Here is a 57,671-nt window from a genome sequence, read left to right on the forward strand (position 1 = left end):
GACCGGACTCAATTGGCCGTGTAAAACCATACTACGGCAACTTTGGCATTAATGTACGTGCCTATACGTATATTCGCACAATGGGCCCTGATGGTCTAAAAGCTGTTACAGAATATGCAGTACTGAATGCTAACTACATGATGAGAAGATTATCTTCAGCTTATGACCTGCCATTTGACAGACATTGTAAGCATGAATTTGTCTTAAGCGGAAAAAGACAGAAAAAGCTTGGTGTGCGTACTCTTGATATTGCTAAACGCCTGCTTGATTTTGGCTATCACCCGCCAACAATCTACTTCCCGCTTAATGTGGAAGAGTGTATTATGATTGAGCCTACTGAAACAGAGTCTAAGGAAACGCTCGACAGCTTCATTGATGCGATGCTGCAAATTGCAAGAGAAGCAGAGGAGAATCCAGAAATCGTGCAGGAGGCTCCGCACACAACCGTAATCGGCCGTTTAGATGAAACTTTGGCAGCAAGAAAGCCAGTATTGAAATATGTAAAACAATAATAAAAATAGAAGGCCGGGACATAAGTATTTCACACACTCATAGAACCGAATGATTAGGGAGTCATCTTCTAATCATTCGGTTTTTTTATGAATATAAAATAACTGAGTGAAATGGAGCGGAGGACCCTCGACTCCTGTGGGCAATAGAGGAAAAGGTGAGACCCCGCAGGAGCTTGCTCCGAGGAGGCTCAGCTTCCTCCCCACGGAAAGCGAGGGTCCGCAGCGCAATGGAACGGCCTTGCTTAATTACCCAAACCAAGATAGTGAATATTCATGTTTGAGAAATATTAATTTCTTTTTGTCCCAGCCTCTTTACTTCTTTATGAACAATTATCTATAAGCACTTTCACATGTGTTAGCCTGAGGTTCATAATAGCAATGCTGTTTATATTGTCCCGCGAATGGCTGACCATACCAAGTAGGAGGACATGGGGCATACGGATTAAAGTACCACAGAGAATATTTAGACGGATGCTGGCGCCAATTTTTCAATACTTTTCGTGCCAGCTCTCTCTCAACCTCCCTAGCCGGGTTATAAAATAAATTTCCTTTTTGCACTGCTTCAAAAGAATAGTTGCCGCCCTGAATTTGAAAAATGACATCCCGAATTGATCTTACTTCCCTAAAATCCAAACAATCAGCAGCAGCTCGATTGACAATAACATTTCCAACCATGAGCATTCCCAGCTGCCCTTCACCCTCGGCTTCTGCTCTCATCATCCTTGCTATTAAATCAATGTCCTTGCTGGTATACCTTACTCTTGTCACGGCGATCACCTCTAAAATATTGTATGAAAAAACCTTTGATACATGTTAGCTTTTCATAATTTTTCTTCTTTGAATTCCTGTTGCAACAAGCTGTTTAGTGAATTTCTAGGATGTTTTATCTACACTATAAAATCAACTTTTGAGTTTATGAGACACACTTCAAGAAAGAATGGATACAAGAAGGAATTCCCATTTATATTGTTGAAGTTATTTTTGTAAATGAATAAAGAAGAGGTGGCACATGTATATATCACAATTAGAAGCAGGAAAGCTGACAGATCTCCAGATGTCCAAATTATTATTTTCAGATATTGAAGATGATCGTAAACCTGGAGATTGTATTTTTGTAGCTGGAAGCAGCAGGGCAATTCAATACCGGTTGCCAAAAGCTGTTGATTTATATCATGACGGCAGAGCAGCTAAAATGATCTTCACAGGGGGAGTGAAGTGGCATGGAAGCAGTGATCCGGAGGCGGTCATGCTAAAAAAAGAAGCCATTGCACTAGGCATACCAGAAAGTGATATTCTGGTAGAGGATACTTCCTTGCATACTTTAGAGAATGTGCTTGCCTCTCTTCTTGTCCTAGACAGAGAATTTCACCTCTTTAAAATAAAGCGGTTATTAGTGGTCACAGCTTCCTGGCATATGAGACGCTTACAATTAACGTTAGAGACATATATGCCTGACTGGATCCAATACACCCTTTGTCCTGCAGATGATCAGCACACAAGTGAGAATAACTGGTTTCTTAGTGAGATTGGCAGACAGCGTGTAGAAAGTGAATGTGCAAAAATCATTCAATATGTAAAACAAGGGGCGTTAAAAGACATGGAAATACAGTTTTGAGGGAGAAATGGTGAATTCCATGAAGTTGTACATCCTTTTACCAAAATAGCAAGTTAATCATTAATTTTATATAGGAGAATTGAGATAATGAATTTAGTTAAACCAACTATACAGCATTATGAACAAATCATGGCTTATCGGGAGGTGTTTTTAGAACGAGGAGAAACGCCTTATGGAGGCTCTTCCCTGCAAAAATTTACTGATTATCACAAGTGGTTGGATAATGTTATAAGTCAAGAGATTGAAGAACTTTTACCTCCGCACAAAGTCCCCGTCACTCAATTCCTAAGTATTGAAAATGGTGAGTTAATTGGACTAATCAATATTCGCCATGTATTAACACCAGAATTATTAATGAATGGAGGACATATCGGATATAGCATCCACCCAAATAGGCGCAGAAAAGGATATGCCGCTGAGCAGCTTCGGCTTAGCTTGCTTGAAGCGCAGAAACTTGGCTTAGAACAAATTTTGGTCACATGTGATAAAAGCAATATTGCTTCAGCAAAAACCATTGAAAAAGTTGGCGGTATTTTAGAGAATGAAATAAAGCCATTGAAATCAAAAGAATCAGTTTTGCGATACTGGATAAAAATATGATCCTGAGAATATAGGAAGCACATAAATAATAAAAAGCATACCTGAGATCATAGAGTGGCGGTTTTAAGCTAACGGTTTATTATAAGTTTATGTTAGAATGTGAAAAAACACAAAGAATGCAAGCGAGAATGAGAGGAGGGGACTTATGTTTAAAAAAATTCTAAAGCAAATTACAAAGATGTCCCGTGACAGCAGTGATCGAAGACGTCATTATCGTCGCTATAGCAGCAGTGACCGGAAGTATTACGGCCGGGGAAGCAGCAGCAGCCGTCGCTATAAACGGAATCCTTTGGGCGGAAGCAAGTATTATAAGAGGAGAGGCCGAAGCAGCAGTTAAATGGGATCTGCCTGCACATTCAATGCTGATTGAAGATCGGCTTTGATTTCGGCAATGTCTGAATATGGCTGATTGATTTGCAGCAGCCGTTTTAACAATCTGACCGTTTCCGGTTTTAACGAAAGTTCTTCTGTCCATGGAAGAGCTTTTTTGTATTTAGAGTTGAATGTTGTATAAAGCAAATACAGCAGAATCTCTCCTAGATCATAATAATCCTGCAGCTTCATCTCGATCATTTCCTGTTGATTTTGCGGCGATTGTGCTAAACCTAAATCGATCAAATAAAACTCCGCATTGTTTTCCATCACATTTGGGATCCGGATATCAAGGTGAAAAATGTCTATACTATGAAGATAGTCTATAAAGTCAAGCAGATGTGTCAAAACAAATAATGCTTCTTCCTCATTAAATGTTCGCTTTTTATGGAAAATGAGGTCTTCCAGATTATCACCTTCAATATAGCTCATGACATAAAATAAAGAACCATTACTAGAGAATGTTTCAAAAATCTTTGGTATATTTCTATGGTTAAGGCTGCTCAAAATAGACATTTCCTCTTTGAACATGTCAACCTCTTTTTTACACATATGCTTACTCGGACGCAGTTGTTTGATTACTTTTCTCTCGTTGGACACTAGTTCTCTGCACAAGTAAACAAGTCCGTAGCTTCCTGCTCCGATTATGTTCAAGATCTCATAGGCATCATTCAATATTGTTCCTTTTTTTATAGGTTTGTCTAAAAAGAATTGATACATTTTCCGCATGGCACGCAATATAAAAACTCCTTTAAAACATATTCGCTAAATTTTCATCTTTACATGATCGATCATACCAAAAAAACACGTAAAAAGTGTAAAGTGAATATATCAGCGTACTGAGAAGAATATAGGTCACATTAAATGCAAAAGAGGCGTCTTCACTTGAAGACAGCCTCTTACTGTATACATTCAAAAATTGAATTAGCATAACCACTTTGTCGTACAAAAGCTAATTTCATATATGAAGTATAAGTGCAAACTGCACGTGTTTATTTTTTCTTAACTTTGCCGCTCCATTTTTTAAAGCCGCCCTGCAGGTGACTAAGGTTTTTGTAGCCTTTTCTGCTTAAGAGCTGAGCCGCTCTGCCGCTTCTCATGCCGCTTTGGCAATATAAATAAACAGGCTTATCAGGACGCAATTCCTGGAGTCTCGTTTTAAGCTGGGAAAGCGGGATATTTCTAGAACCGAGTATATGTCCAGCTTCATACTCATTTGGTTCGCGGACATCAATCAGCTGCGCTTTGCGGTAGCCTTCACGAAATTCTTCCTCTGTGAGTGTTTTAACGATTCTCTTCTGAATTAGCCAGTTAACGACAGAATAAACCACAATCGCACCAAGCATAATCAGAAGGAAATAAAGGATATCCAATGTGTCTTTCTCCTTTCACACATATGATAAGACAAGTATAATTATATAAGGCATCACTATATGAGTAAAGAAAAATAGGTAATTTTTTATACGAAAGGTAAATGCTTTTTTTCTAAATGGAATTTTGCTAGACTTTGGTTTGACAGCAAGTTAATAACAATTCGAAAAAGAGGGTATAAAATGGCAAAGGAAGTATGGCGGTTTATCGATTCAGGAAATCATTCAGCAGCATTTAATATGGCGCTTGATGAAGCGCTTCTTGATTGGAATAGCGAAGGGAAAATCCCGCCGGTTATCCGTTTTTATGGCTGGGAGCCAGCGACATTATCGATTGGTTATTTTCAAAAAGTGGAAAAGGAAATAAATATGGATAGTGTTAAACAGCATGGGCTTGGATTTGTGCGTCGCCCAACTGGTGGCAGAGGCGTCTTGCACGAGCATGAACTTACATATAGTGTTATTGTTTCTGAAGAACATCCGGATATGCCGAAAACGGTTACAGAAGCCTACCGTGTTATATCTGAGGGAATTTTAAAGGGATTTCACAATCTTGGGATGGATGCATATTTTGCCGTGCCAAAAACAGAAGCAGATCGCGAATCATTAAAGAATCCCCGTTCTGCCGTATGTTTTGATGCACCAAGCTGGTATGAACTTGTTGTAGAAGGACGTAAGGTAGCTGGAAGTGCACAAACGAGACAGAAGGGTGTCATCCTCCAGCATGGCTCGATTCTTTTAGATCTTGATGAAGACAAGCTTTTCAGCTTGTTTAAATATCCTAATGAGCGCGTAAAAGAAAGAATGCAAAAGGCATTTAAAAACAAAGCAGTTGCCATTAATGAAATTGCTAAAGAAAATGTCACCATTGAAATGGCGAAAAAGGCTTTCAAAGAAGGTTTCGAGCAAGGCTTGGATATTAAACTTGAGCCATATGAGTTAACGGAAGAAGAATTAGCGTATGTCCATAAAATCGCTAAAGATCGTTATGAAAGTGATGAATGGAATTTTAAAAGATAATAAGACTAACAACCCTAGGCTGGAGAAGAGTGTTCCGGCCTTTTTTACGTTTCAATCCTAAGAATAGATAGGATTTTTGAAAAGCTGAGTGTGACAGATGATTTGACTGATTTTTGAAATCCTGTGTTTGATCTTGTTTGCGTAATTAATACACTTTTAATTTCTTAAATATGGATAACAAGGTCAAGTTTTCACAAGTAATACCTTCACCTTTATCAGGATATAGTACTCTCATTCAAGCTCTTTAGATCCACCTAATATCCGCTTTATCCCCGTATTTCGGAAATTACTCACATGCTCTAATCTTTCTCTTGCTTCGGGAGTTGATCTTCTAAGCCGATCCCCGTCCGCCTTTAAAACCCAGTAATTATTCTAATGCTGTTAAAAAAATCGTACTATTTTTCTCATTTCCTGCTTAAAGATGTAGTAGGCGAGTTCTGTGCAGGGGGTGGTGAACATGTATATTGATGGCGTGTTTTCTGGGGGAGGCATTAAGGGATTTGCTTTAGTTGGTGCATATGAGGTTGTGGAGAAGCGAGGCTTTCGTTTTAAAAGAGTAGCTGGAACTAGCGCTGGATCGATCGTGGCTGCGTTAATTGCAGCTCAATATACAAGTGATGAAATTGCTGAATTAATGAAGGAACTTGATGTGAAAACGTTTATGGATGATAGAAAAGCGATTATTCCATTTGCTGTGACAAAATGGATTTTCTTATATTGGAGATTAGGTCTGTATAAAGGCGCAGAGCTTGAAAAGTGGATGGAAGAGAAGTTAGCTTTAAGAGGAATTAGGACATTTTCAGATTTGCCTCCTCAGGCACTTCGCGTCGTTGCATCAGATTTAACAAATGGCAGGCTTGTTGTTATACCAGATGATCTTCCGAATTATGGAATAGATCATGGTTCCTTTTCTGTTGCCAAGGCAATTCGAATGAGCTGCAGTCTTCCGTATTTTTTTGAGCCAGTCAAATTGTATGCACAGCAACGAACCAGTCTAATGGTAGATGGCGGTGTATTGAGTAATTTTCCGATGTGGCTTTTTGATAAAGAAAATGTCAAAAAAGTCAGGCCTGTTCTTGGCATTAAGTTGAGCCACAATCTAAATGAACGCCCGGCGAAAAAAATTAATAATGCGTTTAAGCTGTATGAAGCGTTGTTTGAAACAATGAAAGACGCTCATGACGCTCGTTATATTTCCAGAAAACATGCGCAGAATATAATTTTTATTCCGACAGACGGTGTTCTGGCAACTGAATTTGAATTGACCGAGGAGAGAAGAAATGACCTGCTCGAGCTTGGCAGACAGTGTGCTCTTCAATTCTTCTCAAAATGGAGTTATTAGAATAGAAAAAAATCGGGCTTCTTTATAAAGATGCCCGATTTTTTCTTTTGCTCTTCTTTCCTTCTATAACGGTGAGCTGTACAGATGATTTTTTCTTTGGTTTTTTGATAGAGGTAAGCGAAGCAGTTTTTGGTTTGCGGTTTGCACTTGAAGACGCATCCTTTTTCATAAACCGTTTTTTTGATTTTCTGGCAGCTTGTTTAAAGGCCCGGTTTTCCTTGTTGCCACTGTTGCTGGAGGATACACGCGTAATCAGAAAATAGATAATTGCGATTATGATTGCAGCAACTGCAACTGTCCGCAATACGCCAAGTGGGTCTGAAAATAAACTGACGGCTATTCCCAAAATCCCCAATACAATGAGTGCTGCAACGACATAAAACGAAACTCGATTTTTCAAGAATGCCACCTCCTTGAGTTGTTATTAACAAAAGTTCATTTTGTCTAACAGTTTGTACACGATATACTTCTATATATTTTTTCCATAAAAGACATTTTTAAACGATAAAATTGAAGGTTGTAATCGTTATTATAATAAATTCTCTTTTTCTGCGTCAAAACCTTTTGATGAAATAAATAATGTTTAAGAAAAAGTGTATTAATGGCTTTGGTTGTTCATTCCAGCATAATCTCCTGCATCATATAAAATTTACAAATCGCATTAGAGGATGCAAGGAATATGTGCAGCGGGACATACTATGAATGGAGGTGTTCATTTTGGCGGATAAAGAAAATAAAAAGCTTGAACAAAATCAAAAGGATAAACCGATGTCTATAATGATGATGACGGTCTTAACAGGTTTGATTGGGGGAATTCTTTGGAGCGGTGTAGGGTATATTGCCAACGTATTTAATTTTACCGAAATTCCAGCAAATACAATCTTAGAGCCTTGGACAATAGGAGAATGGAAAGATGGCTGGTTAGGCATCATTATCTCGATTTTACTAATGGGAGCCATATCCATTGTGGCGGCTCTGCTTTATTATGCGATGTTAAGAAAATTTTACAGTATTTGGGTCGGGATCGGGTATGGAATTGTTTTATTTTTATTAGTTTTCCTCGTACTGAACCCGATTTTTCCTGGGATTCCTCCATTCGGGGAGCTTGAGCGGAATACAATTATAACTTCTGGCTGTTTATATATCTTGTATGGTGTATTTGTTGGTTATTCTATATCTTATGAAACTAGCGAGCTTAGAAAAATGGAGCAAAAGGCAGAGGAAGCCGATGCACAAAGCTAGGTCGCATAAGCCTTTTAAAAGAAAATAATCTGTCCTGATGCCTTCGGGACAGATCGATTTTTCGTTCTTACCCGGACTTGCCTGTAATCGCATATAAATTGACATCTTATCATTTCAATGAAAGTATCGGTATTCCTTCGTGCTTCAAACTTTCTTTTTTATTCAATTGCCATAATTGTGATAAAATAAAGATGTTGTATAAATTGTTTGGCAGAGGTGTAAGGAATGAAGAAAATACTGTTGCTGAATGGGCCGAATCTAAATATGCTTGGCAAAAGAGAACCTGGCATTTATGGTTCTGTTACTCTTTTACAAATAGAGGAGCAAATAAAAGAGGCGGCAGCAAAGCATGGAGCAGAATTGTCTGCGTTTCAGTCCAATCATGAAGGAGCTTTAATTGATAAGCTGCAGGAAGCAAACGCCTCTGAATATACAGGTGTTATTTTTAATCCTGGTGCCTTTACGCATTATAGTTATGCACTTAGGGACGCCATTGCAGGAATACAAATTCCTGTTGTAGAAGTACATATTTCAAACATCCATGCGAGAGAAGAGTTCCGTCATAAGTCTGTACTTGCACCTGTCAGTAAAGGGCAGATTGCTGGTTTAGGGGTTAAAGGCTATGAATTGGCACTTCTTGCGTTATTGGAATTGTAAAGGAGAGAGAAACATGGGGAAAATTGAAAAATTACGTTCAAAGTTTAGTGAATTGGGTATAGACGGAATGCTGATTACAAGTTCATATAATCGCCGCTATATGTCTGGTTTTACAGGAAGTGCTGGCGTTGTATTAATCAGTCAGGAAAAGGCACTGTTTATTACTGATTTCCGTTATGTTGAACAAGCAGGCAAGCAATGCGAAGGCTATGAGATTGTTCAGCATACTGGTGTGATCCCAGCTGAGGTAGAAGAACAGGTGAAGAAGCTGGGAATTTCAAAACTTGGATTTGAACAGGACTATGTTTCATTTGCTAGCTTTAAAACGTATGAAAAAGCTGTTTCTGCGGAACTTGTACCGATTTCCGGTGTTATTGAAAAGTTGCGCTTGATTAAGGATGCATCTGAGATTAAGATATTAAAGGAAGCTGCGAAGATCGCAGATGATGCTTTTTCGCATATATTAAACTTCATTAAGCCAGGCAAGACGGAAATTGAGGTTTCGAATGAGCTGGAATTCTTTATGAGAAAAGCTGGTGCTACTTCTTCTTCTTTTGATATTATTGTTGCTTCAGGATACCGTTCAGCTTATCCGCATGGTGTGGCAAGTGATAAAGTCATTGAAAGTGGTGATTTTGTCACAATGGATTTTGGTGCACTGTATAACGGCTATATTTCAGATATCACTCGTACAGTTGCTGTTGGACAGCCATCAGATCAGCTCGCAGAAATCTATAACGTGGTTTTAGAAGCACAATTAAAAGGAATGAATGGAATTAAGCCAGGTCTCACTGGAAAACAAGCTGATGCCTTAACTCGTGATCATATTACTGAAAAAGGCTTTGGCGAATACTTTGGTCACTCAACAGGTCATGGAATCGGTCTTGAAGTGCATGAAGGCCCAGGACTTTCCAGTAAATCAGAAGTAGTTTTAGAGCCGGGTATGGTTGTAACAGTAGAACCGGGAATTTACATTCCAGGCGTAGGCGGCGTTCGTATTGAAGATGATACGATTATTACAGCTGATCATAATGAATCGCTTACTCATTCTAAAAAAGATTTAATTATTTTGTAATGAAAATTGGAGGATTTTTTGCATGATTTCAGTAAATGACTTTCGTACAGGATTGACTATTGAAGTAGATAACGGCATTTGGCGCGTACTGGATTTCCAGCATGTTAAGCCAGGGAAAGGTGCTGCTTTTGTTCGTTCAAAGCTTAGAAACCTGCGTACAGGTGCGATCCAGGAAAAAACATTCCGTGGAGGAGAAAAAGTAGCAAAAGCACAAATTGATAACCGTAAAATGCAATATTTATATGCAAATGGTGATCAGCATGTGTTCATGGACAATGAATCATATGAGCAGATCGAACTTCCTGCAACTTCAATTGAGTACGAATTGAAGTTCTTGAAAGAGAACATGGAAATTCATATTATGATGTTCCAAGGCGAATCTCTTGGAATTGAACTGCCAAATACAGTTGAGCTTGTTGTAACTGAAACAGAGCCAGGCATTAAAGGGGATACTGCTTCAGGCGGTACAAAGCCAGCAATTATGGAGACGGGTTTAAGTGTTCAAGTGCCATTCTTCATTAACGAAGGTGACAAACTGATCATTAATACAACTGATAGTTCTTACGTATCTCGTGCATAATCATTAGCATCATACAAAAATCCCGAGGGTTATTTGCCCTCGGGATTTTCTGTTTATTAGAAATAAGAAAACTCTGCGATAACAATGCTTTTTATTGTTAATTCTCCCGCCTGAATTGGAACTGCTTCCGCTTTAGCCATTAGACCAGTACTGCTGAAAGGGGTTATTCCATCAGTTTGTAATTGTTCGGAGACACGCAGCGGTGTTTGATTCAATTGAACACCCATGCTCCTGGCAATAGCTTCTGCTTTCTCAACAGCATTAAATACGGCAATGGAAAGTGCTTGCTGCTTATAGGCATTTGGGGGTGAAGAAGTAAACTGAATGCTGTTCACTAAGTTTGCACCGTTCTGTACAGCGGCATCAACAATTTCTCCTGTCTTTTCCAATTCCTTTACTGTAATCTGCAGAAGGTGCTCAACTTGATAGCCCCGCAAAATTTGAGTGCCTTCATGATAGTCATAAACAGGGAATACTTGATAACTTGCCGTTTGGATCTGTTTTTCAGGAATGCCAAGCTCTTTAAGCCCATTTAATATATTTGTTATCTTAGCTGTGCTGAGCGCTTGAGCCTCATTTAGTGTCTTCTGTTCCTCCCTTACGCCCAGTTGGATTTGCGCCTCGGTCGGCTGTATTCTCCATTCTCCCACGCCGACAACCGTTATTCGTTTCTTTGAAGCAAAATGTCCAGTTTCCCGATAAAATGATTGTCCGTATACCATTCTCTCTCCTCCACTTGTGATGTATTGTTGGTCTTAACTATTTTATTCAGGGAGATGTCTTCGTTTTCCTTTAATGAATATCTTCTAATACGTCATATCTCTTTCCTCTGTTTGAGTCACAGCCTTCACATAAGAAGGATTGCCACGTTTAAAAATGTATGAACACTGCCTGTTCTTAATATCCACCTAAAAAAATTCAAACAAGGTCATAATGTCCACTCCGCAGCATACATTTAAAGTAATGAGAGCTAGTCCTATAGCTGTTGAAATTTTTAAAGGAGGCACTGCGTTATGGAAAACATTCTAGCCTATTTGCCAAATAACATTTCAGATCATTGCAAACATATTCCTCCAGATCATTTATCACAGCTTGAAGAAATTCGCGTACGCATCCACCGTCCGCTGGAATTGACTTGGAAAGGTGAGACAAGCTTCTTGCCTTACATTGCTACACATGATGATGCTGTTCAGCTTTTAAATAAAATCAGTCACCATTCGATTTATACATTAGAAGAAGAGTTGAAAAGGGGCTTTATTACAATAGAAGGCGGTCATCGAATTGGTCTTGCCGGGAAAGTCATTTTAGAAGGAGGGAAGGTGAAAGCGATAAGAGATATTTCTTCCTTCAATATTCGGATTGCTAAAGAACAGCTTGGTATTGCAGATAAGCTTATTCCTTTTATATATGACCGTGAGTGGAAGCATTCCATGATAATTGGTCCGCCGCAAACCGGAAAAACAACCCTTCTCCGTGATATAGCTAGAATCATTTCAAGCGGAGATCCTTCGGGACGGTTTCATGCTCAAAAGGTTGGAATCGTTGATGAAAGATCCGAAATTGCCGGGAGTGTAAACGGAATTCCAGAAATGACTTTTGGGCACCGCCTGGATGTGCTCGATGGCTGTCCAAAGGCTGAAGGCATGATGATGATGATTCGGTCCATGAGCCCAGATGTATTAATTGTGGACGAGATAGGATCTCATGAAGATAAAGAAGCGATTATGGAAGCTGTAAATGCAGGAATTAAGCTGATTATGACAACCCATGGCACCTCTTTTGAAGAAATTAAACAGCGTCCAACCTTAGCACCGATCCTTGAAGCCGGCATTTTTGAACGATTTATTGAATTGGATCGAAAACATGGACCAGGCGGAATTAAGAGCATTAAAGATGGACAAGGTTTACTAGTTACATCGGAAAAGCTGGCGATGTCAAAATGGTGAAAATCATTGGTGCTATTTTAATCATACTTGCTACCTCGTGGATTGGGTTTGAGGCGTCAAGGCATCTGAGTGAAAGACCGAGGCAGTTAAGGCAGCTGAAATCGGCTTTGCAGTCGCTGGATGCTGAAATTATGTATGGCCATACGCCCCTGCATGAAGCAGCAAGAAGGCTATCCGCTCAGCTATCAAATCCATTGGCTTCATTTTTTTCTTCATTTTCAAAGCGGTTAACAGAGACAGAGACGACTGTAAGAGACGCATGGGAGGATTGTCTAAAAGAGATCTGGGGCAAGACGGCGTTAAAGCAAGGGGAATTTGAAATCATGAAGCAGTTTGGTGAGACGCTGGGCAGACATGACCGGATTTCTCAGCAAAAGCAGATTATGCTCGCACTGGCTCATTTGGAAAGAGAAGTCAACGATGCTCATGAAAAACAGGCGAAATATGAAAGAATGGCCAAAAGCTTCGGATTTCTTTCTGGCCTGCTCATTATCATTTTATTAGTATAATACTTTTTTTACTTTTGAGGTAAGGAATCAAGAGGGCGAGAGCTTAGGAGGAGAAAAAATGGGCTTGGAAGTTGATATTATTTTCAAAATTGCTGGTGTAGGGATTGTTGTTGCCTTTCTTCATACCATTCTTGATCAAGTTGGCAAAAAAGAATACGCCCAGTGGGTCACCTTATTTGGTTTTATTTATATTTTGTTTATGGTCGCATCCATTGTCGATAATTTATTTCAAAAAATTAAATCTGTCTTTCTATTCCAAGGCTAAGGGAGGCGGCTGCCATTGAAATTCTTCAAATAGTCGGTCTTGGACTTGTTGCTACGTTCTTAGTTCTGATTGTAAAAGAGCAAAAGCCGAATTTTGCTTTTTTTATCGTTATGTTTGTCGGCTGCGCTATTTTTCTATTTTTAATTGACCAAGTTCATGCCATCATCATGATGATTGAAAAGATTGCTGTGAATGCAAATGTGAATATGGTCTATCTCGAAACGATTCTAAAGATCATAGGTATCGCTTATATTGCAGAATTCGCTTCGCAAATGACAAAAGATGCGGGGCAGGGAGCGATTGCCAGCAAGATTGAACTGGCAGGGAAGATTTTAATATTAGCAATGGCTATTCCGATTTTAACCGTTTTAATTGAAACAATTGTTCAAATGATTCCTAATTAGCAATTGAGCTTTGCACCACTAGACGCAGCAATATTCGTATTTCCTTTAAAGAGGTGTCCATATGAAGCACTATATCCGGAACGTGTTGATGTTAAGCTTTTTTGCTTTCTTCATATTTAGTCCGAGTGTACAAGCCTCCCCACAAACAGACAATGCCGACGCGGCGATCCATGCTGAAGATTTGCTTGATGACCAAATAGATTCTTTAAATCTTGATGAATTAAAGACGTTTTGGGAAGAGATCAGCACCACTTATGGAGGCTTTCTGCCAGAAAGTCAAAAAGGGAGTTTATATGAGTTTATTAAAGGAGACAAGCAGTTTTCCTTCCAGGAATGGGCTAAAGGTGCTCTGAAGTTTGCCTTCCATGAATTGATTGTGAATGGAAAATTGCTCGGAACTTTAATTCTGTTAACGGTATTTAGCATGTTTTTGCAATCTCTGCAAAATGCCTTTGAACAAAGCACGATCAGCAAGGTTGCGTATGCGATTGTGTTTATGGTTCTTATGATTATTGCGTTAAATAGCTTTCATGTTGCTATGCAATATACAGAAGATGCGATTAGCACAATGATTTCTTTTATTATGGCACTGATCCCATTGCTGCTGGCGCTGATTGCAACATCGGGCGGGATTGTATCAGCAGCATTTTTTCATCCTGTAATTCTCTTTCTCATGAATATAAGCGGACTGCTCATTCAATATGTGATTTTGCCTCTGCTGTTATTGTCCACTATTTTAAGCATTGTCAGTGCTTTGTCTGATCAATATAAAGTAACGCAGCTGGCCAACTTATTGCGGAATTGGAGCATCGGGCTTCTTGGTCTGTTTTTAACCGTATTTTTAGGCGTTATTTCTGTACAGGGCGCCTCTTCAGCTGTAACAGATGGAATCACGATAAAAACAGCCAAGTTTATTACTGGAAATTTTATTCCGGTTATTGGGCGAATGTTTACGGATGCAACAGATACAGTCATTAGTGCATCCGTGCTTTTGAAAAATACGGTCGGTATCGCAGGAGTGGCCATTTTAATCATTATTGCGGCATTTCCGGCAATCAAAATCTTAATGATTGCCTTCATTTACAAGTTTGCTGCAGCCATTCTCCAACCGCTTGGTGGTGGCCCGATTATCACTTGTCTGGACATTATCAGCAAAAGTGTCATTTATGTGTTTGCAGCATTGGCGGTTGTATCTTTAATGTTTTTCCTTAGTTTAACCGTTATCATTGCCGCAGGAAATTTAACAATGATGATCCGGTAAGGAGGCAGATGATGGATTTTATTAAAGAATGGATTACGAATATTATCCTGTTTATTCTCATTGCAACAGTCATAGATATGCTTCTGCCGAATACAAAGCTGCAGAAATACACAAAGATGGTTACCGGGCTCCTTTTAATCGCCATTATCCTTACTCCGATCCTGCAATTTATTTCGAAGGATTTCGAACAAGCCTTTGCTACAGTGCCCTCCTTCCAGGCTGTGAGTGAAAATAATATGGAAAATTCGATAGAAATGAAAAAAAAAGAAATACAAGCCTCACATGATGCATATATTTTAGAAAACATGGCTGTCCAACTGAAAATGGACGCAGAGGAGGAGTTGATGGCACAATACGGGCTGCAAATCGCTCATATCGAAATAGTATCTGAAGAAAAGGATGAAAACGACATTCCCGTCCTGCAGCAATTGATTGTTCAGTTGGAGCAGGCGCAGGAGGAAAGCGAGGCCGTTGAAGCGGTGGAGCCAGTAGATATAAATACAGGAAAACCGCTCCCTTCACGAACGGCAACTAATGATGCAAAGGATATTGCAGCACTCCTTTCCGATTCCTGGGATGTAGATGGACGAATAATTGACGTATTGATGGAAGGGGGGGCATAAACAGCAATGGACAAAGACAAAGGGCCCATTACGTTGTTGAAAAAATGGCTCTCAAAGGAAAATCAGCCTGATAAAAAGCCTGGAAAATACCATTATTTACTGCTCGTTCTCCTTTTTGGCGCTGCCATCATGCTGGTAAGCAATATGTTTTTCAGTGAAGAAGAATCCACCTCAGAGCTGCCAGTATTCAATAACAGTGATGAGAATAGCGAAGAGGAAGTTGCCGCATTTGGGCAAAAGCAGGGAGAAAGCACAGGTGCTATAACAGACTATGAAAAAATGTATGAATCTCAAATAAAAGAAGCACTGGACACCATAGCGGGAGTTGATGATGTAGCAGTTGTTGTCAATGTGGATGCTACAGAGAAAAAGGTGCTTGAAAAAAATAGAACAACTCAGACTCAAACAACAGACGAAACGGACCGTGAAGGCGGGAAGAGGGTTGTTGAGGATACATCAAAGGAAGAGCAGCTCGTCATCATCCGTGAAGGAGAAAAAGAGGTTCCTATTGTCATTGAAACGAAAAAACCATCGATCAGAGGGGTTTTAATTGTTGCAAAGGGAGCCGAAAACATCCAAGTGAAAAAAATGATTATTGAAGCAGTAACAAGAGCACTTGACGTGCCTAGCCATAGAGTATCTGTAATGCCTAAAAAATAAGAGGAGGAATCATAGATGTTATTAAAAAAACAAACGGTTTGGTTATTAACAATGTTAAGTTTAGTGGTGGTATTATCCGTGTATTACATTACATCCCCAGAACAAGGAAGTCAGGATCTTGCAGGTGTTGAAGAATCTGAAAATGTGGAAGAAACGGGGACTGCTGAAGAAGAAGCTGCAATGCAGGAGGAAAACGCAGATGCAACTGTTTCGACTGTAGAATCTGATGAAATGTTTGTTCAGCTTCGCCTGGATTTAGATGACCAAAGAAGCAAAGAAAAAGAAGCATTAACAGCGGTTGTGGCTTCTAGTGAAGCAACTACTGCTCAAATTAGCGAAGCTAAAGATCAGATTGAGCAATTAAATGAAATTGCCACAAAAGAACATACATTAGAGATGCTGATTAAATCGATGAACTATGAAGATGTTCTTGTTCGCGCCGAGGGTGATGAAGTGAGAATTACGGTAAAAGCAGAAGAACAGTCGAAAGCAGCAGCAAATGAAATCATCCGTGCAGCGAATAACGAAATTGAAAACCTGGGAGCAGTAGCTGTAGAATTTCAAATGAAATAAATGATATGAAAGCAGCTGGCGGTTTCGTCAGCTGCTTTCTGTATAAAAGATTAAATAGACACAGGTTCATAAGTGATTTTGCTAAAATCAATCTGTTAGGCAATCACAATATTAATAAAGTTAGCAGAAATACCTTAAAAATTTTTGTCTATTTATGATTTCATACTTCCACAAGGAATCAAGCTGTTCAATAGAGAAAATAATAAGAGAACAATAATACAGTTGAATTATCATAAGGTCTTATCGTATGATTATAGTAGCTAGTCATAATTCATGCACTTCTTCTTCAAGCTTTTGAATGAAGTGAAGTGCCAAGTGAACAAGGGGTGCAATAAATGTTAAAAGTAGAAGAAATTCGCGAATTGATTAAGCTTGTTGATGATTCAACGATTGATGAGTTTGTATATGAGCATGAAGGCTCCAAAATAAAGATGAAAAAAAAGGCTTCTGAAATCATGGTTTCTGCAGAGCCAGTAAAACAAGTGATGCAGCAGCCGCAAATACATACACAACCAGCCGTACAGCCAGCAGCTGCTGAAGCGCAGCCAGTACAGGACCTTGAACAGCCAAGCGCTGCTGCAGCTAGTGAACAAAGCAATCTTCATAAAATTGTTTCTCCAATGGTTGGAACTTTTTATCAATCTTCTTCACCAGAAGCTGGTCCTTATGTAAATGCCGGCAGCAAAGTTTATAAAGAAACGATTGTTTGTATCGTAGAAGCAATGAAATTATTTAATGAAATCGAAGCAGAAGTTAATGGTGAAATTGTTGAGGTTCTTGTAAAAGACGGACAGTTAGTAGAATATGGTCAGCCATTATTTTTAGTAAAGCCTGAGTAAGGGGGGCTGACAGGATGAATACGATGATAAAAAAAGTACTTATTGCTAATAGAGGAGAAATTGCTGTTAGGATTATTCGCGCATGCAGAGAGATGGGAATTGAGTCTGTTGCGGTTTATTCTGAGGCTGATAAGAATGCACTGCATGTACAGCTTGCGGATGAAGCATACTGTATTGGACCAACAATGTCTAAAGACAGCTATTTAAACTTTACGAATATAATCAGTGTGGCGAAGCTTACGGATTGTGATGCGATCCATCCAGGTTATGGATTTTTAGCTGAAAATGCTGACTTTGCAGAGCTATGCAGAGAGTGCAACATCATTTTTGTTGGGCCCACTCCAGAAGCGATTTCAAAAATGGGCACGAAGGATATTGCCCGTGAAACGATGAAAGAAGCTGGAGTTCCAATCGTGCCAGGCTCAAACGGGATCATTAAAGATGAAGAAGATGCGATAGCGCTGGCTAATCAAATTGAATATCCAGTGATCATTAAGGCTACTGCGGGCGGCGGCGGAAAAGGAATTCGGGTCGCTAAAAATGAGCAGGAGCTTATTAAAGGGATTGCTATTACTCAGCAGGAAGCACTCACGGCGTTCGGAAATCCTGGCGTTTATATTGAAAAATATATTGAGGACTTCCGCCATGTCGAAATACAGGTCCTTGCTGATAATTATGGAAACACCGTACATTTAGGAGAGCGAGATTGCAGCATTCAGCGAAGATTGCAAAAGCTGCTTGAAGAAACGCCATCACCTGCGTTAGATGGAGAAACACGCGAGGAAATGGGAAATGCAGCAGTGAAGGCTGCTGAGGCTGTCAACTACACTGGAGCAGGAACCATTGAGTTTATTTATGACTATAAAAATAGAAAGTTCTATTTTATGGAAATGAATACACGGATCCAAGTGGAACATCCAGTAACTGAGATGGTGACAGGTGTAGATTTAATTAAAGAACAGATTAAAGTAGCATCTGGAGAAAAGCTGGCATTTAATCAGCAGGATATTACGTATTCAGGCTGGTCTATTGAATGCAGAATTAATGCAGAGAATCCTGAAAAGAACTTTATGCCTTCAGCGGGGAAAATAGAAATGTATCTTCCTCCCGGCGGTTTAGGAGTTCGTGTGGATTCAGCTGCATATCCAGGCTATGTGATTCCGCCATTTTATGACTCAATGATTGCAAAAGTGATCACTTACGGCGATACTAGAGAAGAGGCAATCGCCCGTATGAAAAGAGCACTGAGCGAATTTATTATTGAAGGTGTTCATACAACCATTCCATTCCACTTAAAGCTTTTAAATCATGAACAATTTGTGGAAGGACAGTTTAATACGAAGTTTTTGGACATTTATGATGTAATGGGTGGTAAAGAATAATTGGAGGTGCTTTAGATTGAGTGAAAATCAAATGCTTGAAATGAATCAAGAGCATACTGGGTTAGGTAAGGTAGAGATTGCACCAGAGGTGATTGAAGTAATTGCCGGGATTGCGGCTGCAGAGGTTGAGGGTGTAGCGCAGATGCGCGGAAACTTTGCAACAGGTGTCGTTGAAAGACTTGGCAAAAAAAATCATGGCAAAGGTGTCAAAGTCGATCTGACAGAAGAAGGCATTAAAGTGGATATCTATTGCTTAATGAAGTTTGGCATATCCATTCCTAATGTCGCTCAAAAGATTCAAGATAACATTCGGCAAGCCCTCCTGAATATGACGGCCCTTGATGCAAGTGAAGTAAATATTCACGTTGTGGGTGTACTATTTGAAAACCAAAAGCAAGAGCCGGAATACGATCAGGAAATGTAAAACAACGCGAAAGCCAAGGACCTTTAAAAGTCTTTGGCTTTCCTTATGTTAATAAACAAATAACAATATGCTAAAAATCATAATCATGGAGAAATTAAGTACATAAGTGCGCATAATGGTGACATATGCTATTATCTTGTTATGTGTTTTTTTCGATGACGCGAAATAATGTGAAATAAAAGGGGTTAATGATATTCAATGAAAAGAAGAACTGCACGGGAAAAAGCTTTACAAGCATTATTCCAAATTGATGTAAGTGAAACAGATATAAACGAAGCAATTGAGCATGTCCTGGATGGCGCCCCTCAGGATCAATATTTAACGATGATGGTTGAAGGAGTTACAGAACATCGAGAGGTAATTGATCAGATGATTCAAAAACATCTTGAGAAGTGGACCATTGAAAGACTGGCGACTGTTGACCGAAATATATTAAGAATTGCCATTTTTGAGTTTAAGTACACAGAAGAACAGATTCCTGTGAACGTGGTACTGGATGAAGCTATAGAAGTAGCTAAATTATACGGTGATGACAAATCACCAAAATTTATTAATGGTGTCTTATCAAAAGTAAAAGCAGACATGCAATAACATATCTAGTGAATATGGGGTACAGATCTCCTTGATGGAGGATGGTGCCCCAATTGTTCGCTTGCCGGAGCATGAGGGCGGACTGGGCAGGAGGTTATGATGGATACACAGCGTTATTTAACTGTCATTGCATTAACAAAATATATAAAGAGAAAATTTGACAAAGATCCTCATCTCCAGGACGTATTGGTTAAAGGGGAAATTTCGAACTTTAAACAGCACTCTAGCGGGCATATGTATTTTACACTTAAAGATGAAAAGGCCCGTATTTTAGCCGTTATGTTTTCTCGATATAATCGCAATATGAAGTTTCAGCCTGAAAACGGGATGAAAATCCTTATTCGGGGTGATCTGACGGTATATGAGCAGAGCGGCCAATATCAAATTTACATAAAAGAAATGCAGCCGGACGGTATTGGAGAGTTGTATTTAGCTTATGAACAGCTAAAAGAGAAACTTGAAACAGAAGGGCTATTTTCTCAGAAAGAGAAACAAAACATTCCGAAATATCCTGAATGTGTGGGAGTCATTACTTCACCTACAGGAGCGGCAGTGCGGGATATTATCACTACAATAAGAAGAAGATATCCGATTGCCAGAATTATTGTTTATCCTGCTCTTGTTCAAGGAAATCAAGCCGCGCCTTCAATCGTTAACTGCATTAAACAAGCGAATGCAGACGGAAAAGCTGATGTGCTGATAGCTGGAAGAGGCGGAGGTTCAATCGAGGAACTATGGGCGTTTAACGAAGAGATGGTTGCTCGTGCAATATATAAATCTAAGCTGCCGATTATCTCTGCTGTTGGACATGAAACAGACTTTACCATTGCTGATTTCGTTGCGGATCTGCGTGCCCCTACCCCAACCGGTGCTGCAGAGTTAGCTGTTCCGCATATAGATGAACTGGCTGAACGAGTGTGGAATCGGCAATCAAGACTTATTAGAACAATGAGAGAAAGCGTGTCCCGGCAAACTATCAGACTAACAAGGATCCGCAAATCCTATGCTTTCAGAAATCCTCAAAAATTGTACGAGCAAAAGCTTGAGCAAGTTGATAAATATGCCGAGCAGCTTAAACGAGGGGCAGAAAAACTTTTTCTTATAAAAAAAGAAGAACAAAAGATACTGCTGAGAAGGCTAGATCGTGCCAGACCGCAGGATTTACTGCAGGAAGCAAAACAGCGCTATGATAAATCAAATAAATACTTAACAAGAAATATGACATCCATTATGCAGTCCAAACAAAAGGATTTTAAGCATTTACTATCCTCATTAGAGGCGATGAGCCCTCTGAAAATTATGGATAGAGGCTATAGCCTTGTCTATACAGAAACCGGGGCTTTGGCAAAGTCGGTACAAGCTTTAAATGTAAATGATAAGGTGAAAATTCAATTTTCGGATGGAGCGATAGATTGTACTGTAGTTGATACGGAGGGGAAATCAATATGACATCTGATAGAAAGTTATCTTTTGAGGAAGCGATGGAGCAGCTTGAAGAGATTGTAGATCAGCTTGAAGAAGGGGATGTGCCTCTTGAGGAAGCGATTGACATTTATAAAAAGGGGATGGAACTCTCAAAACTATGTCATGACAAGTTGAAAAATGTGGAATCTCAAATAGCAGAAATGATTACTGAGGATGGAAAGAGAGAGCCATTTGCCATCTCTGAGGAGGAATAGTTTTATGGGGGCAACGTTTAAAGAGTTTTCTAATCAATACAAAGACCTGCTAGAGAGCCATTTACGCACAGAAATGCTTTCACTTGAAACACCGCAGATCCTAAAAGACGCGATGATCTATTCATTAGAAGCGGGAGGCAAAAGGATACGTCCTCTTTTATTGTTTGCCACATTGGCTGCCTTTAAAAAAGATCCTAAAATAGGATTGGAAGCTGCATCAGCTATTGAGATGGTGCATACGTATTCACTTATTCATGATGATTTGCCAAGTATGGATGATGATGACTTGCGCAGAGGCAAACCTACTAATCATAAAGTGTACGGAGAAGCAGCTGCCATCCTTGCAGGAGATGCCTTGTTGACATATAGTTTTCAGCTGATTGCTTCGATTCAATCTGCAGAGACAGCGGCAGCAACAAAGCTGGCTTTAATTGCTGAGTTTGCAAAAGCTGCTGGTGCAGAAGGGATGGTTGGCGGACAGGTAGCTGATATGCAAGGGGAAGAAAAGCAATTAAATCTCGAAGAACTGGAATATATCCATGTGCACAAAACAGGGAAGCTCTTGGCTTATAGCGTGATTGCCGGCGCATTGCTTGCAGAAGCAAATGAAAGTTTAATTGATAAACTCAAAGCCTTCTCCTATCACTTAGGACTAGCTTTTCAGATCCGGGATGATATTCTTGATCTAGAAGGCACGGAAGAAATGATTGGTAAACCAGTTGGAAGCGATGAAAATAACCATAAGAGCACATATCCCTCCCTTTTATCAATGGAAGGTGCGAAAAATGCACTAAAGGAACATATAAGTGCAGCTAAAAAATATCTAAAGGAAACGGCTCTGGATACAGCTTATCTCGAGGAAATTACGGACTTAATTGCCGTAAGAGACAGCTAGTATAAAAGTTTCTATTTGGAAATTACCGCGAAATCATGTAATCTAATGATACTGAATTGAAAAAATAAATGATGAAATCGGTTTTTTTGAAAGCCAAACAGAAAAGTGAATAGCTGATGCCCGGATACTAAATGAATAAGAAGATGAAAGTGAGTGATCCTTACATGGATCTTTTAGACATTAAAGACCCAAAATTCCTAAAAGACCTTTCTATTAAGGAGTTGGAGGAGCTAAGTGCAGAAATCCGCTCGTTCCTTATTGAAAAACTCTCTGTAACTGGAGGTCATATCGGTCCGAATTTAGGAGTTGTCGAACTGACAATTGCCTTACACAAATGCTTTGACAGTCCTAAGGACAAAATTCTCTGGGATGTTGGACATCAATCGTATGTTCATAAAATCCTTACTGGGCGTGCCAGTCAATTTGATACGTTAAGACAATACAAAGGGATGTGCGGCTTTCCGAAAATGATTGAAAGTGATCATGACGTATGGGAAACCGGGCATAGTTCAACATCGCTTTCGGGTGCCATGGGTATGGTAATTGCCCGTGACCTGAAAAAAGAAAATTCACATGTCATTCCTGTCATTGGTGATGGAGCGCTAACAGGCGGCATGGCTTTAGAAGCTTTAAATCATATTGGACATGAGCAAAAAAATATGATTGTGATCTTAAATGATAATGAAATGTCTATTGCACCAAACGTGGGAGCGCTTCACAATGTTCTTGGACGTCTGAGAACAGCCGGTAAATATCATTGGGTTAAAGATGAACTGGAAATGCTGCTTAAAAAAGTACCTGCTGTTGGCGGCAAACTAGCTTCCACAGCTGAGAGGCTAAAAGATAGCTTAAAATACTTATTTGTTTCCGGTATGTTTTTTGAAGAGATGGGTTTTACTTATTTAGGACCTATTGATGGGCATAATTATGAAGAGCTGTTTGAAAACTTAAGATATGCTAAGAAAACAGAAGGACCTGTCCTTTTACATGTAATCACAAAAAAGGGAAAAGGCTACGATCCTGCAGAAAGCGATACCGTTGGAACTTGGCATGGAACAGGTCCATATAAAATTGATACTGGGGATTTTGTAAAGCCTGTAAATCCTCCTCCTGCATGGAGCAAGCTTGTAAGTGAAACCGTGCGAAAAGTGGCGCGCAAGGATGAAAGAATTGTCGCGATTACCCCAGCGATGCCGGTCGGTTCGAAGCTTGAAGGTTTTGCCAGTGAGTTCCCAGACAGAATGTTTGATGTTGGGATTGCCGAACAGCATGCTGCAACCGTAGCTGCCGGTCTGGCTACACAAAAAATGAAGCCATTCTTAGCGATTTATTCAACGTTTTTACAGCGGGCGTATGATCAAGTGCTGCATGACATTTGCCGTCAAAAGCTGAATGTATTTATTGGAATTGATCGTGCCGGTCTCGTAGGTGCCGATGGAGAGACGCATCAGGGTGTATTTGATATAGCTTTTATGCGCCACTTACCAAATATGGTACTAATGATGCCAAAGGATGAAAATGAAGGCCAGCATATGGTCAACACAGCACTTTCGTATGATGATGGTCCAATTGCCATGAGATTTCCGCGAGGGAATGGCATCGGAGTACCGATGGATGAAACGCTAAAGCGGATTCCTATTGGAACCTGGGAAGTATTAAAAGAAGGAAAAGACGCAGCTATTTTAACATTTGGAACAACAATTCCAATGGCAATGGAGGCGGCTGTACTTCTTGAGAAACAGGGATATTCCATTAAAGTTGTTAATGCGCGATTTATTAAGCCGCTTGATGAAAAAATGATGTCCGAGCTACTGGGCAGCAATATGCCTATTTTAACGATCGAAGAAGCTGTACTACAAGGCGGTTTCGGAAGCGCTGTTCTTGAATTCGCTCATGATCATGGATTCCACCATGCTGAAATTGATCGGATCGGAATTCCAGATGAATTCATTGAGCACGGCAGTGTCAATGAACTCTTGAAGGAAATTGGGATGACAACAGATGAAGTAGTTAAAAGATTAATGATGCTGGCAGGAAAAAAAAGAAAAAGGGCATAACAGATGAAAAATAAAAAAGAGCGTTTAGATATCCTTCTTGTCGAAAGAGGCCTTGCTGAAACAAGAGAAAAAGCCAAAAGGTCTGTAATGGCAGGACTTGTGTTCAGTAATGAAACCCGGCTCGACAAACCTGGAGAAAAGGTGGACTCAGAGATTCCGCTCATGATTAAAGGCAAAACGATGCCCTATGTCAGCCGCGGCGGGTTAAAGCTTGAAAAGGCACTGCAAGTTTTTGATTTAACTATTCAGGACAAAATCCTATTAGATATTGGGGCATCGACAGGCGGTTTCACAGATTGTGCTTTGCAAAATGGAGCTCAAATGTCATACGCCTTAGACGTTGGCTACAACCAGCTGGCATGGAAACTTCGGCAGGACGAGCGTGTGCACGTTATGGAAAGAACGAATTTCCGCTATGTGACACCTGCGGATCTTCCAAAAGGAATGCCTAGCTTTGCTTCAATTGACGTTTCATTCATTTCTTTGGAACTTATATTGCCTGTTCTAAAAACCTTACTTGTTCAAGGCAGTGACGTGGTGGCTCTTGTGAAGCCGCAATTCGAGGCTGGCCGTGATCAAGTAGGAAAAAAAGGCATTGTCCGGGATTCGAAGGTACACAACAGTGTCGTCGAAAAAATTATTCAGTTCTCCCTAAGCATCGGGTATGATGTGAAGGAATTATCCTTCTCGCCTATTACCGGTGGAGATGGCAACATTGAATTTCTGCTGCATTTGTACTGGTCAGGTGAGAAAGAAGCTGGAGAAAATAACTTAACGACAAGTGTAGAAGATGTAGTTAAAACTGCACATGAAGAGCTGAAAGCAAAGAAGAAAAATGATGAAGGATAAGCCCTAAAATGGCTTATCCTTTTTCATGCCTTTAGAAGAGGAATAGATAATTCCTTTGGCTGGTGTTTCTTTATTATTATTGTACAATATTGCTAAAATCGGCTAACATATGTAATAAAGGCAGACGACCCATACTTGTACACAATACAATTTTTATATATAAAAATTTCTAGAACTTGAGGTGGTATTTTCATGAATAAAGGGCAGCGCCATATAAAAATCCGGGAAATCATTACCATGAATGATATTGAAACCCAAGATGATTTAGTGGATGAATTAAAAAATGCAGGGTATAACGTAACACAGGCAACTGTGTCACGTGACATTAAAGAGCTACATCTGGTTAAGGTTCCTTTATTAGACGGACGATACAAATACAGTCTTCCAGCTGATCAGCGTTTTAATCCGCTGCAAAAACTGAAAAGAAATTTAATGGACGCTTTTGTGCGTATTGATATGGCTGGGCATTTGCTCGTTATGAAAACTTTGCCAGGAAATGCCATGGCAATCGGTGCCTTAATCGATAATTTAGATTGGGATGAAATTCTCGGCACCATATGTGGAGATGATACGTGTTTAATTATCTGTAGAACTCCTGAAGACACAGAAGCGATTTCAAATCGTTTTTTAGACATGCTGTAATTTGGGGTGAGGTTACATGTTAAATGAGCTTTGTATAAGAAATTTTGCCATTATTGAAGGCTTAGAAGTATCTTTTGAAAAAGGATTAACGGTTCTTTCTGGGGAAACAGGAGCAGGGAAGTCCATTATTATTGATGCCATTCATTTGCTGGTTGGCGGCAGGGGCTCAAGTGAATTTGTCAGACATGGAGAAGACAAAGCTGAAATTGAAGGGCTTTTTTTGCTCGATGATCCAAATCATCCCAGCTTTAAGAAAGCAGCTGAATTTGGAATTGAAATTGATGATGGCATGGTTGTTTTACGTCGTGACATATCCAAGTCCGGTAAAAGTGTGTGCCGTGTAAATGGGAAACTCGTTACAATATCAACCTTAAGAGAGTTCGGAAATACCTTAATTGATATACATGGACAGCACGAGCATCAGGAACTTATGGATGAATCACTCCATTTAGGTTTGCTTGATCAGTTTGGCGGACAAAAGATTCAATTAGCAAAAAGCGAGTATGAGGATATTTATCATTCTTACGAGGAAACGATTAAAAAGCTGAAAAGTCTAAATGAGAATGAACAGCAAATGGCCCATCGCCTTGATCTGATTCAGTTTCAATTAGAAGAAATTCAAAATGCTGATTTAAAACTGAATGAAGATGAAGAATTGCTGGAAGAGAAAAGAAAATTGACCAACTTTGAAAGTATATACGACGCTATGCAGACAGGTTATAATGCCCTGCAGGGCGAACAGAGAGGGATAGACTGGCTGAGTCTTGCTGTCAGCAATCTTGAGAGCGCTGCGGAGTTAGAGCCTAAGTATAAGGAGCTGGCAGAATCCGTTTCAAGCAGCTTTTATCAAATGGAAGATGCGGTCAGAACGATTCGCAATGAATTGGATTATCTTGAATTTGACCCAGTGCGGCTCAATGAAATTGAGGAAAGATTGAATGAAATTCACCAATTAAAGAGGAAATATGGTAAAAGTGTCCTCGATATATTAGAATACGCTTCTAAAATTGAAGAAGAAATTGAAACGCTTATAAATAAAGAAACGCATATTGATCAGCTTGAAAAACAAGCTGCCATGCTGAAAAAAGACCTCTTAGTGGAAGCAGAAGAACTAAGTAAACTGCGAAAAAATGCAGCTGTCCAGCTCACGAAATTAATTCATAAGGAATTAAAAGAGCTATATATGGAAAAGACTGTATTTGAGGTTGTGTTTTCAAGTGAAGATGACCGATTTTATAAAAATGGCATAGATGAAGCTGAATTTTATATTTCAACTAATCCGGGTGAACCATTAAAGCCGCTATCGAAAATTGCTTCAGGCGGAGAACTGTCGCGAATAATGCTCGCATTAAAAAGCATCTTTTCTAAGCATCAGGGCGTTACCTCGATCATTTTCGATGAGGTGGATACCGGTGTAAGCGGAAGAGTAGCTCAATCAATCGCTGAAAAGATTCATCATGTTGCAATCGGCTCACAGGTGCTCTGCATCTCGCATCTTCCACAAGTAGCTGCAATGGCAGATACGCATCTCTTTATTGCAAAAAATACAAAAAATGGACGAACTAAAACAACGGTGAAGCCATTAAGTGATGAAGAGAAAGTAAAAGAAATTGGAAGAATGATTTCAGGTGTGGAAATTACGGATTTAACCAAGGAGCATGCCAAGGAATTACTGAAGCTGGCACGTCAAATTAAAATACCATGAAAAGCTATCCAAAGGAGGGTAGCTTTTTTTATCCGTTTGGAGGTTATAAATGCAAGTGAAGCAGGCAAAATTATAGATGTAGCCATTTCGTGTTGGACTAGAAGCGAGGAGAGTGAATTAAATTGTCATATGATTTATTACGAAAAATAATTGGTGGAATTCTCCTTGTTTCATTAATTGCAATTGGTTTCTCTAAACCCTTCCAGGAGTATATTCAAATTCCGAATAGCATTACCATGTTTGAAGGAGATCAGTTGGAATTTTCTAAAGCAAGACCCGTTTCCGGAACAATAGCAGAGCCACAAAATAGTGTTTCCATTGAGCAGAGTACTGATTCAATTGCTTTAAATGGACTGGAAAACGGCAAAAATGAAATGCTGCTTGAACTAGCAGGATTTCCCATTAAAAAGGTTGATGTAAACGTATTAAAGGATTTTAAAGTAATACCTGGCGGACAATCGATCGGTGTAAAGCTGAATACTGTCGGTGTATTAGTGGTTGGCCATCACCAAGTGAATACAAGTAATGGCAAAACATCTCCAGGGGAATTAGCAGGAATTAAGGTTGGAGATATTATCACGGAAATTAACGGCACAACAATCGAAAAAATGGCTGATGTAGCTCCTTTTGTTCAGGAAGCCGGAAAGTCGGGCAATCCGCTGCAGATTGTGGTGACAAGAGAAGATGGTAAAGTAAAGACGCAGTTAACTCCTCTTAAAGAAGAAAACGAAGAATTATACAAGCTGGGTTTATATATAAGAGATTCAGCAGCAGGTATCGGTACAATGACATTTTTCCATCCTCAATCAAAAAAATATGGCGCACTTGGCCATGTCATATCGGATATGGATACTAAAAAACCAATCGTAGTTGATGATGGCCAGATCGTTCGATCAACGGTCACATCCATTGAAAAAGGAAGCAATGGAAATCCTGGTGAAAAATTGGCCAGATTTTCCTCAGATAAAGAAGTAATTGGAAATATAGTCAGGAATAGCCCGTTTGGCATCTTTGGGGAATTGAATCGCGGCATTAAAAATGGCATTATGGATAAACCAATGCCAATTGCACTTTCACATCAAGTAAAAGAAGGACCAGCTCAAATTCTGACGGTTGTTGAAAATGATGAAGTAAAACTTTTTGATATTGAAATTGTCAGCACCATTCCACAGAAGTTTCCAGCTACAAAAGGCATGGTCATTAAGGTAGTTGATGATGAGCTTCTAAACAAAACAGGCGGAATTGTTCAAGGTATGAGCGGCAGTCCCATAATCCAAAATGATAAAGTGATCGGTGCTGTCACACACGTTTTTGTTAACGACCCTACAAGCGGATATGGTGTCCATATAGAATGGATGCTGAATGAAGCAGGTATTAACATATACGAAGAGCCGGAAGAAAAGGCTTCTTAAAAATAACGGGGAATTTTCCCCGTTATTTTTATTGATTAAAGTATTGAATGCTGAAAAACATTAATTTTTTCAATTGATGTTTAATGATCTTAAATATGCTGTTGGATCGAACGGAGAGATTTGAGAGGGAGATTAAGCAACGGAGAGGCTTAGGCACCCGCCCTCCCGAAAGCGGGTGCCCAGGAGTGGAGCTCGCGACCTTTTTTTCTTAACCGAGTATAAATGAAAGCAACTGTTCAATTTAATTCACCTATGCTATCATTAAAATAAAGATTTTTCGACAAAAGCATAATCACATTAAATTAAATAGCGAATAAGGTCGAAAATAAGAGAAAATAAAAGGAAATAAAAGATTTTATAGGTTTTTTAAGAAAAAATTAAAAAACTAGAGGATTTTATGTTGCATTGTCGAAATTGTACTTTAGAATAAAATATATAAATAAAAAACTTGCCGTCTGCTTTTGCTTACAGCTTAAACAGTGGTGCAGGTTTAACTGCACTTTATAAAAAAATTAGCTACTTCACGGCTTTCGCTTCTGCGCTGCTAATTCTCATTATTCGTAAAGTGTAAAAAAGAGACCACAAATGGATCGAGGAGGAAACAAGAAGTGAAGAATATTAAGGTATGCGTAGTTGACGACAACCGCGAGCTTGTCGCTTTATTAGAGGAATATATGTCATCTCAGGATGATATGGAAGTGGTAGGAGTAGCACATAATGGCCAAGATTGTCTAAATATCATTGAAGATACAGAAATTGATGTCCTAGTACTAGATATTATTATGCCTCATTTAGATGGATTAGCAGTTCTTGAAAAAATGAAAGAACTAAATAAGCCGCTTCCAAATGTCATTATGTTAACGGCTTTCGGTCAAGAGGATGTAACGAAAAAAGCAGTGGATCTTGGAGCGTCTTATTTCATCTTAAAGCCATTTGACATGGATTACCTGGCAAGTCATATTCGTCAGGTCAGCGGAAAAACAAGTCCTGTCATGAGAAAATCTTCTTCATCAGTACTTCGTTCCTCCCACCAGACAGCAGAAGCGAAGCCGAAGAACCTTGATGCAAGCATCACTAGCATCATTCATGAAATAGGTGTCCCAGCGCATATTAAAGGTTATTTATATTTACGTGAAGCCATTTCCATGGTTTACAATGATATTGAATTGCTTGGTTCTATCACGAAAGTACTTTATCCGGATATTGCTAAGAAATACAATACAACTGCTTCACGGGTGGAACGGGCAATCAGACACGCCATTGAAGTTGCCTGGAGCCGCGGGAACATCGATTCCATCTCTTCACTATTTGGCTATACCGTATCAATGTCTAAAGCAAAACCAACCAACTCTGAGTTTATTGCAATGGTAGCTGATAAGCTGCGACTTGAACATAAAGCTTCTTGAGAGGGTAAGGATTAAGGTTTAAAGCATTTATATGTTAATAATAAAAATCAAAAAACATGTTTTGGTACCAATAAATATTTAAGCTATACCCTATGAACAAATTTGTTCATAGGGTTTTATGCTTGTGAAAAAGGAAGAAAACATGTAGGAATCGGAAACTGTTGGTACTTTTTTAATTTATTGGCAAAGTAAGAACCTATAAAAAATACAATTCATATGAAGAGGCATTAAAGAGAAGAGAATAGAGGCCAAATAACTAATGGCCCGATGAAAAACAGCAATTTGAATCAACCTTTTATAATATGCTCAACTTGCACCATCAGATAGTTGACGGTATGAGGATAACGAAGAATAGGGATGAGGGTAAAGATTACGTATATATTGTTAGAGGAGTTATAAGATACTTAGGTGATTTATGAATAATCGAATAAATTTAATGGCTTTCCTCCTGATCGTTTTATCATTCAAGATGATTTAGACGAGGTGTATTATAATTTTATGATACATATCATTAGATATTGAAGATAAATACCGAGATCTTTAAGCTCAAAGAAAGCATGGATAAGTTTAGAACATATAAAAACTTAATTGAAGCTAAAAAACTTTCCAGTATAACAAACTAATTAGTTCGGAGTTTTTTGAAAATAAAAACAAAAACGTGCCCTATTCAGCACGTTCCTCATATTTATAACCCGTTAATTCGGCAATATCCCTATCAAGTTTTTTTGTGTGCGGGAAACAATAAACCTGATACTTGGGATTCTCTCGATTACGCATTGTATGGTGAAGATCATTTCCTGCCCGAACAAGAGCCATTGCAAGACTTTTCTTGTAGATATTTTTCAATGGTAGGTTCCCTTCAACTTGAGGAGGTGCTTCCTCATTTTCCTGGTCTTCAACACTGTTAGCATGAGACCCTTCGTTAAGTTCTTGCCAGCCATTCAAAAACTTTTCATATGTTTTCTGCATTGCAGAGGGGGTTAAATGGGTGTATATGTAATAACCTTCTTTAACAAAGATGTTTTTCTTTTTGCTTCCATTAATTGAAACGAAGTATTCATTGTCGCTGGTACGTATTCCAGCCTGTTCAATTTTATCTATTGTCTTTTGAAGATCCTTTTCCATAAAATATGCCCAGAAATTGCGAAAGATTTGAGCATGTGATTTTTCTTCCCAAACTATTGTTTCTCCGTTTACGTCCATTTCAAACTTTTGTTTCTTTTCCATAAGTAACCTTCCCCCTATTATGTAACCTTTCTCAGGAATTTCCTATAAGCAATTAAAAATCCTCGTAGTAAGATAAGTCCTTGCTGATCAATAATTGTTCAAGTTCAAACACATTAGATGCCCTGGCTTTTTTGATTAGGAAGACACTTACAAACAGGGATTTATTTTAGCGTGTATGCCATTGTCTTCCTTCATTATATATAAAAATTATATTTTTTGCCGTCATGGAACTCTACGACCATAACTCTTAAATTAATCCTTCTCTCTTAATTTTATAATTAATCTGTTAATTATGGGATTGCCATGTATATTTTATATTTTTATATGTACAAAAAAAGCATCATGCGCCATCTCCTGATGGTAGCATAATGCTTTTTTTGTATTTTTTAAAAGAATGTCAGCAGAAGGGTCACCGGCAGATATTAATTGGATTCGTGCTATTCGGATTCGTCTTTATTTAATTCTGCGAGTTTTTGAATTAAGATATGCTGCGGCATATGCATAATTTGTTCGAGTGGAACATTTAGCTTTTCTGACAGTTTTAACGCAGTTTCTGGGCTTATTTGCAATGGTCTCATGAATTGCGCTCCCTTCCGGTAGGTCTTTGAAAGCGTGTTTGAACCTTATTTTTCTTGCGGTCACGATGGAGTATAAAGCCAGCTACAAAGCCTAAACCTAAAACGAAAAGAATAAGACCGGCAATAAACTGCATCCATAGGTACGGAAATGGAGACTGCAGGATACCGAAGACCATATCTCGCATTAATTTAATTCCATAAGCGGCAAGTGCCCCTGGTATAAGCAGGACAATAAGTGCGATTATTCGTATCATATCTATATTCCCTCAATTATAATCAATATTTTTGTGTATAGTGAAAATGATAAATCAATGCTGTAATTTGTCAAGTGTCTGTTAAAAGGATACAATATACTATGAAAAGATTTGCGCAGCAACTTGAAAAAAATTTCAAGCTGGAGGAACGTGCAATTATGCAAAAAGTGTTGATTGTAGGAGCAGGTAAAGGCGGAACAGCCATTTTGAAATTACTAAAATCAATCAGTGTCCTTCAAGTCGTGGCAGTGGTTGACAAGAACAATGATGCTCCCGGCATTCTGCTGGCACGAAGTGAGAGGATCCCTACCGGTTCTGATTGGAAGGATTACATCCATCAAGACATTGACATTATTGTTGAGGTTACAGGTAGTGAAAAGGTATTTACTGATTTGAGGGATGCACGCGACAGAAATACAGTTTTGATTCCTGGGACGGTTGCATTTCTCATCTCACAGCTGTTAGAAGAAAAAGAAAGTTTAATTACAAGATTAAAAAATCAAACCCATAAATTTGATCTAATCTTTAACGCAACCGACAATGGCATGATTGTCATCAATAAAGACGAAGAAATTATTCTTTTTAATAAGAGTGCAGCTCATATGACTGACGTGAAGCAAAATGCTGTCATTGGGCAAAAAATAATAGATGTTATTAAAGAAAGCCGTCTGCCATACATACTAAAAACAAAAAAGGCAGAAATCAATCAGGAGTTTACGCTGAACAACGGGCAAAAGATTATCACAACTAGAATTCCGATTATTGGGGATGAAGAAGAATTAATCGGAGCGATTGCTATTTTTAAAGATATTACCGAAATGGTCAGCCTTGCAGAAGAAATGACGGGTTTAAAAGAAATAAAGACGATGCTGCAGGCGATTATACAATCAAGTGATGAAGCTATATCGGTTGTGGATGAGAATGGAAAAGGGATGATGATCAATCCAGCGTATTCACGTATAACTGGATTATCAGAAACGGAGATCATCGGTAAACCTGCGACTGCAGATATTTCTGAAGGTGAAAGTGTTCATATGAAAGTCCTTCAAACGAGAAGAGCGGTCAGAGGAGTGGCAATGCGGGTTGGCCCAAAGGAAAAGGAAGTAGTGGTTAATGTAGCTCCTGTGATTGTTGATGGTGTGCTCAAGGGCAGTGTAGGTGTCCTTCATGATGTTTCTGAAATACAAAACTTAAATAGGGAGCTTTCAAGAGCAAGGCAGCTGATTCGGACCTTGGAAGCCAAATATTCGTTTCAGGATATTATTGGAAGTTCAGAGGAAATGACCATTGCGATTGAACAGGCAAAGTTAGGAGCGAAAACACCTGCAACAGTTCTGCTCAGAGGCGAATCTGGAACAGGCAAAGAGCTATTCGCACATGCAATACATAATGCCAGCGATCGAAAATATAACAAGTTTATCCGTGTGAATTGTGCCGCGATTTCTGAATCACTGTTAGAAAGTGAATTATTTGGATATGAAGAAGGAGCATTTTCTGGTGCAAAGAGAGGCGGAAAACGAGGGCTTTTTGAAGAGGCGGATAAAGGAAGTATCTTCTTGGATGAAATTGGAGAGTTAACAGCCAATACCCAAGCCAAACTATTAAGAGTGCTTCAGGAAGGTGAAATTACAAGAGTAGGCAGTACAAAACCAATTCAAATAAATGTTCGAATCATTGCCGCTACGAATGTAAATCTTGAAAAGGCGATTGCAAATGGAACCTTCCGTGAGGATCTTTATTATCGACTGAACAGAATGCCAATTCATATTCCGCCATTAAGGAAAAGAAGAGAAGACATTCCCCTTTTATGTGAGCATTTACTGCAAAAGATTAATCAAGAATATGGACGCAATGTTGAAGGTCTGACAAGGGAAGCGATTGAAAAACTCATGACATACGATTGGCCGGGAAATGTCCGTGAACTTGATAATATTCTCGGAAGAGCTGTCATTTTTATGGGATATCATGAAACAGAAATTGATCAATCACATGTTCCTGTTCTGGTAAGCTCTCTTAAAACACAGAGCCAAGAACCATTTGCAGAAGTACTTGACCAAAATGTCACACTTGCACAGCTTGTTGAGGAATTTGAGAGCAAGCAGATAAGCAGGACGCTTGCGAAAGCGAATGGAAATAAAACACTTGCAGCGAAAATGCTTGGACTGTCTGTTCGAAATTTATATTACAAGATGGAAAAATACAATCTTGCAAATAATAGCATGCAATAATTTGCGCACCTTGAAATTTTTTTCATGGTTAGGTATTGCTTATAAAGCGTTTTCAATGGTTTTTATGTTGGCACGCTTCTTGCATATTAAATGAATGGTGATAACAACCTCTCGTCTTTCATACTAAATGCACTACAAATTAACAAATACTTATTATCATGTTAGGGGTTGAGGCAATTGAAATTGGATGTGCTTTTTTCTAGAGCAGCCCAATTTGAAGGGAAAACGGTAGCAGTCGCTGCAGCTGAGGACCATGAGGTATTGCAAGCTGTAGCAAATGCTCTTAAGATGGACCTTGCTCAATTTTTGCTTTTCGGGAATAAGGATGAAATATCTAAGATCCTTGAGAAAATTGACAATAGCATTATTAACCATGAAAAGGTAAAGATCATTCATGCTGATTCACCTGCTTTGGCTTCTGACCTTGCCGTTAAAGCTGTCAGCCAAAAAGAAGCAGATGTTCTTATGAAAGGCCATGTTAGTACAGCTGTTATTCTAAAGTCAGTTTTAAATAAGGAATACGGCCTGAGAACTGGCAATGTCTTGTCACATGTAGCTGTTTTCGAAGTGCCTGGGTTTAAATCCTTCAAAATTGTTACGGATGCAGCAATGAACCTTGCACCCGATTTGAATCAGAAGGTGCAAATTACAAATAACGCTGTCACGATCGCCAGAAGCATTGGGATTGAAGTGCCAAAAGTAGCAGCCATTGCGGCAGTTGAGGTTGTCAATCCTGCCATGCAGGCAACACTTGATGCAGCAGCCTTAACACAAATGAACCAGCGCGGCCAAATAAAGAATTGCACGATTGATGGTCCGCTTGCCCTGGATAACGCTGTTTCAGAGCAGGCTGCCGCCAATAAGGGCATCAGTGGCGAAGTGGCGGGTCAGGCTGATATTTTGCTTGTACCGACCATCGAGGTTGGGAATACTCTTTATAAATCTCTTATTTATTTTGCACGAGCCAAAGTAGGTGCCGTAATTGCTGGTGCCAAAGCTCCAATTGTATTAACATCTCGAGCGGATTCAGCAGAGAGTAAGCTGTATTCATTAGCTCTTGCCATATGCTCTGTTCCAAGATAATACTTTAAAACTTTATTGAACATAAAGCCGATAGTTAGTATAAGAATACTCAAATAAAACTTCCTGGGGAGGAATTACAAATGGAAATTTTCAAATATCTAGAAAAATATGATTACGAACAAGTAGTTTTTTGTCAAGATAAGCAATCAGGGTTAAAAGCCATAATCGCTATCCATGATACAACTCTTGGTCCTGCACTCGGAGGAACACGGATGTGGACTTACGCTTCTGAAGAAGATGCCATTGAAGATGCGCTGCGGTTAGCAAAAGGAATGACCTATAAAAATGCCGCAGCGGGCTTAAACCTGGGCGGAGGGAAAACGGTTATTATTGGTGATCCACGCAAAGATAAAAATGAAGAAATGTTCCGTGCATTTGGCCGCTACATTCAAGGATTAAACGGCCGCTATATTACGGCTGAGGATGTAGGGACAACTGTTGCCGATATGGATTTAATTCATGAAGAAACAGATTACGTAACGGGTATTTCTCCAGCCTTTGGCTCATCAGGAAACCCTTCTCCTGTTACAGCATATGGCTGTTATGTAGGCATGAAAGCAGCTGCTAAAGAAGCATTTGGGACAGATTCTTTAGAAGGAAAAGTTGTTGCTGTTCAAGGTGTCGGAAACGTTGCTTATCATTTATGTAAGCATCTGCACGAAGAAGGTGCTCAATTAATCGTAACGGATATTAATAAAGAAGCAGTGCAGCGTGCTGTTGATGATTTTGGTGCTAAAGCGGTTGAGCCTGATGAAATTTATGCTGTTGACTGTGATATTTATGCTCCGTGTGCACTTGGTGCAACTATTAACGATGAAACAATTCCGCAGCTGAAGGCAAAAGTAATTGCTGGTTCTGCCAATAATCAATTGAAAGAAGAACGTCATGGTGACATCATTCATGAAATGGGCATTGTTTATGCACCAGATTATGTTATTAATGCAGGCGGAGTCATCAACGTTGCAGATGAACTATATGGCTACAATGCTGAACGCGCTATGAAGAAAGTGGAAGGTCTGTATGACACAATTGCAAAGGTCATGGATATCTCGAAGCGTGATGGTATTCCAACCTATAAAGCTGCAGACCGAATGGCTGAAGAAAGAATTGAAAGAATGCGCAATTCCCGCAGTCAATTTCTGCAAAACGGCCACAATATTTTAAGCCGCCGATAAAAGGGCAGCTTCTAGTGAAAAATGCAGAGCGCTGAACAAAATTTCAGCGTCTTTGTCTTTTGAATAAAAAATGCGGATCTAATACCGCGTATTTAATGGAGGTTTAATCGTGCAGGAGCATACAAATCGAATTCTCGTCATCAATCCTGGATCAACATCTACGAAAATTGGCGTTTTCGATAATGATCTATCTATTTTTGAAAAAACCATTCGGCATGATGCGGAACTAATCAGCTCGTTTGAACAAATCATTGATCAATATGAGTTTCGCAAAAACGCTATTTTAGAATCTTTAGATAGCGAAGGAATTAATATATCTAAACTTAATGCAGTGTGCGGCCGTGGCGGATTACTTCGTCCGATTGAAGGTGGTACATATTCTGTTAACGATGAAATGCTAAAAGACCTGCGTGCGGGATTTGCGGGACAGCATGCTTCGAACCTCGGCGGAATTTTAGCATTTGAAATTGCTTCTGGATTGAACATTCCATCATTTATCGTCGATCCAGTTGTTGTTGATGAGTTGGAACCAATTGCGAAAATTTCAGGATTCTCCCTGATTGAAAGAACAAGCATTTTTCATGCTCTAAACCAAAAAGCAGTTGCACGCAGAGTGGCAAAGGAGCTTGGAAAGCCTTATGAACAGTTAAACTTAATTGTTACTCATATGGGCGGCGGTATAACGGTTGGTGCACATAAAAACGGGAAGGTTATTGATGTTAATAACGGACTTCATGGAGATGGTCCATTTAGCCCGGAACGTGCAGGAACAGTCCCGGCTGGAGATCTTATCTCTCTATGCTATTCTGGCAGCTATTACCGCGAGGAAGTTATGAAAATGTTGGTAGGCCAAGGCGGACTTGTAGGTTATTTAGGTACAAATGATGCCGTTAAAGTTGAAGAAATGATTAAAAATGGAGATGAAAAGGCTAAGCTTGTATATGATGCCATGGCTTATCAGGTTGCAAAAGAAATAGGTTCGGCCGGGGCTGTGCTCAGCGGCAAGGTTGACGCCATCATTATTACAGGCGGATTGGCTTACGGCAAGGATTTTGTAAAAGAAATCAGCAATCGCATCAGCTGGATTGCAGATGTTATTGTAAAGCCGGGAGAAAACGAACTTCAGGCTCTTGCAGAAGGGGCATTGCGAGTGTTGCTCGGTGAAGAAGGACCAAAAGATTATCCTGGTACAATATCAAGCAGAACGGCTGTAAAATAGGAGGAACGAACATGGCACAAGAATATGATTTGGTCATTCTTGGCGGAGGTACAGGCGGTTATGTAGCAGCAATCCGCGCATCTCAGCTTGGATTAAAGACAGCATTAGTTGAAAAAGGGAAGCTTGGCGGCACATGTCTGCATAATGGCTGTATTCCAAGCAAGGCTTTGTTAAGGAGTGCTGAAGTATATGCAACGGCAAAGCGCAGTGATGAATACGGTATTATGACGAGTGATGTAACAGTAGATTTCGGCAAAGTACAAGAACGTAAAGGGAAAATCGTTGAGACTCTTCATAAAGGCGTTCAACATTTAATGAAACAAGGAAAAATTGATGTGTACGAAGGCCTTGGCCGTATACTGGGACCATCGATTTTCTCACCTATGCCTGGGACCATATCCGTTGAGATGAACAATGGCGAGGAAAATGAAATGCTGATTCCTAAGAATGTGATAGTAGCTACTGGTTCCCGTCCTCGTACATTGCCTGGATTAGAAATTGGCGGCAATGTTATGACATCTGATGAGGCTCTTAAGCTGGAGGAAATTCCTTCTTCTATTATCATCGTCGGCGGCGGTGTAATTGGGATTGAGTGGGCATCAATGTTATCAGACTTTGGCGCTGAAGTTACGGTCATTGAGTATGCAGACCGCATTATTCCGACAGAAGATAAAGAGATTTCAAAAGAAATGCAGCGTCTGATGAAGAAAAAAGGCGTTAAAATCGTAACAAATGCAAAAGTTTTGCCTGAAACATTATCACAAGGTGATCAAGTAACCATATCCGCTGAAGTGAAGGGCGAACAGAAACAATTCACCGCTGAAAAACTGCTGGTTTCGGTTGGCAGACAGGCAAACACTGAGGGAATCGGCATTGAAAATACCGATATTCAGGTTGAAAAAGGCGCTATTCTGGTCAACGAATACTATCAAACAAAAGAATCACATATTTATGCGATTGGAGATGTCATCGGCGGCTTACAGCTTGCCCATGTTGCTTCACATGAAGGGATTACCGCAGTTGAACATATTGCCGGAGAAAATCCTTCGCCGCTTGATTATCGTTTGATTTCTAAATGTATTTACAGTTCACCGGAAGCAGCAAGTGTTGGCTATACAGAAGATGAAGCGAGGGAAAAAGGCTACAAAGTGAAAACCGGCAAGTTCTCTTTCCGTGCGATCGGAAAAGCGCTCGTGTATGGCGAATCAGATGGCTTTGTCAAAATCATTGCTGATGAAGAAACAAACGATCTTTTAGGCGTGCATATGATTGGACCGCATGTGACAGATATGATTTCTGAAGCTGGTCTTGCAATGGTATTAGATGCAACACCATGGGAGGTTGCACATACGATTCACCCGCATCCAACATTATCAGAAGCCATCGGGGAAGCTGCTCTTGCTGTTGAAGGCAAGGCTATTCACGGCTAGACCGACACTACATATATTTAGGAGGTTATACAATGGATAAAAACCGTCATAAAGCATTAGGCTTAAGTGATGAACAAGTTCTTGAAATGTATGAAACAATGCTGCTTGCTCGCCGAATCGATGAGCGGATGTGGCTTTTAAACCGTGCAGGTAAAATTCCTTTTGTTATTTCATGTCAGGGGCAGGAAGCTGCACAAGTTGGAGCCGCATTTGCCTTAGATCGTGAAAAAGATTATGCGCTTCCATACTACCGTGATATGGGAGTGGTATTAGCTTTTGGCATGACTGCAAGAGAGCTTATGCTTTCAGGATTTGCAAAGGCAGAGGATCCAAACTCAGGCGGACGCCAGATGCCAGGACACTTTGGACAAAAGAAAAATCGAATTGTTACAGGATCTTCGCCTGTTACAACTCAGGTGCCGCACGCAGTAGGAATCGCGTTGGCAGGCAAAATGGAAGGCAAAGATCTTGTTACGTTTGTAACCTTTGGAGAAGGCTCATCCAACCAGGGTGATTTCCATGAAGGCGCCAATTTTGCAGGTGTACACAAGCTTCCGGTCATTTTTATGTGTGAAAATAATAAATATGCGATTTCTGTTCCAATTGAGAAGCAATTGGCATGTGAAAAAGTATCTGATCGTGCTATTGGCTATGGAATGCCAGGCGTTACGGTTGATGGAAATGATCCATTAGCGGTTTATGAAGCTGTTAAGGAAGCGGCTGACAGAGGACGCCGCGGAGAAGGTCCAACATTAGTTGAAACCGTTTCTTATCGTTTAACACCGCACTCTTCTGATGATGATGACCGCAGCTATCGTGCTCCAGAAGAAGTGGCTGAAGCGAAAACAAAGGATTCCATCATTACTTTTGGTGCGTACTTAAAAGAAAATGGAATCATGGATGATGCAAAGGAAAAAGAAATCAATGATCGTATTATGGATTTGGTGAATGAGGCAACGGATTATGCTGAGAATGCGCCATATGCAAATCCAGAAGATGCATTAAAATACGTTTACGCTGAATAGCAGGGGGGAGAAAACATGGCTGTTATTTCTTATATTGATGCGGTTACAATGGCAATCCGCGAAGAAATGGAAAGAGATTCAAAAGTATTTGTATTAGGTGAAGATGTAGGGTTAAAGGGTGGAGTTTTTAAAGCGACTCAAGGATTATATGATCAATTTGGCGAAGATCGTGTGATTGATACGCCTTTGGCTGAGTCAGCTATTGCAGGTGTTGGAATTGGCGCAGCAATGTACGGAATGCGTCCGATTGCGGAGATGCAATTTGCTGACTTTATCATGCCTGCCGTTAACCAAATTATTTCTGAGGCTGCTAGAATTCGCTATCGTTCTAATAATGATTGGAGCTGTCCAATGGTCATTCGTGCTCCTTATGGCGGCGGTGTACATGGTGCATTATATCATTCTCAATCCGTTGAAGCAGTTTTTGCGAATCAGCCTGGATTAAAAATCGTCATGCCTTCAACTCCTTACGATGTGAAAGGCTTGCTGAAGGCAGCCATTCGAGATGAAGATCCAGTTTTATTCTTTGAACATAAACGTGCGTATCGTTTGATCAAAGGTGAAGTGCCTACTGATGATTATGTATTGCCCATCGGCAAAGCAGACGTAAAACGCGAAGGTGAAGACATAACGGTTATTACATATGGTTTATGTGTTCACTTTGCACTGCAGGCGGCTGAAAGATTGGCTAAAGACGGTATTTCTGCTCATATTCTTGATTTAAGAACCATTTACCCGCTTGATAAAGAAGCGATCATCGAAGCTGCTTCTAAGACTGGAAAAGTGCTTCTTCTAACTGAGGACAATAAAGAAGGAAGCATTATGGGTGAAGTTGCTGCTATTATTGCAGAAAATTGCTTGTTTGAACTCGATGCGCCGATTAAGCGATTAGCAGGTCCAGATGTTCCAGCAATGCCATATGCTCCAACAATGGAAAAGTACTTTATGGTAAACCCAGATAAAGTCGAAAAAGCAATGAGAGAGCTGGCTGAATTTTAAATAGATTGGATTACAGGTCAAAAAAAAGCGGCATAGGAGGTCAAAGCATTGGCAATCGAACAAATTAAAATGCCTCAATTAGGGGAAAGTGTAACCGAAGGAACAATCAGCAAGTGGCTGGTTGCTGTTGGAGACAAAGTAAATAAATATGATCCTTTAGCAGAGGTTATGACAGATAAAGTAAATGCAGAGGTGCCTTCATCCTTTGCAGGAGTGATTAAAGAACTTATTGCAGAAGAAGGCGAAACATATGAAGTTGGACAAGTAATTATGACAATTGAAACAGAATCTGGCGGAAGTTCAGAGGCTTCTTCTAACCAGTCACAATCAGTAAAGGAAGAACCTAAAACGGAAGCGGCAGCAGAAAAAGCGCCAGCTGTAAAGCAGGATCGTCCTGCTGGAAGCAAAGCCCGTTATTCTCCAGCTGTTTTAAGGCTTTCACAGGAACATGGCATTGATTTAAATCAAGTAGCTGGTACTGGAGCGGAAGGAAGGATTACAAGAAAAGATTTAATGAAAATCATTGAATCCGGTCAAATTCCAACTCAGTCTTCTGCGAAAGAAGAAGTGAAAGAACAGCAGCAGGCTGCAGAGACGAAAACAGAAGCTGTTGCTCCAGCACCAAAAACGCAAGCACCAGCATCCAATGTACCTGTTGTCCCTGGGGATATTGAAATTCCTGTTACTGGTGTCAGAAAAGCAATTGCTGCTAATATGCTGCGCAGCAAGCATGAAGCACCACACGCTTGGACAATGATGGAAGTGGATGTTACAAACCTTGTAGAATATAGAAACACTATTAAAGATGAGTTCAAAAAGAAAGAAGGCTTCAATCTAACATTCTTCGCCTTCTTTGTAAAAGCCGTTTCACAAGCGCTTAAAGAATATCCGCAAATGAATTCCATGTGGGCAGGCGACAAGATCATTCAAAAGAAAGACATCAATATTTCAATCGCCGTTGCAACTGAGGATGCTTTATTTGTTCCAGTGATTAAAAATGCCGATGAAAAGACGATAAAAGGAATTGGCCGCGAAATCGGTGAGCTCGCAGGAAAGGTTCGTGCCGGCAAGCTTACATCAGCAGAGATGCAAGGCGGTACATTTACTGTTAATAACACAGGCTCTTTTGGCTCCGTTCAATCAATGGGTATCATCAATTACCCTCAAGCTGCGATCTTACAGGTTGAATCAATTGTCAAACGCCCAGTAGTCATGAACAATGGCATGATTGCTGTCCGCGACATGGTTAACCTATGTCTGTCGCTTGATCACCGTGTATTAGATGGACTTGTATGCGGAAGATTCTTACAGCGTGTGAAAGAAATTCTTGAAAACATTTCGAAAGAGAATACATCTGTTTATTAATAGAAAAACTGCTGCTTTCTGCAGCGGTTTTTTATTATTTTTGCAGGATAGAAGAAGATTCGGCCCATCTGCTAATTTAGAATAAAAAACTTATTCATCTATTGTCTTGCCGTTTTTAAGTTTTCATAAAATGAAAAAAAAGACCAGTGCCTCTGCAAGCACTGGACAATCTAGGGAGTATTAGGGGTATGGATCTTGATGTACATATATACTTCCCCGATCAAAAGGATGTTAAACTTTTGTGGCAAAAAACTCTCTTCATTGTAAAAATAGTCGTTAAATTGGTATGATAGATAATGTAAATAAGCTTATATATTTTTAAAGGAGTGCTGGGAATATGAATATGGATTTTAACTTTTTAATGAATGACGTCGTTCAGCAGGCTCGCAAGGAAATTGCTGCGGCAGGATATACAGAATTAAAAACACCTGATGAAGTAAAAGAGGCTTTTGCAAAAGAGGGAACAACACTTGTAATGGTAAACTCTGTCTGCGGCTGTGCTGGCGGCATCGCTCGTCCTGCAGCTGCTCATTCTGTGCATTTCGATCAGCGTCCAGATCACTTAGTAACTGTATTTGCAGGCCAGGATAAAGAAGCGACTGAACTTGCGCGCACGTATTTTACAGGCTATCCGCCGTCCTCACCATCATTTGCATTATTAAAAGATGGCAAGCTGTGCACTATGGTTGAGCGTCATGAGATCGAAGGCCACCAGCCAATGGAAGTTGTGCATAAACTGCAAAGCGCATTTGAAACACATTGCTCAGAACTATAATATAAGTAAGAGCCTGGGATATAAGTAGTTAACACACCAATAGAACCGAATGGTTAGGAAGGTCATCTTTCTAATCATTCGGTTTTTTATTTATGATTATCAAATACATTGCATTAACATATTTTCAATTTCTCTCTCTTTCCAATTAGAAAAAGTTCTTAAGACATGAAATTTAAACATATAAATGGAAATGATTTTACTTGATATTGTCTGAATGTTCAATTATTATTTATATTATTAAAATTATATTGCATAAATATAAACATGTGTTAAAATACATTTAGATGAATATTTATTACTTGTTTATGCATAAAAAATATTTTAATCATATAATATTTAGGGGGAAAATAAAGATGAAAAAGCTATTATCTTTAATGCTAATGTGTGTCGTATTTGCAGGTGTTTTAGCTGCATGTGGAACAGACGAAGGTGATTCAGGCAACGGTACAGAAGGCGATGATTCAGAAAAGAAAGAATTAGTTATGGGAACGTCAGCTGACTATCCGCCATTCGAGTATATTGACACAGCTAAAGGCGATGATATTATTGGGCTTGATGTGGATATTGCAAAAGCAGTTACAGAGAAACTAGGTTATGAGTTTACGATTAAAGATATGGACTTTGCAGGGCTGATTCAAGCATTGCAGTCTGGTCAGGTTGATTTTGTACTTTCAGCTATGTCAGCAACAGATGAACGTAAAGAAAGTGTAGATTTCAGTGAAATCTATTATACTTCTAAGCATATGATTGTTTCACAAGCAGGAAGCGGTATTGAATCAGTCGAAGATTTAGCAGGGAAAACAGTTGGTGTTCAGTTAGGATCTATCCAGGAAGGAAAAGGGGAAGAGCTGGCTGAAGAAGTAGATATGACAATCGAAAGCAGAAACCGTATCCCTGAGCTTATTCAGGAAATTAAAGCTGGCCGCTTCGAAGCTGCTATTATTGAAGATACTGTAGCACAAGGCTACTTTGAAGAAAATGCAGACCTTGAAGGGTTTACAGTAGAAGATGCAGATGGCGGCTACGCAATTGCTCTTCCAAAAGATAGTGAACTTACTGATGAATTTAATGAAGCTCTTCAAGAAATGATTGATAACGGTGAACTTGATGAAATCATTAAGAAATGGTTTGAAGGGGAAGAATAAATATCAGACGCGTTCAGGAGAACATTTCTTCTGAACGCTTTCCCTTCTATAACACAATCCGGCTCAAATCCTATGCAAATACTTATATGGCATTTTTATAGGATTTGAGCTGTTTCGTATTCAATTGGTCTATTAAATATGAGAGGATTATTATCATGACATTCGATTTTACTTCTATCCTCCCTTCCCTGCCATTTATCTTAAAAGGTATTTTGGTCACAGTGCAAATTGTCCTTTTGGCAGGAGTAATTGGGTTTATATTAGGAATTATTTTATCGTTATTTAAAATCAGTTCTATTAAGGTTCTTGGCATTTTCGCGGATATATATACATCTATTTTCCGAGGAACACCGCTTATATTGCAGCTGATGATTATTTATTTTGGCTCACCGCAAATATTCGGATATCAAATTGAAGAAGTCACAGCCGCTGTAGCTGCTTTTGCTCTGAATTCGGCTGCGTATATTTCTGAAATTATCCGGGCGGGTATTCAAGCTGTGGACAAGGGGCAAAGCGAAGCGGCAATGGCGCTAGGAGTGCCATATCGTCCGATGATGCTAAATATTATCCTGCCTCAGGCTATGAAAAATATTTTACCCGCTCTAATGAATGAATTTATTACACTTACAAAAGAATCAGCTATTGTAACAACGATTGGTGTAATGGATATCATGCGCAGAGCTTATATTATTGGTGCTGATAAATTTAGGTTTATTGAGCCGTTATTATTGGCCGGCTTAATTTATTATATTATGGTTATTACGTTAACCTTCCTCGGCAAACTCGTCGAAAGGAGAATGAAGCGCAGTGATTAAAATTGAAAATTTGCATAAAAGCTTTGGTCAGCTGGAGGTTTTAAAGGGGATTTCAACGTCCATTAAGGATGGAGAGGTTGTCGCGATTATTGGACCATCTGGTTCAGGAAAATCGACGTTCCTTCGCTGCATTAATTTATTGGAAACACCTACGAACGGGAACATTTTGATTAACGATCAGGATATTACAAACAAAAAAACAGACATTATGAAAGTCCGTGAAAATGTCGGAATGGTATTTCAGCATTTTCACTTGTTTCCTCATAAAACAGTTCTCGAAAATCTCACGTATGCCCCGATCAAGGTGAAAGGGAAATCAAAGCAGGAAGCAGAAAAAAAGGGGCTGCAATTGCTTGAGCAAGTCGGCTTGGCAGCAAAAGCAAATGAGTATCCGAACCGTCTTTCAGGTGGGCAAAAGCAGAGGGTTGCCATTGCACGTGCATTAGCAATGGAACCAGAAGTTATGCTTTTCGATGAACCAACATCTGCTCTTGATCCCGAAATGGTAAAAGAAGTATTAGACGTTATGAAGTCACTTGCACATACAGGTATGACAATGGCAATCGTGACGCATGAAATGGGATTTGCGCGTGAAGTAGCAGACAGAGTACTATTTTTAGATGGAGGCAATCTGGTTGAAGATGCTCCTCCTTCTGAATTCTTCACAAATCCTTCAACAAATCGCGCAAAAGATTTCTTGCAAAAAATGTTGTAATGGTTATATGCTTATAGTAAAAGATGGTCAGATGATGATCATCTTTTTGTATTTTGTTACCTTAAGCTTTATAGAAACAGTGCAGCAATTGATTATTTACAGGTCTTTATTTGAACAATAGGCTAATTTTTAAAAATTAATCATAAAATATACAATAAGATGTTCCAATGCTAAAGGCAGGGCGCGAAAGAGAAGTTCTAATTACTTCTGCTAAAAATACATAAACATTTACTAATGAACATACGGGAGTTTTGCTATGAAGTTTCGAATTGGATACAGAACGATTAAAACAGCTGTTGGTACATCCATTGCCATCATGATCGCACAAATGTTTGGGTTGGAAAATTATGTTTCTGCGGGAATTATCACTATTCTTTGCATTCAAGTGACGAAAAAAAAATCATTAATGGCTTCATGGGCTCGATTTTTTGCATGTCTCATGTCAATGGTTTTCGCATCTCTCTTTTTTGAATTAATTGCTTTTCATCCATTGGTTATTGGGTTATTGCTGCTTTTCTTCATCCCGGTAACTGTGATGATGAAAGTGAATGATGGGATTGTCACAAGCTCAGTCATTATTTTACATATATATAATGCAGGAGAAGTATCAAGAGAGCTGTTACTCAACGAATTAGGACTTATAACAATTGGAATTGGTGTAGCTTTACTTGCTAATTTATATATGCCAAGTCTTGATGGAAAGCTGATTGAATATCAGCAGCGTATAGAGGAAAATTTTAAAATCATGTTTGAAGAAATCGTCCAGTATCTGCGTACCAACGAAAGCAATTGGGACGGCAGCGAGCTGACGGAAACCTATGCACTGATTGAAGAAGCGAGAGCTCTTGCCAACAGAGATACGGAAAATCGCTTTATTCAGCAAGAGAACTTATATTACAGTTATTTTCGCATGAGAGAAAAACAATTTGAAATCATTGAACGGGTGTTGCCAAGCATCACGTCCATCTCGCTTCAGCTTGAGCAGGGGGAAATGATCGCTGATTTTATTGAGGAGCTTTCAGAGCATATTCATCCGGGCAACACGGCAATTGTGTATATTGAAAAGCTGCTGCGCATGCGGCTTCAATTTCAAAATATGGAGCTTCCAAAAACTCGCGAGGAATTTGAAGCGCGTGCTGCATTGCTCCATTTCACACAAGAAATGGAACAATATTTAATCATTAAAAGTAATTTTAAAGGAATGAAAATGAAAAAGGGGCTGAATCAAAAACAGGTGAATGAAGCAAACTAAGAGAAAAAGGATGGAGTGAGAACAATGCTGAAATTCCTTACATCCTTGCTTCTACTAGGAGTTGTTTCACCTATATGGCCTCTTGGTCCGAATCCCCTTCCAGGCGATCCCTTTGTCATTGTGAATAAAAAAACAAATGAAGCTGCTTATATTGATGAAAATATAGTTCAAACCGTATACCGTGCTGCTACGGGAAAAACAGAGGAATTAACGCCTGAAGGTTTATTCACCATAACCGTTAAAGCAACAGAACCTTACTACAGAAAGAAAGATATTCCGGGCGGAGATCCGGAAAATCCGCTTGGGACACGCTGGATTGGCTTTGACGCAGAAAATTCAGATGGGCGAACATACGGAATTCATGGAACAAATAATCCTGCTTCGATCGGAACCTATGCATCCTTAGGCTGTATACGGCTGCAAAATGAACATGTAGAAGCACTATATGATCAGGTGCCGTTGGGAACAAAGGTGCTAGTGATTGCAACAGAGCAAAGCTTTGAGGAAATCGCAAAAGGGTATGGAGCTATAAAATGATCATGTATAAAAGTCATGCATTCCATAAAGGTTAGACCACACGAAAAACCGCTTGATGTTCTAAGCGGTTTTTTTATGTCTCTATAATGTACTGCGTAACAGTTCTCACTAGAGAAGATTTACTCTTCTTGAACCTCTAGATTTTTATAAAAGTCATCCACAATTGGAAATAGATCTGGATGTGTATAATAGTAATGGTCGTTTACTGAACTTAGCGAAAATCTAAAAGGGAACTCTCCCTCTTGATGCAGTGATAAAGAGTATGTAAAGCCACTTTGGTCTTCTTGATTTTTTTCAGGTATAAACTGCGTATCTTTGATCTGACTTAAAAAGTCATCTATCAATTCTTTATCTTTTATAATTTTTTTATATCCTGTACTTCCATCAAGGATGTTAATTTGAGTTACATCTTCAAGACCTTTCTCGTAAAATTCCGAAAGCGTTTTTGTCTCTAAACCACACCCTGTAATGAAAGAGCACAATAGAAATATAAGGAATAATTTAATTTTCATATAGAATTCCCCTTTTTATTTATAGACGGGAATTCATGAGTTAAGTTACAGTTTTTGAGCTAAAAGTCAAACCGATCTGGAACCCAAATAGCAATCTCTTCTCCTGGTACAGCAACAACAAGCCATAACTCCTCTTCATCTTCTACACCAGCCTGCCAGCATTCATACATTTCATTTGAACCGTTTAAAAAGATCGTATAGCCGTTCTCTAGCGTAAGCAGCAGATGTGGAGCCGTTTCTCTTAGTTGTACATCGGTTACTTTCTGTCTTCGGATACGATAAATCCTATTATATTGTTCTGCCTCTGTATAATCTTTTATTTCATCTTCATTAGCTGGGTATTTTATAGGCGGATTTTCGTATAAGCACCATTTTGATTCTATATTCAAGTATAATTGGCCGCCAAAATCCTCAATCTCCTTGTAATTTGTAAAATAAAGCTTCAGTGTCGAAGGAGAGGTGCCAAATTGTAATCCGTCCACCTGTGTGCCGATGAATAGATGTTTTAATATTCGTTCAGCCTGAACTTTGTCCCGTGCATTTAACATATCAACACTCCTACATACCAGCATAAAAAATAAAAGCGTGATTCAGATGTGAATTCACGCTTCTTACATACGGTTATTTTCATATACATTCATTTTGTTGCGGCAGTGAAATCGCCTTTATTAAAATAGCATCGATAATCCCATTAGTAATGTGGATGCGAGCATGATAAAGATCATAACGTAAACAATAATTTTTTGTGCTTTTTTAGACAACGGTCATCCTCCTATCATTATGATAATTATATTTTACTAGGTATTGAGAAAATCGCAAGAGTTGTGGGCAAAACTTATTTTGTTTATGGCTGGATGAATGATTTTGACTGTCCTGGTACATATTAACATAATTATAATGTGCTTTTTCTCCAACCATGATAAAGAGGTGACTGGACATGATTAAGAAAATCGATCACATTGGCATTGCCGTGTCATCACTTGAAAAAATATTACCTTTTTATATAGACATTATACAGCTGGAGCTCTTGCATATAGAGGAAGTAGAGAGCGAAGGGGTAAGGATCGCTTTTATAGCAGCTGGTGAAACAAAAATTGAACTAATAGAACCGATAAATGAAGAAAGTGCCGTAGCGCGATATATTCGGAAATTTGGTGAAGGAATGCATCATATCGCGTTTGCGGTAGATTCAATTGAAAAGAGAATAGAAGATATAAATGCTAAAGGAATTAGAATGCTCAACAGCCAGCCAAAATCAGGAGCAGGCGGTGCAGCTGTTGCATTTATGCATCCCCATTCTACTGGAAGAGTGTTAGTTGAGTTGTGTGAGAGAAAGGAATGACAAGTCCATTGGCTGATATTTATGAAAAAATGAATGAACTATATCTGCTCCGCCAAAAGGGTGAGCTTGGCGGCGGTGATGAACAATTGGCCCGCCAGCAGGCAAAAGGAAAGCTGACTGCACGTGAAAGAATCAAATTACTTGTAGATGCTGACACTTTCGTAGAATTGAACCCCTTTATGGAGCACCGCAGCCAGGACTTTGGGTTAGAACAGCAGAAGATATCAGGTGATGGAGTTGTGACCGGATATGGAAAGGTAAATGGGCGTCCGATCTTTCTTTTTTCACAGGATTTTACTTGCTTTGGCGGTGCTCTTGGAGAAATGCATGCCAAGAAAATAGCCCATGTTATGGATTTGGCTGCAGATAATGGGGCTCCTTTTATCGGATTAAATGATTCAGGAGGAGCACGGATTCAGGAAGGGGTAATGGCGCTTGATGGCTACGGCCAGATTTTTAAAAGAAATGTCATGTATTCGGGGGTCATTCCGCAAATTTCTGTTATATTAGGACCTTGTGCAGGAGGAGCCGTCTATTCTCCCGCGCTAACAGATTTTGTTTTTATGGCAGAAAAGATCAGTCAAATGTTCATTACCGGACCAAAGGTTATTGAAGCCGTTACGGGTGAAAAGATTTCAGCAGACGACCTAGGCGGAGCTTATGTGCATAATTACATTAGCGGCAATGCGCATTTTTGCGGAGAGACGGAAGCTGAAGTGATTGAACAGGTGCGCACTCTTTTAGGCTATTTGCCGCAAAATCATATGGAGAAGCCTGTTATAGTTCCATATCATCATGCAGATGAATTCCGCCCGCAGCTAACAAAAATTATCCCATCTGATTGTACAAGAACATATGATGTTAAAGCTGTCATTCATGAAATAGCGGATGAACAATCCTTTTTTGAAGTACAGTGTGGTTTTGCGAAAAACATGGTTGTTGGCTTTGCAAGAATTAAAGGAGAAACGGTTGGACTTGTATGCAATCAGCCAAAAGTAATGGCTGGCAGTCTTGATCATGATTCCTCTGATAAAGCAGCACGATTTATCCGTTTTTGTGATTCCTTTAATATTCCGATTATAACCCTTGAAGATGTTACCGGATTTTTCCCGGGAGTTAAACAGGAGCACTCAGGCATCATTCGCCATGGTGCAAAAATTCTATATGCATATGCAGAAGCCACAGTTCCTAAAATAACAGTTATTCTGAGAAAAGCCTATGGAGGTGCCTATGTTGCCTTGAATAGCAAATCCATTGGTGCCGATCTGGTTTTTGCTTGGCCAAACGCTGAGGTAGCTGTTATGGGACCGCAGGGAGCGGCAAATATCATTTTCTCTAAAGAAATTAATGAAAGTGATAATCCAGAAAAAACCAAAGAACAAAAAATAGCAGAATATCGAGAAAAGTTCGCTAATCCATATATTGCAGCAAAGAGAGGAATGATCGATGACGTGATTGATCCTCAAGAAACGAGAATTAAGCTAATTCAGTCTTTGGAAATGCTTCACCATAAAAAAGTGCAGAGGCCGAATAAAAAGCATGGGAATATTCCTTTATAAACTTTTTTAGAAGAATTTAATGTGAACCTGGATTTTTGAATTGCTGTTAAAAAGAGTTTTGCCTGTAAATCTATTTGCTGACATGTTTTGATAAGAGTATACTTAATAGATAAGAAGCTTGAATCTCTTTTATTAGATTCATCTTTACATAATCATAAGCTTACTTGGAGGTTGGAGAATGATTAACGAGGAAAGATTGTTAAATGAATTTTTAGAGCTTGTGCAAATTGACTCAGAAACAAAACATGAAACACAAATTGCAAAAGAATTAAAAAAGAAGTTTCGTGACCTTGGGGTTGAAGTTTACGAAGATGACACGACGGAGCAAACCGGTCATGGAGCAGGTAACTTAATCTGTACGCTTCAAGGAACAAAAGAAGGAGTAGATCCAATTTACTTCACTTCTCATATGGATACAGTTGTTCCTGGGAATGGAATTAAGCCCGCTATTAAGGATGGATATGTGGTAACCGATGGCACAACGATTCTTGGTGCGGATGATAAAGCAGGTCTGGCAGTTATGCTTGAAATCGTTAAAGTGCTGAAAGAGCAAAATATTGAGCATGGTACGATTCAATTCATTATAACTGTTGGGGAAGAGTCCGGTCTTGTTGGAGCAAAAGTGCTCGATCCAGCCCTGTTAAAAGCGAAGTTTGGCTATGCGCTTGATAGCGATGGAAAGGTCGGCAATATCGTTGTTGCTGCTCCGACACAAGCAAAGGTAAAAGCAAGAATTATTGGAAAAACTGCACATGCTGGAGTTGCTCCTGAAAAAGGCATTTCTGCGATTACCATTGCGTCTAAAGCGATTGCTAGAATGCCGCTTGGCAGAATTGATGAAGAAACGACAGCCAATATTGGCCGCTTTGAAGGCGGACAGCAAACAAATATCGTATGTGACCGTGTCGATATTTTAGCAGAAGCACGTTCCTTAATTGGTGAAAAGATGGAACAGCAGGTTGCTAAAATGAAGGAAGCCTTTGAAAGTGCTGCTGAAGAAATGGGCGGAAAAGCAGAAGTCGAAATTGAAGTTATGTATCCTGGCTTTAAATTTGCTGCAGGAGACCATGTAGTGGAAGTGGCACGCAAAGCTGCAGAGAAGATCGGCAGAAGCTGCGAACTGCTTCATAGCGGCGGCGGAAGTGATGCCAATGTGATTGCAGGCTTTGGTGTTCCAACAGTGAATCTGGCTGTAGGCTATGAAGAAATTCATACAACAAATGAGCGCATGCCAGTTGAAGAATTAAACAAATTAGCAGAGATGGTCATTGCGATTATTGAAGAAGTATCTGCTTAAAAAATAATGAAATCCTAAAAAAAGTGTTTAAGCTTTTATAAACCTGAGCAATCAGTAGATATCCTTAGTGGACTATCTTTCTGATGTTCGGGTTTTTTGTGGATTGTGGAGGTATGGGGCTTAGACGCTCAATTTCTGCAGTAAGTATGGAAAGCCATTTAGGCTGCGAAGTTCAGTAGGTTAGATGATTCTGTGAGCAGAAGTATTTTAATTAACTCATTCCTTAGGTCTTTCTGCTCAATTCCAATCCTCCTAATTGTACTATTTTTGGTGTGAAATATGGTATATTGGAATTAACATCATTCAAGCAGGGGGATACGAAATGGCTGAAAATAAAAAAGTTGTTGTATTTCGGATTCAAGGGGAAGAGTATGCTATTCCTATTGAATTTGTCATATCTATTGAGAAAATAGCAGGGATTACGCCAATTCCCCATTTGCCTCATTATGTGAATGGAATTGCGAAGGTAAGAGACGAGCTGATTCCAGTCATTGACTTGAAGCAAGTTCTCTATCATCAAGGCACAAATCTTGAGGAAGTTTCAAGGAAAATAGTTTTGCAGACAGAGGAATTGTCAGTTGGGATCATTGTCGACGAGGCAAAAGAAATTATTGATATTCCCAATGAAGCTGTGAAACCTTTAGGCCTTGCAGCCTACCAAAAAACATCCTATTTTTCAGGTGTAGCAAACCTAAACAGCAAGCTGATTACCTTGATTGATCCTTCTGTACTTGTTGAATCGCTGGAAGGAATTAAGGACATTAAAGAATATATGAAAAGTCAAAAACAAATGCAATAAGGTGAAAAAGAGGAGATCATTTGATATCTCCTCTTTTTCTATCCTTAAACGCTTCAGCTTGTATGTAATGAGGTCTGTAATTTGATAAAATAATGATAAACAAGAAACCGGGAAGTGTGATAGATGTATCCAAAAAACGGAAGGGTCATTTTGCATGTTGATATGAATAGCTTTTATGCCTCTGTTGAAATGGCTTTTGACCCTTCATTAAAGGGCAAGCCATTGGCGATTGCAGGCAACCCAGAGGAAAGACGGGGCATTATTGTAACATGCAGCTATGAAGCTCGTAAATATGGAGTAAAAACGACGATGCCACTTTGGGAGGCTAAAAAGCTTTGTCCCCAGCTTATCATTATGAGGCCTACTTTTGAGCGTTACCGGGCTGCATCTATTGGCATGTTTGAAATTCTTGGACAATATTCTGAGCTTGTAGAACCGGTATCCATTGATGAAGGCTATGTGGATATAACCGACAGTCAGGAATATGGCAATCCCGTGCAGATTGCTGAAACCATTCAAAAGAGAATATATGAACAGCTGGACTTGCCGTGCAGCATTGGAATTGCACCAAATAAATTTTTGGCAAAAATGGCATCTGATATGAAAAAACCGCTTGGCATTACGATTTTGCGAAAACGGGATGTTCCGCGAGTTTTATGGCCGCTGGAAGTGGAAGAGATGCATGGAGTCGGCAAGAAAACAGGTGAAAAGCTGCGCAGTTTTGGCATTCAGACAATCGGAGATCTCGCAAATGCAGAATCCATGCAGCTGAAAGCAACATTAGGAATTAATGGGCCGAGGCTTAAGGAAAAGGCCAATGGAGAAGATAGACGGCGGGTAGATCCAGAAGCTGCAGCAGAGTTTAAAAGTGTTGGGAACTCAACGACACTACCGAGAGATACAACCAATCAGCTGGAGCTGTTTACCGTGTTTGCTGGACTAGCTGAAAAAGTGTCAGTGCGCCTGAAAAGGAAGAAGGTATTAGCCACAAGCATCTCCATTATGATTCGCTACAAAGATCGAAAGACGATTACAAGAAGCAAGCAGCTGGACCAGCCTATTGCACAGGTAGAGGATATCGCTGACCAGGCCAAAGCCTTATTCAGAAAGCATTGGAACGGCAACGCCGTCAGATTACTTGGAATAACTGGTGGAGATTTAGTAGAACAAGGTTCTGCGGTTATGCAGCTGGATTTATTTAATTTTGAAAAAGAAGCCAAGAAGGAGCCCCTCTTAAAAGCAATGGAGGAGCTTAAGCTTAAATTCGGAGCGGATATTATTGATCATGCGGGTGCAATCAATGAAATGAAGAATAAAAAAGATGATGTTGGAACAGCGACTAGTTTTAATAAAGATTTTTTGCAGGTGAGAAAGCAGCCTGAAAAATAATAATACAGCTTTTTTATTTATTTGGTTCGAGAATGATTAATTGTGTTAAATAATAAGGTCTTTGTTAGATTGTAAAGAAAAAGGGGCGAGGGAATTATACCAAATTCTCTCACTCTTTTTTTTGTTTTTAATAGCTTGTTTATAAGAAGAGTTATAAAGGTGGCGTATGTTCAAATATGTTACGATTTATTTTGACCTTATTAGAGATCATTTTATCAGATGTTTTTGAATTAGTAGAAGATGTTACACAAACAACTGGTGCGAGGGGTCCTGTAGGTCCGACCGGTCCAGCTGGAGTACCTGGTCCAAGGGGAGCAGCGGGCCCAACTGGAGCCACGGGTCCCGCCGGAGCAACTGGAGAAGCAGGTCCAACTGGAGCTACGGGCCCGGCTGGAGAGGTGGGTCCAACGGGAGCAACCGGAGCAGCTGGAGAAGCGGGTCTAATTGGAGCCACGGGTCCAGCCGGAGAAGCGGGTCCAATTGGAGCCACGGGCCCAGCTGGAGAAGTAGGCCCGATTGGAGCCACGGGCCCAGCTGGAGAAGTAGGCCCGATTGGAGCCACAGGCCCAGCCGGAGAAGTAGGCCCGACTGGAGCCGCGGGTCCCGCCGGAGAAGTAGGTCCAATTGGAGCAACAGGCCCAGCCGGAGAAATTGGTCCAACGGGAGCCACGGGTCCAACCGGAGAAGCAGGTCCAATTGGAGAAGCAGGTCCAATTGGAGCCACGGGCCCAGCTGGAGAAGCAGGTCCAATTGGAGCCACGGGCCCAGCTGGAGAAGTAGGTCCAACGGGAGCCACGGGCCCAGCTGGAGAAGTAGGTCCAACGGGAGCCACGGGCCCAGCTGGAGAAGCAGGTCCAATTGGAGCCACGGGCCCAGCTGGAGAAGTAGGTCCAATTGGAGCCACGGGCCCAGCTGGAGAAGTGGGTCCAACTGGAGCCACAGGAGCACCTGGAGAAGTAGGCCCGACTGGAGCCACGGGTCCAGCCGGAGAAGTAGGTCCAACGGGAGCTACAGGCCCAGCTGGAGAAGTAGGTCCAACGGGAGCTACAGGCCCAGCTGGAGAAGTAGGTCCGATTGGAGCTACAGGTCCCGCCGGAGAAGCGGGACCAATTGGAGCCACGGGTCCAGCTGGAGAAGTAGGTCCAATTGGAGCCACGGGCCCAGCTGGAGAAGTGGGTCCCACCGGAGCCACAGGAGCACCTGGAGAAGTAGGCCCGACTGGAGCCACGGGTCCAGCTGGAGAAGCGGGTCCAATTGGAGCTACAGGTCCCGCCGGAGAAGCAGGTCCAATTGGAGCCACGGGCCCAGCCGGAGAAGTAGGCCCAACGGGAGCCACGGGCCCAGCTGGAGAAGTGGGTCCAACTGGAGCCACAGGAGCACCTGGAGAAGTAGGCCCGACTGGAGCCACGGGCCCAGCTGGAGAAGTAGGTCCAATTGGAGCCACGGGCCCAGCTGGAGAAGCAGGCCCGATTGGAGCCACGGGCCCAGCTGGAGAAGTAGGTCCAACGGGAGCCACGGGCCCAGCTGGAGAAGTGGGTCCAACTGGAGCCACAGGAGCACCTGGAGAAGTAGGCCCGACTGGAGCCACGGGTCCCGCCGGAGAAGCGGGCCCAATTGGAGCCACGGGTCCAGCTGGAGAAGTAGGTCCAATTGGAGCCACGGGCCCAGCTGGAGAAGTGGGTCCCACCGGAGCCACAGGAGCACCTGGAGAAGTAGGCCCGACTGGAGCCACGGGTCCAGCCGGAGAAGCGGGTCCAATTGGAGCCACGGGCCCAGCTGGAGAAGTAGGCCCGATTGGAGCCACGGGCCCAGCTGGAGAAGTAGGCCCGATTGGAGCCACAGGCCCAGCCGGAGAAGTAGGCCCGACTGGAGCCGCTGGTCCCGCCGGAGAAGTAGGTCCAATTGGAGCAACAGGCCCAGCCGGAGAAATTGGTCCAACGGGAGCCATGGGTCCAACCGGAGAAGCAGGTCCAATTGGAGCCACGGGCCCAGCTGGAGAAGCAGGTCCAATTGGAGCCACGGGTCCCGCCGGAGAAGTAGGCCCAACGGGAGCCACGGGTCCCGCCGGAGAAGCGGGCCCGATTGGAGCCACGGGCCCAACGGGAGCCACAGGCCCAGCCGGAGAAGTAGGCCCGATTGGAGCAACGGGTCCCGCCGGAGAAATAGGCCCAACGGGAGCCGCAGGCCCAGCTGGAGAAGCGGGTCCAATTGGAGCCACGGGCCCAGCTGGAGAAGTAGGCCCGACTGGAGCCACGGGTCCAGCTGGAGAAGCGGGTCCAATTGGAGCTACAGGTCCAGCCGGAGAAGCGGGTCCAATTGGAGCCACGGGTCCCGTCGGAGAAATTGGCCCAACTGGAGCAACGGGTCCCGCCGGAGAAGTAGGTCCAACGGGAGCTACAGGCCCAGCTGGAGAAGTAGGTCCGATTGGAGCCACGGGTCCAGCC

61 protein-coding genes and 2 pseudogenes (1 of these 63 only partly in view) are annotated in these 57,671 nt (G+C 40.4%); 52 read left to right on the plus strand and 11 right to left on the minus strand.

Translation table 11 applies throughout. From position 1 onward, the window contains the following. Nucleotides 1–512: pseudogene (locus B7E07_RS23565) on the plus strand (aminomethyl-transferring glycine dehydrogenase subunit GcvPB); the annotation flags it as partial. A gap of 330 nt (nt 513–842) precedes the next feature. Here the strand turns inward: B7E07_RS23565 and B7E07_RS07615 are convergent. After that, the gene (locus tag B7E07_RS07615; protein ID WP_080845163.1) at nt 843–1,280 is read right to left on the minus strand and encodes a cell wall hydrolase; all 438 of its coding nucleotides are present in this window, start codon (nt 1,278–1,280) and stop codon (nt 843–845) included. A 241-nt stretch (nt 1,281–1,521) separates the two neighbouring features. Here B7E07_RS07615 and B7E07_RS07620 point away from each other — a divergent pair, with 241 nt between their 5' ends. From B7E07_RS07620 to B7E07_RS07630, 3 genes are all read left to right on the plus strand, one after another. Next, nucleotides 1,522–2,127: a YdcF family protein gene (locus B7E07_RS07620; protein WP_080845166.1), complete on the plus strand. Its 606-nt coding sequence runs from the start codon at nt 1,522–1,524 to the stop codon at nt 2,125–2,127. Between the two features lie 87 nt (nt 2,128–2,214). Beyond that, nucleotides 2,215–2,727 carry a GNAT family N-acetyltransferase gene (locus B7E07_RS07625; RefSeq protein WP_080845168.1) on the plus strand — a complete coding sequence of 171 codons (513 nt, stop codon included), beginning with the start codon at nt 2,215–2,217 and terminating at the stop codon, nt 2,725–2,727. Nucleotides 2,728–2,872: 145 nt separating this feature from the next. Next, complete coding sequence (locus tag B7E07_RS07630) at nt 2,873–3,064, plus strand: hypothetical protein (RefSeq protein WP_080845170.1); 192 nt, start codon at nt 2,873–2,875, stop codon at nt 3,062–3,064. Here the strand turns inward: B7E07_RS07630 and B7E07_RS07635 are convergent. Continuing rightward, nucleotides 3,061–3,828, minus strand: coding sequence for a serine/threonine protein kinase (locus B7E07_RS07635; protein ID WP_257391536.1), 768 nt, complete (start codon nt 3,826–3,828; stop codon nt 3,061–3,063). The genes B7E07_RS07630 and B7E07_RS07635 overlap by 4 nt on opposite strands. A 263-nt stretch (nt 3,829–4,091) precedes the next feature. Beyond that, entirely contained in the window at nt 4,092–4,472 is a 381-nt protein-coding gene (locus tag B7E07_RS07640) for a rhodanese-like domain-containing protein (protein WP_080845173.1), read from the minus strand. Nucleotides 4,473–4,652: 180 nt separating this feature from the next. Here B7E07_RS07640 and B7E07_RS07645 point away from each other — a divergent pair, with 180 nt between their 5' ends. Together B7E07_RS07645 and B7E07_RS07650 are read left to right on the plus strand one after the other, a co-directional pair. Continuing rightward, nucleotides 4,653–5,489: a lipoate--protein ligase family protein gene (locus B7E07_RS07645; RefSeq protein ID WP_080845176.1), complete on the plus strand. Its 837-nt coding sequence runs from the start codon at nt 4,653–4,655 to the stop codon at nt 5,487–5,489. Between the two features lie 457 nt (nt 5,490–5,946). Then, nucleotides 5,947–6,831, plus strand: coding sequence for a patatin-like phospholipase family protein (locus B7E07_RS07650; RefSeq protein WP_080845178.1), 885 nt, complete (start codon nt 5,947–5,949; stop codon nt 6,829–6,831). Between the two features lie 22 nt (nt 6,832–6,853). Here B7E07_RS07650 and B7E07_RS07655 read toward each other — a convergent pair whose 3' ends face one another. After that, entirely contained in the window at nt 6,854–7,240 is a 387-nt protein-coding gene (locus B7E07_RS07655; protein ID WP_257391414.1) for an SA1362 family protein, read from the minus strand. A 293-nt stretch (nt 7,241–7,533) separates the two neighbouring features. On the opposite strand from B7E07_RS07655, the gene B7E07_RS07660 reads away from it, so the two are divergent. The 4 genes from B7E07_RS07660 (at nt 7,534) to efp (ending at nt 10,385) form a co-directional block, all read left to right on the plus strand. Beyond that, nucleotides 7,534–8,073, plus strand: coding sequence for a YqhR family membrane protein (locus B7E07_RS07660; protein ID WP_080845184.1), 540 nt, complete (start codon nt 7,534–7,536; stop codon nt 8,071–8,073). A gap of 225 nt (nt 8,074–8,298) precedes the next feature. Then, nucleotides 8,299–8,730 (plus strand): type II 3-dehydroquinate dehydratase, encoded by a 432-nt coding sequence (gene aroQ / locus B7E07_RS07665; protein WP_080845186.1) that lies wholly within the window; start codon nt 8,299–8,301, stop codon nt 8,728–8,730. A gap of 13 nt (nt 8,731–8,743) precedes the next feature. Next, on the plus strand, nt 8,744–9,805 hold the full coding sequence (locus tag B7E07_RS07670) for a M24 family metallopeptidase (protein WP_080845188.1): 1,062 nt from the start codon (nt 8,744–8,746) through the stop codon (nt 9,803–9,805). A 22-nt stretch (nt 9,806–9,827) separates the two neighbouring features. Then, nucleotides 9,828–10,385 (plus strand): elongation factor P, encoded by a 558-nt coding sequence (efp, locus tag B7E07_RS07675; RefSeq protein WP_080845190.1) that lies wholly within the window; start codon nt 9,828–9,830, stop codon nt 10,383–10,385. 56 nt (nt 10,386–10,441) lie between these two features. Here efp and B7E07_RS07680 read toward each other — a convergent pair whose 3' ends face one another. After that, nucleotides 10,442–11,107: an SIMPL domain-containing protein gene (locus B7E07_RS07680; RefSeq protein WP_080845192.1), complete on the minus strand. Its 666-nt coding sequence runs from the start codon at nt 11,105–11,107 to the stop codon at nt 10,442–10,444. Between the two features lie 291 nt (nt 11,108–11,398). Here B7E07_RS07680 and spoIIIAA point away from each other — a divergent pair, with 291 nt between their 5' ends. From spoIIIAA to spo0A, 21 genes are all read left to right on the plus strand, one after another. Continuing rightward, the gene (spoIIIAA, locus tag B7E07_RS07685; RefSeq protein WP_080845194.1) at nt 11,399–12,331 is read left to right on the plus strand and encodes a stage III sporulation protein AA; all 933 of its coding nucleotides are present in this window, start codon (nt 11,399–11,401) and stop codon (nt 12,329–12,331) included. After that, nucleotides 12,325–12,840, plus strand: coding sequence for a stage III sporulation protein SpoIIIAB (gene spoIIIAB / locus B7E07_RS07690; RefSeq protein ID WP_080845195.1), 516 nt, complete (start codon nt 12,325–12,327; stop codon nt 12,838–12,840). The genes spoIIIAA and spoIIIAB overlap by 7 nt, the downstream gene beginning before the upstream one ends. A 58-nt stretch (nt 12,841–12,898) precedes the next feature. After that, nucleotides 12,899–13,105 (plus strand): stage III sporulation protein AC, encoded by a 207-nt coding sequence (gene spoIIIAC / locus B7E07_RS07695; RefSeq protein ID WP_009332905.1) that lies wholly within the window; start codon nt 12,899–12,901, stop codon nt 13,103–13,105. Nucleotides 13,106–13,119: 14 nt separating this feature from the next. Beyond that, entirely contained in the window at nt 13,120–13,509 is a 390-nt protein-coding gene (gene spoIIIAD / locus B7E07_RS07700; RefSeq protein WP_139785590.1) for a stage III sporulation protein AD, read from the plus strand. Nucleotides 13,510–13,570: 61 nt separating this feature from the next. Continuing rightward, nucleotides 13,571–14,770 (plus strand): stage III sporulation protein AE, encoded by a 1,200-nt coding sequence (gene spoIIIAE, locus B7E07_RS07705; protein ID WP_080845198.1) that lies wholly within the window; start codon nt 13,571–13,573, stop codon nt 14,768–14,770. Nucleotides 14,771–14,778: 8 nt separating this feature from the next. Next, entirely contained in the window at nt 14,779–15,393 is a 615-nt protein-coding gene (spoIIIAF, locus tag B7E07_RS07710; protein ID WP_306807549.1) for a stage III sporulation protein AF, read from the plus strand. A 6-nt stretch (nt 15,394–15,399) separates the two neighbouring features. Further along, a complete protein-coding gene (gene spoIIIAG / locus B7E07_RS07715; RefSeq protein WP_080845202.1) occupies nt 15,400–16,053 on the plus strand; it encodes a stage III sporulation protein AG in 654 nt (217 codons plus the stop codon). Nucleotides 16,054–16,068: 15 nt separating this feature from the next. Continuing rightward, the gene (locus B7E07_RS07720) at nt 16,069–16,626 is read left to right on the plus strand and encodes a SpoIIIAH-like family protein (protein ID WP_080845206.1); all 558 of its coding nucleotides are present in this window, start codon (nt 16,069–16,071) and stop codon (nt 16,624–16,626) included. Between the two features lie 335 nt (nt 16,627–16,961). Next, complete coding sequence (accB, locus tag B7E07_RS07725; protein WP_080845208.1) at nt 16,962–17,465, plus strand: acetyl-CoA carboxylase biotin carboxyl carrier protein; 504 nt, start codon at nt 16,962–16,964, stop codon at nt 17,463–17,465. 23 nt (nt 17,466–17,488) lie between these two features. Further along, nucleotides 17,489–18,847, plus strand: a complete 1,359-nt coding sequence (accC, locus tag B7E07_RS07730) for an acetyl-CoA carboxylase biotin carboxylase subunit (RefSeq protein ID WP_080849137.1) — start codon at nt 17,489–17,491, stop codon at nt 18,845–18,847. 16 nt (nt 18,848–18,863) lie between these two features. Beyond that, nucleotides 18,864–19,271: an Asp23/Gls24 family envelope stress response protein gene (locus B7E07_RS07735; RefSeq protein ID WP_080845211.1), complete on the plus strand. Its 408-nt coding sequence runs from the start codon at nt 18,864–18,866 to the stop codon at nt 19,269–19,271. A 198-nt stretch (nt 19,272–19,469) separates the two neighbouring features. Then, nucleotides 19,470–19,862, plus strand: a complete 393-nt coding sequence (nusB, locus tag B7E07_RS07740; RefSeq protein WP_080845213.1) for a transcription antitermination factor NusB — start codon at nt 19,470–19,472, stop codon at nt 19,860–19,862. Between the two features lie 99 nt (nt 19,863–19,961). Beyond that, the gene (gene xseA / locus B7E07_RS07745) at nt 19,962–21,311 is read left to right on the plus strand and encodes an exodeoxyribonuclease VII large subunit (protein WP_080845217.1); all 1,350 of its coding nucleotides are present in this window, start codon (nt 19,962–19,964) and stop codon (nt 21,309–21,311) included. Further along, nucleotides 21,308–21,541 carry an exodeoxyribonuclease VII small subunit gene (locus B7E07_RS07750; protein WP_080845220.1) on the plus strand — a complete coding sequence of 78 codons (234 nt, stop codon included), beginning with the start codon at nt 21,308–21,310 and terminating at the stop codon, nt 21,539–21,541. Before xseA ends, B7E07_RS07750 begins: the two co-directional genes overlap by 4 nt. A gap of 4 nt (nt 21,542–21,545) precedes the next feature. After that, nucleotides 21,546–22,436, plus strand: a complete 891-nt coding sequence (locus B7E07_RS07755; protein ID WP_080845224.1) for a polyprenyl synthetase family protein — start codon at nt 21,546–21,548, stop codon at nt 22,434–22,436. Nucleotides 22,437–22,600: 164 nt separating this feature from the next. Continuing rightward, nucleotides 22,601–24,493 carry a 1-deoxy-D-xylulose-5-phosphate synthase gene (gene dxs / locus B7E07_RS07760; protein ID WP_080849138.1) on the plus strand — a complete coding sequence of 631 codons (1,893 nt, stop codon included), beginning with the start codon at nt 22,601–22,603 and terminating at the stop codon, nt 24,491–24,493. Between the two features lie 3 nt (nt 24,494–24,496). After that, entirely contained in the window at nt 24,497–25,342 is an 846-nt protein-coding gene (locus tag B7E07_RS07765) for a TlyA family RNA methyltransferase (RefSeq protein ID WP_080845227.1), read from the plus strand. A 192-nt stretch (nt 25,343–25,534) separates the two neighbouring features. Then, a complete protein-coding gene (ahrC, locus tag B7E07_RS07770) occupies nt 25,535–25,984 on the plus strand; it encodes a transcriptional regulator AhrC/ArgR (RefSeq protein ID WP_066443788.1) in 450 nt (149 codons plus the stop codon). Nucleotides 25,985–26,000: 16 nt separating this feature from the next. Beyond that, entirely contained in the window at nt 26,001–27,689 is a 1,689-nt protein-coding gene (gene recN, locus B7E07_RS07775) for a DNA repair protein RecN (protein WP_080845230.1), read from the plus strand. 122 nt (nt 27,690–27,811) lie between these two features. After that, entirely contained in the window at nt 27,812–29,101 is a 1,290-nt protein-coding gene (spoIVB, locus tag B7E07_RS07780) for a SpoIVB peptidase (RefSeq protein ID WP_080845233.1), read from the plus strand. Nucleotides 29,102–29,709: 608 nt separating this feature from the next. Next, nucleotides 29,710–30,507: a sporulation transcription factor Spo0A gene (spo0A, locus tag B7E07_RS07785; RefSeq protein WP_080845236.1), complete on the plus strand. Its 798-nt coding sequence runs from the start codon at nt 29,710–29,712 to the stop codon at nt 30,505–30,507. 663 nt (nt 30,508–31,170) lie between these two features. Here the strand turns inward: spo0A and B7E07_RS07790 are convergent. The 3 genes from B7E07_RS07790 to B7E07_RS07800 all read right to left on the minus strand — a co-directional run bounded on the left by B7E07_RS07790 (nt 31,171) and on the right by B7E07_RS07800 (nt 32,566). Then, nucleotides 31,171–31,734, minus strand: coding sequence for a hypothetical protein (locus B7E07_RS07790; RefSeq protein ID WP_257391416.1), 564 nt, complete (start codon nt 31,732–31,734; stop codon nt 31,171–31,173). A 437-nt stretch (nt 31,735–32,171) separates the two neighbouring features. Next, entirely contained in the window at nt 32,172–32,312 is a 141-nt protein-coding gene (locus B7E07_RS07795; protein ID WP_080845238.1) for a YycC family protein, read from the minus strand. Further along, nucleotides 32,309–32,566 (minus strand): DUF2627 domain-containing protein, encoded by a 258-nt coding sequence (locus tag B7E07_RS07800; protein WP_080845241.1) that lies wholly within the window; start codon nt 32,564–32,566, stop codon nt 32,309–32,311. The genes B7E07_RS07795 and B7E07_RS07800 overlap by 4 nt, the downstream gene beginning before the upstream one ends. A 158-nt stretch (nt 32,567–32,724) precedes the next feature. On the opposite strand from B7E07_RS07800, the gene B7E07_RS07805 reads away from it, so the two are divergent. The 15 genes and pseudogenes from B7E07_RS07805 (at nt 32,725) to B7E07_RS07870 (ending at nt 48,329) form a co-directional block, all read left to right on the plus strand. After that, nucleotides 32,725–34,794, plus strand: a complete 2,070-nt coding sequence (locus B7E07_RS07805; protein ID WP_080849140.1) for a sigma 54-interacting transcriptional regulator — start codon at nt 32,725–32,727, stop codon at nt 34,792–34,794. A gap of 177 nt (nt 34,795–34,971) precedes the next feature. Beyond that, complete coding sequence (gene yqiS / locus B7E07_RS07810) at nt 34,972–35,877, plus strand: phosphate butyryltransferase (RefSeq protein ID WP_080845243.1); 906 nt, start codon at nt 34,972–34,974, stop codon at nt 35,875–35,877. A gap of 80 nt (nt 35,878–35,957) precedes the next feature. Beyond that, nucleotides 35,958–37,052 carry a branched-chain amino acid dehydrogenase gene (bcd, locus tag B7E07_RS07815; RefSeq protein WP_080845246.1) on the plus strand — a complete coding sequence of 365 codons (1,095 nt, stop codon included), beginning with the start codon at nt 35,958–35,960 and terminating at the stop codon, nt 37,050–37,052. Between the two features lie 109 nt (nt 37,053–37,161). Continuing rightward, nucleotides 37,162–38,271: a butyrate kinase gene (gene buk, locus B7E07_RS07820; protein WP_080845249.1), complete on the plus strand. Its 1,110-nt coding sequence runs from the start codon at nt 37,162–37,164 to the stop codon at nt 38,269–38,271. Nucleotides 38,272–38,282: 11 nt separating this feature from the next. Continuing rightward, nucleotides 38,283–39,701: a dihydrolipoyl dehydrogenase gene (gene lpdA / locus B7E07_RS07825; protein ID WP_080845251.1), complete on the plus strand. Its 1,419-nt coding sequence runs from the start codon at nt 38,283–38,285 to the stop codon at nt 39,699–39,701. A 32-nt stretch (nt 39,702–39,733) separates the two neighbouring features. After that, complete coding sequence (locus B7E07_RS07830; RefSeq protein ID WP_080845262.1) at nt 39,734–40,726, plus strand: thiamine pyrophosphate-dependent dehydrogenase E1 component subunit alpha; 993 nt, start codon at nt 39,734–39,736, stop codon at nt 40,724–40,726. 15 nt (nt 40,727–40,741) lie between these two features. Next, entirely contained in the window at nt 40,742–41,725 is a 984-nt protein-coding gene (locus tag B7E07_RS07835; RefSeq protein WP_080845264.1) for an alpha-ketoacid dehydrogenase subunit beta, read from the plus strand. A gap of 48 nt (nt 41,726–41,773) precedes the next feature. Next, nucleotides 41,774–42,269 (plus strand): annotated as a pseudogene (locus B7E07_RS25235) (biotin/lipoyl-containing protein); the annotation flags it as partial. Further along, nucleotides 42,245–43,090, plus strand: a complete 846-nt coding sequence (locus tag B7E07_RS25240) for a dihydrolipoamide acetyltransferase family protein (RefSeq protein ID WP_373886068.1) — start codon at nt 42,245–42,247, stop codon at nt 43,088–43,090. The pseudogene B7E07_RS25235 and the gene B7E07_RS25240, both read left to right, overlap by 25 nt. Nucleotides 43,091–43,427: 337 nt before the next feature. After that, nucleotides 43,428–43,865 carry a BrxA/BrxB family bacilliredoxin gene (locus B7E07_RS07845; RefSeq protein WP_080845271.1) on the plus strand — a complete coding sequence of 146 codons (438 nt, stop codon included), beginning with the start codon at nt 43,428–43,430 and terminating at the stop codon, nt 43,863–43,865. Between the two features lie 353 nt (nt 43,866–44,218). After that, complete coding sequence (locus B7E07_RS07850) at nt 44,219–45,010, plus strand: transporter substrate-binding domain-containing protein (protein ID WP_080845276.1); 792 nt, start codon at nt 44,219–44,221, stop codon at nt 45,008–45,010. A gap of 155 nt (nt 45,011–45,165) precedes the next feature. Beyond that, on the plus strand, nt 45,166–45,825 hold the full coding sequence (locus B7E07_RS07855) for an amino acid ABC transporter permease (protein WP_080845278.1): 660 nt from the start codon (nt 45,166–45,168) through the stop codon (nt 45,823–45,825). Beyond that, entirely contained in the window at nt 45,818–46,540 is a 723-nt protein-coding gene (locus B7E07_RS07860; RefSeq protein WP_080845280.1) for an amino acid ABC transporter ATP-binding protein, read from the plus strand. The genes B7E07_RS07855 and B7E07_RS07860 overlap by 8 nt, the downstream gene beginning before the upstream one ends. Nucleotides 46,541–46,796: 256 nt before the next feature. After that, nucleotides 46,797–47,792: an aromatic acid exporter family protein gene (locus tag B7E07_RS07865; RefSeq protein ID WP_080845284.1), complete on the plus strand. Its 996-nt coding sequence runs from the start codon at nt 46,797–46,799 to the stop codon at nt 47,790–47,792. Between the two features lie 24 nt (nt 47,793–47,816). Beyond that, nucleotides 47,817–48,329 carry a L,D-transpeptidase gene (locus B7E07_RS07870; protein ID WP_080845287.1) on the plus strand — a complete coding sequence of 171 codons (513 nt, stop codon included), beginning with the start codon at nt 47,817–47,819 and terminating at the stop codon, nt 48,327–48,329. A 119-nt stretch (nt 48,330–48,448) separates the two neighbouring features. On the opposite strand, the gene B7E07_RS07875 is transcribed toward B7E07_RS07870, so the two are convergent. From B7E07_RS07875 to prli42, 3 genes are all read right to left on the minus strand, one after another. Next, complete coding sequence (locus B7E07_RS07875) at nt 48,449–48,841, minus strand: hypothetical protein (protein WP_080845288.1); 393 nt, start codon at nt 48,839–48,841, stop codon at nt 48,449–48,451. Between the two features lie 59 nt (nt 48,842–48,900). Then, entirely contained in the window at nt 48,901–49,389 is a 489-nt protein-coding gene (locus B7E07_RS07880; RefSeq protein ID WP_080845291.1) for a hypothetical protein, read from the minus strand. Nucleotides 49,390–49,509: 120 nt separating this feature from the next. Continuing rightward, complete coding sequence (gene prli42 / locus B7E07_RS23280; protein WP_139785591.1) at nt 49,510–49,602, minus strand: stressosome-associated protein Prli42; 93 nt, start codon at nt 49,600–49,602, stop codon at nt 49,510–49,512. A gap of 176 nt (nt 49,603–49,778) precedes the next feature. Between prli42 and mce the strand changes: the two genes are divergently transcribed. The 6 genes from mce to B7E07_RS07910 form a co-directional block, all read left to right on the plus strand. After that, a complete protein-coding gene (gene mce, locus B7E07_RS07885; protein WP_080845294.1) occupies nt 49,779–50,183 on the plus strand; it encodes a methylmalonyl-CoA epimerase in 405 nt (134 codons plus the stop codon). A gap of 8 nt (nt 50,184–50,191) precedes the next feature. Continuing rightward, on the plus strand, nt 50,192–51,742 hold the full coding sequence (locus B7E07_RS07890) for an acyl-CoA carboxylase subunit beta (RefSeq protein ID WP_080849141.1): 1,551 nt from the start codon (nt 50,192–50,194) through the stop codon (nt 51,740–51,742). A gap of 178 nt (nt 51,743–51,920) precedes the next feature. Continuing rightward, entirely contained in the window at nt 51,921–53,039 is a 1,119-nt protein-coding gene (locus B7E07_RS07895; RefSeq protein ID WP_080845299.1) for a M20/M25/M40 family metallo-hydrolase, read from the plus strand. A gap of 322 nt (nt 53,040–53,361) precedes the next feature. Further along, a complete protein-coding gene (locus tag B7E07_RS07900) occupies nt 53,362–53,838 on the plus strand; it encodes a chemotaxis protein CheW (protein ID WP_080845302.1) in 477 nt (158 codons plus the stop codon). A gap of 123 nt (nt 53,839–53,961) precedes the next feature. Next, nucleotides 53,962–55,227 (plus strand): DNA polymerase IV, encoded by a 1,266-nt coding sequence (locus tag B7E07_RS07905; protein WP_080845304.1) that lies wholly within the window; start codon nt 53,962–53,964, stop codon nt 55,225–55,227. 176 nt (nt 55,228–55,403) lie between these two features. After that, on the plus strand, nt 55,404–57,671 hold part of the coding region annotated (locus tag B7E07_RS07910) for a hypothetical protein (RefSeq protein ID WP_218970458.1) (this coding region is incomplete at its 3' end). The annotated region continues 1,550 nt past the right edge of the window; 2,268 of 3,818 annotated nt are visible.

Origin of the sequence: Cytobacillus gottheilii, from assembly GCF_900166665.1 — a bacterium.
GTDB classification, from domain to species: Bacteria; Bacillota; Bacilli; order Bacillales; family Cytobacillaceae; genus Cytobacillus; species Cytobacillus gottheilii_A.

Coding starts and splice junctions, on each gene's coding strand:
- B7E07_RS07850 (WP_080845276.1), top strand. CDS start 44,219: ATGAAAAAGCTATTATCTTTAATGCTAATGTGTGTCGTATTTGCAGGT.
- B7E07_RS07875 (WP_080845288.1), bottom strand. CDS start 48,841: ATGAAAATTAAATTATTCCTTATATTTCTATTGTGCTCTTTCATTACA.
- spoIIIAE (WP_080845198.1), top strand. CDS start 13,571: ATGAAGCACTATATCCGGAACGTGTTGATGTTAAGCTTTTTTGCTTTC.
- B7E07_RS07845 (WP_080845271.1), top strand. CDS start 43,428: ATGAATATGGATTTTAACTTTTTAATGAATGACGTCGTTCAGCAGGCT.
- mce (WP_080845294.1), top strand. CDS start 49,779: ATGATTAAGAAAATCGATCACATTGGCATTGCCGTGTCATCACTTGAA.
- B7E07_RS07795 (WP_080845238.1), bottom strand. CDS start 32,312: ATGAGACCATTGCAAATAAGCCCAGAAACTGCGTTAAAACTGTCAGAA.
- B7E07_RS07720 (WP_080845206.1), top strand. CDS start 16,069: ATGTTATTAAAAAAACAAACGGTTTGGTTATTAACAATGTTAAGTTTA.
- B7E07_RS07870 (WP_080845287.1), top strand. CDS start 47,817: ATGCTGAAATTCCTTACATCCTTGCTTCTACTAGGAGTTGTTTCACCT.
- B7E07_RS07900 (WP_080845302.1), top strand. CDS start 53,362: ATGGCTGAAAATAAAAAAGTTGTTGTATTTCGGATTCAAGGGGAAGAG.
- B7E07_RS07880 (WP_080845291.1), bottom strand. CDS start 49,389: ATGTTAAATGCACGGGACAAAGTTCAGGCTGAACGAATATTAAAACAT.
- dxs (WP_080849138.1), top strand. CDS start 22,601: ATGGATCTTTTAGACATTAAAGACCCAAAATTCCTAAAAGACCTTTCT.
- accB (WP_080845208.1), top strand. CDS start 16,962: ATGTTAAAAGTAGAAGAAATTCGCGAATTGATTAAGCTTGTTGATGAT.
- B7E07_RS07680 (WP_080845192.1), bottom strand. CDS start 11,107: ATGGTATACGGACAATCATTTTATCGGGAAACTGGACATTTTGCTTCA.
- spoIIIAF (WP_306807549.1), top strand. CDS start 14,779: ATGATGGATTTTATTAAAGAATGGATTACGAATATTATCCTGTTTATT.
- spoIIIAG (WP_080845202.1), top strand. CDS start 15,400: ATGGACAAAGACAAAGGGCCCATTACGTTGTTGAAAAAATGGCTCTCA.
- B7E07_RS07835 (WP_080845264.1), top strand. CDS start 40,742: ATGGCTGTTATTTCTTATATTGATGCGGTTACAATGGCAATCCGCGAA.
- B7E07_RS07830 (WP_080845262.1), top strand. CDS start 39,734: ATGGATAAAAACCGTCATAAAGCATTAGGCTTAAGTGATGAACAAGTT.
- nusB (WP_080845213.1), top strand. CDS start 19,470: ATGAAAAGAAGAACTGCACGGGAAAAAGCTTTACAAGCATTATTCCAA.
- xseA (WP_080845217.1), top strand. CDS start 19,962: ATGGATACACAGCGTTATTTAACTGTCATTGCATTAACAAAATATATA.
- B7E07_RS07625 (WP_080845168.1), top strand. CDS start 2,215: ATGAATTTAGTTAAACCAACTATACAGCATTATGAACAAATCATGGCT.
- ahrC (WP_066443788.1), top strand. CDS start 25,535: ATGAATAAAGGGCAGCGCCATATAAAAATCCGGGAAATCATTACCATG.
- efp (WP_080845190.1), top strand. CDS start 9,828: ATGATTTCAGTAAATGACTTTCGTACAGGATTGACTATTGAAGTAGAT.
- aroQ (WP_080845186.1), top strand. CDS start 8,299: ATGAAGAAAATACTGTTGCTGAATGGGCCGAATCTAAATATGCTTGGC.
- B7E07_RS07805 (WP_080849140.1), top strand. CDS start 32,725: ATGCAAAAAGTGTTGATTGTAGGAGCAGGTAAAGGCGGAACAGCCATT.
- B7E07_RS07895 (WP_080845299.1), top strand. CDS start 51,921: ATGATTAACGAGGAAAGATTGTTAAATGAATTTTTAGAGCTTGTGCAA.
- B7E07_RS07865 (WP_080845284.1), top strand. CDS start 46,797: ATGAAGTTTCGAATTGGATACAGAACGATTAAAACAGCTGTTGGTACA.
- B7E07_RS07800 (WP_080845241.1), bottom strand. CDS start 32,566: ATGATACGAATAATCGCACTTATTGTCCTGCTTATACCAGGGGCACTT.
- lpdA (WP_080845251.1), top strand. CDS start 38,283: ATGGCACAAGAATATGATTTGGTCATTCTTGGCGGAGGTACAGGCGGT.
- B7E07_RS07630 (WP_080845170.1), top strand. CDS start 2,873: ATGTTTAAAAAAATTCTAAAGCAAATTACAAAGATGTCCCGTGACAGC.
- B7E07_RS07755 (WP_080845224.1), top strand. CDS start 21,546: ATGGGGGCAACGTTTAAAGAGTTTTCTAATCAATACAAAGACCTGCTA.
- B7E07_RS07905 (WP_080845304.1), top strand. CDS start 53,962: ATGTATCCAAAAAACGGAAGGGTCATTTTGCATGTTGATATGAATAGC.
- recN (WP_080845230.1), top strand. CDS start 26,001: ATGTTAAATGAGCTTTGTATAAGAAATTTTGCCATTATTGAAGGCTTA.
- B7E07_RS07645 (WP_080845176.1), top strand. CDS start 4,653: ATGGCAAAGGAAGTATGGCGGTTTATCGATTCAGGAAATCATTCAGCA.
- B7E07_RS07620 (WP_080845166.1), top strand. CDS start 1,522: ATGTATATATCACAATTAGAAGCAGGAAAGCTGACAGATCTCCAGATG.
- B7E07_RS07660 (WP_080845184.1), top strand. CDS start 7,534: ATGGAGGTGTTCATTTTGGCGGATAAAGAAAATAAAAAGCTTGAACAA.
- B7E07_RS07670 (WP_080845188.1), top strand. CDS start 8,744: ATGGGGAAAATTGAAAAATTACGTTCAAAGTTTAGTGAATTGGGTATA.
- B7E07_RS07635 (WP_257391536.1), bottom strand. CDS start 3,828: ATGCGGAAAATGTATCAATTCTTTTTAGACAAACCTATAAAAAAAGGA.
- B7E07_RS07750 (WP_080845220.1), top strand. CDS start 21,308: ATGACATCTGATAGAAAGTTATCTTTTGAGGAAGCGATGGAGCAGCTT.
- B7E07_RS07855 (WP_080845278.1), top strand. CDS start 45,166: ATGACATTCGATTTTACTTCTATCCTCCCTTCCCTGCCATTTATCTTA.
- spoIIIAA (WP_080845194.1), top strand. CDS start 11,399: ATGGAAAACATTCTAGCCTATTTGCCAAATAACATTTCAGATCATTGC.
- accC (WP_080849137.1), top strand. CDS start 17,489: ATGATAAAAAAAGTACTTATTGCTAATAGAGGAGAAATTGCTGTTAGG.
- spoIIIAC (WP_009332905.1), top strand. CDS start 12,899: ATGGGCTTGGAAGTTGATATTATTTTCAAAATTGCTGGTGTAGGGATT.
- B7E07_RS07765 (WP_080845227.1), top strand. CDS start 24,497: ATGAAAAATAAAAAAGAGCGTTTAGATATCCTTCTTGTCGAAAGAGGC.
- B7E07_RS07790 (WP_257391416.1), bottom strand. CDS start 31,734: ATGGAAAAGAAACAAAAGTTTGAAATGGACGTAAACGGAGAAACAATA.
- bcd (WP_080845246.1), top strand. CDS start 35,958: ATGGAAATTTTCAAATATCTAGAAAAATATGATTACGAACAAGTAGTT.
- B7E07_RS07650 (WP_080845178.1), top strand. CDS start 5,947: ATGTATATTGATGGCGTGTTTTCTGGGGGAGGCATTAAGGGATTTGCT.
- spoIIIAB (WP_080845195.1), top strand. CDS start 12,325: ATGGTGAAAATCATTGGTGCTATTTTAATCATACTTGCTACCTCGTGG.